Genomic DNA, 54,921 nt, shown 5'->3' with positions numbered 1-54,921 from the left:
AGCGCCGCCACCGAGGGATAGGCCGGCACGCCGAAGAGCGTGTCGCGGGCCGGATTGATGGGATAGATGCGCCCGTCGTAGCCGTGCTTGAGCAACATGCGGAACAGGCGCCCGCCGAACTTGCTCTGATCTTCCGAGGCGCCGATCACCGCCACGCTGCGCGGGTTCATGTAAGCGTCCAGCCCGGACGCATTGCTGCCGTGTTCCATCGTGAAGTCCCTGGATGAATCCGAATCGGAAAGACAGGACTCAGCGGCATCTTGCCCGCTGCGACCCATGCGCACTGCGGTGCTGCCCACCGGCCAAGCCGGCGCAAACCTGAACGACAGAATGGGAAAACTGCGCTGCGGCGCATGGAAACCAGACCGCCGCAAGCCGGGCGCCCGGCTCCCGGCCGCATTTCCCGGGGATGAAGCGCATTCTAGGGATGTTCCACTTTAAAATAAAACAATTCCATATTCTGGAAACCCATTCATGAACAACACGCTCATCAAGGGTCTGCAGGTGGTCGAACTGCTGGCCCACAGCGACACCCCCCAGAGCCTGACCGACATCGCCAACCGGCTCGGGCTGGCCAAGAGCAATGTGCACCGCCTGCTGATCGCACTGTCGGAATTGAAATACGTCATCCGCGACGAGGGCTCGGGCCGCTACAACGCCTCGATCAAACTATGGGAACTGGGTTCGGCGGTGCTGGGCAAGCTGGATCTCAAGCGCCATGCCGAACACTGGATGTCGACCCTGAAAGACCAGACCGGCGAAACCGTGCATCTGTCGGTGCTCGACCGCGACGAGGTGGTCTACGTGCACAAGATCGAAAGCGACAATCCCATCCGGGCCTACACCCAGATCGGCGGCCGCGTGCCGGCCTATTGCGTGGCCACCGGCAAGGCCATGCTGGCCTATCGCTCGGCCGAAACGCTGCAACGCGTGACCGCCTCGCTGGTGCAGATCACGCCGGCCACCATCGCCCAGCCCAAGCGCTTTCTTCAGGAGATCGAGAAGATCCGCAAGCAGGGCTACGCGGTCAATCGCGGCGAATGGCGCGAGGGCGTCTACGGCGTGGCCGCCCCCATCCTGGATGGCTCCGGCCAGGTGATCGCCGCGCTCGGCCTGTCCGGCCCGTCGACACGCTTTCGCGCGACCCAGATCAAGCAGTTTGCCGAAAAGCTCGGGCGCGCCACCGAGGGCATTACCCAGAGCCTGGGCGGGCATGCCGCGCTGCCCACCCTGGCCCATGTGACCCGCCGCATGGTGGCGGCCAAGCCCTGAGGCGGCTCAGGCTACGCTGCGCAGCGCCGGCGGCTCGAACACGGTGACCGGCGGCAGAGCCTGGGTGTAGCGCTCCAGCCGGACCAGGCAGGAATGGGCTGCGCACCCCTGGCTCAGCCCAGAAGACGGCACATCCTGGGTCAGCACGTTGGGATTGCCATGGCTGTCCAGCGACGACCCGTCAGGAGCGACCACCGGGTCGAACCAGGCGCCCGTGGACAGCGCCACCACGCCGCGGCGTACCCCATCGGACAGCACCGCCGCCGCCAGGCAGGCGCCGCGCGCATTCCACAGGCGCACGATGTCGCCCTCGGCAATGCCACGCTCGGCCGCGTCCTCGGGGTGCAGGCGGACCGGCTCTCGCAGGCCGATTTTCATGCCGCGGCTGTAGGCGCTATTGTCCAGCTGACTGTGCAGCCGGGTCTGCGGCTGGTCGGAGATGAGGTGCAGCAGGCCGTCCTCGCCCTGCCCGCCGCGCAACCACTCGCTGGGCTCATACCAGCGCGGATGGCCGGCGCAGTCGGCGATCCCGAATCCGGCGATGCGCTCGCTGTGGATCTCGATACGGCCCGATGGCGTAGTGAGGGCATGGGCCTCGGGATCCTGGCGAAAACTCTCCAGCAGGATGACCCCGGGTGCGCGTTCCGGCTCGGGCAGCAGATCGATGCGCCCCTGCTCCCAGAAGCGATCGAAGTCCGGCAGGGTCACGCCGGCGCCCGCCGCGCTGGGCTGGCAGTCGGCGTACAGGGCGCGCAGCCATTGCATGGTGTCGCGCGATTCGGTGAAGAGCTCCTCGGCGTCCAGGCGCCGCGCCAGCTCGGTGAAGATCGCGTAGTCATCGCGTGATTCGCCGTAGGGCGGCATCACCCGCTTCATGGCCACCAGGAAACGCTCGCGGTTGGAATACCCGATGTCATCACGCTCCAGCGTGGTGGTGGCCGGCAGCACGATATCGGCGCGCCGCGCGGTCGAGGTCCAGAATGGCTCGTGGACGACGATGGTTTCGGGCCGCTGCCAGGCCAGCTCCAGGCGGTTGAGATCCTGATGGTGGTGAAAGGGATTGCCGCCCGCCCAATAGACCAGGCGGATGTCCGGATACTGATAGGTCACGCCGTTGTACTGAAAAGGCTGGCCCGGCGACAGCAGCATGTCCGACAGGCGCGCCACCGGAATGAAGTCACGCACCGCGTTGCGGCCCTGCGAGAGTGTCGGCCCCGAAAACTTGGGCACCGTGCTGCCCATCATGTTGACCGAGCCGTAACCCACGCCGAAGCCCCCGCCCGGCAGGCCGATCTGCCCCAGCATGGCCGCCACGGTCACCACCAGCCAGTAAGGCTGCTCACCATGCTCGGCACGTTGCAGCCCCCAGGCCGCATTGATCATGCAGCGGCTGCCAGCCATCTCACGTGCCAGCGCGCGGATGCGCGCAGCCTCGATGCCGGTCAGCGGCGCGGCCCACTCGGCGCTCTTGGGCTGACCGTCCTCTTCGCCGCGCAGATAGGCGGCGAAGACCTCGAAACCCACGCAGTAACGTTGCAGGAAGGCCTCGTCATGCAGGCCTTCGGCATACAGGGTATGGGCCAGCGCCAGCAACAGCGCGGTGTCGCTGTTGGGCACGATGGCCCACCACTCGAAGCCCGCGCCGGTCGCCAGGTCATCGCGCAGGGGGCTGATGTTCACGAAACGCGTGCCGGCCTGCGCCATGCGGCGCAGCCCGCCGGGAATGCGGTGCGGCGAGGGGCCGCCAGCACTGATCTGGGCGTTTTTCTCGGGCACGCCGCCGAAAGTGACGAACAGCTCGGTATGCTCGCGCAGCACATCCCAGGAAGTATGGCTGGCCATCAGGGTTTCCATCGGCGCCACCACATGGGGCATCAGCACCCGCGCCGCCCCCAGGCTGTAGGAGTCGCGATGGGAGACATAGCCGCCGATGGCGTTCAGAAAGCGGTGCGCCTGGCTCTGGGCATGATGAAAACGCCCGGCGCTGGACCAGCCATAGCAGCCACCGAAGATCGACGCATTGCCGTGCGCCTTGCGCACCCGGTCCAGCTCCGCGGCCACCATGTCCAGCGCCTCGTCCCACGGCACCTCCACGAAGCCTTCGCGCCCGCGCCGCTCCGGATGCGCACCGGGCCCATGCCGCAGCCAGCTCTCGCGCACACTGGGACGAGCCACCCGCACCCCCGCATCGCGGCAGGCATCGAGCATCGACAGCCCGATGGGCGACGGCGACTCATCTTCCGGAATCGGCGCCAGATGGCTGACCTCCCCCTTCTGGTAGTGGACTTCATAGACTCCCCAGTGGGCCGAGGTATAGGTCTTCATGGCAACGGACTCTCGAGATCGCAAGGCAGATCATGCAAGGCCCGCGGCCGGCGCCCGGGCAATCAGGCCTCATGCTAACCAGGCTGATCCAGGCAGCTCAAATTTTCCGCAAACAGGAATACAAATTCCAGAATATGGAAATATGAAAAACGCCATCAGCCTGCCTGGAAGCATCAGGCCGTCCCTCAATGGAGTTCCAGTTGATAGAACTTTTATCTCCAATGATGGCTTCTTCCCAGAATTCGCCGAAGTCGCAGCATCCTCTTCTCTTCGCAGCACGCTTGCGTAAGGACGCCCGCCATGACCGCCTCCCCGCCGCGTTCGCGGACTACCCCGACCTGCGCCGGGGGAGCGCAGCCGGCCGCAGACTCGTGCCGGGCCGCCCGGTATCAGGCGCCCGGCGGCCCGGAAGTGAAAAATATTTCCTGCAAGGCCACATTTGGCGGCGGCATATGCAAATAACTTCTAAGCATAAGACCGTATCCTGACCGTTGATTTTCTTCGTCGACGGATACGTATGCTCGCCCCTATTGATCACAGCACCCCGGTGCGCCGCTTTTCCGCCAACGTCTCGCAATTGATGCAGGCCAAGCAGATGGCCCTGCTGGATGGGCTGTCGGCGCTCATGAACGATGCCGATGCCCTGCTCGCGCTGGTGCCGCCCGAGGCGCTCACCACACGCAGCGCCAGCTACACGCGCCATCTGGTCTGCGCCGACGAGCATGGCAGCTACTCCGCCATGCTGCTGGTTTGGCACCCGGGTCAGCACAGCCCGGTGCACGGCCACAAGACCTGGTGCACCTACAAGGTGCTGCAGGGCACCCTGACCGAACATCACTACCACTGGAACGATGCGGACGGCCTGGCTGAACCCCGCGGCGCCGTGCAGCGGCGCAGCGGCGATGTGGTCAGCGCTCCCGCCGGCCTGACCGCCATTCATCGTCTGGGCAATGAAAGCGAGACGGTGGCCGTGTCACTGCACGTCTATGGCGTGGAGCGCGATCGCATCGCCACCCACGTCAACCTGCTGGTTCAGGCCGCCTAGGCCAGCTGCAAGGTGCCGCGCGCGCCCATCAACAGATCGATCACATCGGGCGCGCCGATGATTGCGTAGCGGCTGTCCATCTGTGCCGCGTTCAGGCCGTGATGCAGCATGCAGGATTTGCACACGGCCACCCTCCCTCCCAGCTCCAGATACTCGCGCAGCAGCGCGGCGGCCGGCTCGAAAGGCTGACCGATATCCACGCCGTCGGCAGCCCCTGGCACGCCCAGCGTCACCCCGTCCGCCATCAGGATCAGACAACTGTCGTGCCCCTTGCGGCGCGCGGCCAGGGCCATGGTCAATGCCACTGTGACCTTGTCGGGCTGGGCCGGGCCGTGGAACAGGGTGGCGACGAAACCGGATGTCTGCAACATGACGAACTCCCGTGAGAATGCGGACCGCCAGATGGCCGGTCACTTGACATTAAATTAGCAAATGCTAAATTAGAATCGTCTAAATTAATGAAAACGTCAATATGACCCAGGACGGCCCCTCCGACGCCATGCAGCTCATGCAGGCCGGCGCCGCCAAGGCCGCGGCGCTGTTGCGTGCGGTCGGCAACGAGCACCGCCTCATCGTGCTGTGCCTGCTGATCGAACACGAAGAGCTGCCGGTCGGCGCGCTGCGCGACTACCTGCCCCTGAGCCAGTCGGCCCTCTCGCAACACCTGGCCCGCATGCGCGAGGAAGGTCTGGTGACCTATCGGCGCGACGCCCAGACCCTGTACTACCGCATCGACAATCCCGACGTGGCCCGCCTGATCGGCACGCTCAAAACCCTGTTCTGCCCCTGAGGACGCCTCATGCCGCTTTCTTCGCTTTCCCCCCTGGATGCGCAGGCCCTGCTGGCCCGCGGCGCCATCCTGATCGACATCCGCGATGCCGACGAATATGCGCGCGAACACATCCCCGGCTCACGCCACGTGCCGCTGGCCCAGGTCGACCCGACCCACCCGGCCGCAAGAGACGCCCGCGTGCTGATCTATCACTGCCGCTCCGGCAACCGCAGCCACCTCAGCCGCCAGCAGCTGGCCGAGCGCTCAGCCTGCGAAGCCTATGTGCTCGAAGGCGGCCTGGACGCCTGGAAACGCGCCGGCCTGCCGGTGGCGCGCGACGCCCGCCAACCCCTGGAATTGCAACGCCAGGTGCAGATAGCGGCCGGCGCACTCATCCTCCTCGGCACCTTGTTGGGCGTGACGGTTTCGCCCTGGTTGCTGGCCGTGCCGGCCTTTTTCGGCGCGGGCTTCGTCTTTGCCGGGTTGACCGGCTTTTGCGGCCTGGCGCGTCTGCTGTTGAAGATGCCGTGGAACCGCAAGTCCATGGCCGTCTCTTCACGGCCTTCTCAAGGAGCATTGCCATGAAAGCCAACGTCGGCGGACTCGACCGCCTGCTGCGCATCCTGATCGGCGCCCTGCTGATCGGGCTGGTTCTGGGACAGGTCATCGGCCCCTGGGGATGGATAGGCGTGCTGCCCCTGGCCAGCGGGCTGTTCCGCTTTTGCCCGCTCTATACACTGCTGGGCGTACGCAGCTGCAGCCGGCAATAGGCCGGCAGCGCACGCCGCGTGCCGCCAATGCGGCGCCGCGGCGATGCAAAGAAAACGCCGGCATGATGCCGGCGTTTTCCTTGCTGGCTTGCGCGCAAGGCGCAGGCTTTATTCGGGCTTGATCTTCTGTTCGGTGATCAACTTGCTCCAGCGGGCGCGTTCAGCGGTTTCGAACTCGGCCAGCTCCTTGCCCGAGATCTTGCCACCCGTCGCCCCGAGGGAGGCCAGTTGCTGCTGCACCGCCGGCGTGGCCAGGGCCTTCTGGGCGGCGTCGATCAGGGTCTGCTGCACCTCGGGCGTCATGCCGGCCGGGCCGTACAACGCAAACCAGGCCGTCACGTCGAAGTCCTTCAGGCCGCTTTCGGCCACGGTGGGCACATCAGGCAGCGACGGCTGACGCTCGGCCGAGGTGACGGCCAGGGCGCGCACGCGCGAACCGTCCTTCAGGTGAGCCAGGGCGCTGGGCACGTTGTCCAGCAGGATATCGACCTGACCGCCGATGAGCGCGGGCATGGAGGCCGACACGCCCTTGAACGGTACGTGCAGCATGTCGATGCCGGCAGCCTGCTCCAGGTAGGCGCCGGTCAGATGCACCGACGACCCGATGCCGGGCGAGGCATAGGTCAGGGGCTTGTCCTTGTTGGCGCGCGCCTTGGCGTAGAGATCCTGCATGGATTTCATGTCGGAATCGGCAGCCACGGCGATCACGTTGGGTGCGGTGAACACCATCGACAGCGGGGTGAAGTCCTTGGCCGGATCAAAGGGCATGTCCGGATAGATGAACTGGTTGATGGTTTGCGTGCCGATGGTGCCCATGGCGATGGTGTAACCATCCGGTGCGGCGCGCTTGAGCACGCCCATGCCGATGTTGCCGCCCGCGCCGGCGCGGTTGTCGACCACGATCGACTGCTTCAGGAAAGGCGCCATGCCCTGGGCAATGGTGCGCGCTGCCAGATCGGTGGTGCCGCCGGCCGGATAGGGCACGATCAGCGTGATCGGACGCGAAGGGTAGCTGTCAGCCTGGGCGCTGAACGCCAGACCACCCAGCACAGCCACGCTGAGCAGCTTGCGGATCGAGAAGTTTTTCATTGTGCTTGTCTCCAGTAGGGCATGAGAATTTCTGAGCGGGGTCATCCAGGACCGGCCGTCTCAGAGACATAACGCAAACGCAACGCGAAAGCCCGGGTGGGGCAAGCGGTACGGCGGCGCAATGGATACAGAGATACTACGTTTTTGCATTCAGGCGTGTATACAACGACGGACTGTCCGCGCTGTCGAACACAACGCCGCCGCCGGAGAACCGGCGGCGGCGTCAGGGCCACACCTTGACCTTGCACGCGCTCAGCGATTCATCACCGCCACCGTGCGCACATTCAGGTAGGCCTCAAGGGCCTCCGGCCCTCCTTCCGAACCATAGCCGGAGTCTTTCAGGCCGCCGAAGGGCAGCTCTGCGCTCGTGATGGCCGGCATGTTGATCCACATCATGCCGACTTCCACGTGGCGGGCCAGCAGATCGGCGTTCTTCAGCGAACTGGTGAATCCATAACCGGCCAGACCGAACGGCAGGCGGTTGGCTTCGGCAATGGCGTCTTCCAGGCGCGAGAACGGACGGATCGCGGCCACCGGGCCGAAGGGCTCATCGTTGAACACCTTGGCATCCAGCGGCACATCGGCCAGCACGGTCGGCGCCCAGAAGTTGCCTGCCTCGCCCATCTGCTTGCCGCCCGTCATGAGGGCAGCGCCCTTGGCCTGGGCATCCTGCACCAGATCCTGCATGGCGCTCAGACGGCGGCTGTTGGCCAGCGGCCCCATCTGGGTCGTCGGTTGCAGACCGTCACCCACGCGCAGCCCGGCCGCATGCGCGGCCATGGCTTCGGCGAACCGGGTCGCCACACTCTCGTGCACCAGGAACCGGGTGGGCGAGATGCACACCTGGCCCGCGTTGCGGAACTTGGCCGCGCCAGCCGAACGCACGGCCAGCTCGACGTCGGCATCTTCGCAGACGATCACCGGCGCATGGCCGCCCAGCTCCATGGTCACGCGCTTCATGTGGGCGCTGGCCAGCGCGGCCAGCTGCTTGCCCACCGGCGTGGATCCCGTGAAGGTGACCTTGCGGATCACCGGATGCGGAATCAGGTAGCTGGAGATCTCGGCCGGATCCCCATACACGAGGCCGACGACGCCGGCCGGCACGCCGGCCTCCTCGAACACCCGCACCAGCGCGGCAGGCGCGGCGGGCGTTTCCTCGGCCGCCTTGGCCAGCACCGAGCAGCCGGCGGCCAGGGCCGCGCCCAGCTTGCGTACCAGCTGGTTGATGGGGAAGTTCCAGGGCGTGAAGGCGGCCACCGGGCCGACCGGATCCTTGATCACCATCTGGCGGATCGACAGGTCATTGCGCGAGGGCACCAGACGGCCATAGACACGCATGCCTTCATCGGCGAACCATTCGATGATGTCCACGGCAGCCAGCACTTCGCCGCGCGATTCGGCCAGGGGCTTGCCCTGTTCCTGCGTCATGATGCTGGCGATGCGATCGGCACGCTCGCCCAGCAGAGCGGCGGCCCGGCGCATGATCTTGGCGCGCGCGGCCGGCGTCATGGCGCGCCAGGCTTCAAAGCCCTTCTGCGCGGCCTGTGCGGCGCGCTCGAGGTCGGCCTTGCCGGCGCGGGCCACGCGTCCGATCTCCGCACCGGTGGCCGGGTTGACCACGGGCAGCGTCTGGCCATCGGCGGCGTCGCACCACTGGCCGTCGATGAACAGCCGGGTATCGGGGTAAGTCATGTTGTTCTCCTGCCGCGTTTAGATCATCAGTTCGATCACGAAGGGCGCGGTCTTGCCGAAGCTGCTCGTCATCAGATCGGCGCACTCTTCCATCGTGGTGGCGCGGGCTGCTTCCACGCCCATGGCGTTTGCCAGACCGACCCAGTTCAGCGAAGGATTGCCCAGATCAAGCATGCTCATGGCGGTTTCGCCCGGCGTGGCGCCGACGTTCTTGTACTCGCCGATCAGGATGTTGTACTTGCTGTTGTTCAGGATGATGGTGGTCACCGGCAACTGTTCGCGCGCCTGCGTCCACAGCGATTGCAGCGAGTACATGGCCGAGCCGTCGGCCTGCAGGCCGATGACACGACGCTCGCGCTTGGCGCCGATGGCCGCGCCGGTGGCAACCGGCAGGCCGTCGCCGATGGCGCCGCCGGCCAGGTGCAGCCAGTCGTTGGCCGGCGCGGCATGGCTGAAGCGATAGAAGCCGCGGCCGAACGAGACGCTCTCATCCGAAATGATGGAGTTCTCCGGCATCAGGGCCGCCACGGTCTGGGCCAGGCCTTCCGGCGACGGTGCGCCGCTGGCGGCCTGCGGACGCGGACCGGGGTCGGGCATGTCGACCTGCGGGGCGTTCAGGACCTGCGCCAGCGCGGCCAGCGCTTCGACCGGATCCTGGTCGGGGCGCGACAACACCTGCAATTGCGCATCGGGCGAGTACTGCGTCGACGGCATGCCCGGATAGCCGAAAAAGCCCACCGGCGGCTTGGCGTTGACCAGAATGATGTGCTTGAAACGCTCCAGCGTCTTGATGGCGGCTTCCATGCCATACGGCACGCGCTCGAGTTGCAGGCGGCCACGGCCACGCGCCAGGTGCGACGTGACATAGTCGGCCATCACGGTCGCGCCGGTGGCCTGCGCCACGCGCCAGGCCAGCTTCTGGCCTTCGGCCAGCACGGCCGGGCCGGCCAGCAGGATCAGGGTGTCCGCACCGTGGCTGCGCAGCGTGCGCGCCGTGCTTTCGATGGCATTGCCATCGATGGACGGCGGCGGCGAGACGGCAATCGGATTGCCCACCACGCCACCCTCGCCCCACGACACGTCGGCCGGCAGGATCAGCGTGGCCACCTGGCCCGGATACTGCATGGCGGCAGCCACGGCCTCGGCCGCATCACGGCCCAGCTCGGCCGGCGCGTTGCTCGAACGCACCCATTGCGACACGGTATGCGCCATGCTGGTGGTGTCGGCGGTCAGAGGGGCATCGAAGGGGCGATGGTAGATCGCCTGATCGCCCACGATGTTGACGATGCCGCTGCGCGCGCGGCGCGCATTGTGCAGGTTGGCCATGCCGTTGGCCAGGCCGGGGCCGCAGTGCAGCAGCGTGCAGGCCGGCTTGCGGGCGATGCGGAAATAGCCGTCGGCCATGCCGGTGACGATGTTTTCCTGCAGGCCGAGCACGCACTTCATGCCGGGGACCTGGTCCAACGCGGCCACAAAGTGCATTTCGCTCGTGCCCGGGTTGGCAAAGCAGGTATCCACCCCGGAGGCCAGCAACGTTTTGACCAGACTCTTGGCACCGTTCATGTTTGTATCTCCCATAGATAGTGATGCGGAGGCGCCATCTCGCGGCGCGCTCCGGAGAAGGAAATGTCAGGCCGACGCGCGCACGGCCTGCCAGGCGCGGGCCATGCGGTCGATGCCTTCGCGAATGCCGTCGGCCGACGGCGCGGTGAACGACAGGCGCAGCGTGCTGGCGTCAGCCTGGCCGACATGGAAGCCCGTGCCGGGCACGAACATCACCTTGCGTTCGATGCAGGCCTTGATCAGGTCGGCCGAGGTCACGCCGTCCTTCAGGCGCGCCCACAGGAACATGCCGCCCTGCGGGGCGTGGAATTCGATGCCTTCGCCCATCTTCTCGCGCAGGGCGTCGGCCATCACGGCGCACTTCTCGCCGTAGGCCTGACAGATGCGCGCCAGATGGGCCGGCAGGCGTCCGCTGGCCAGGTACTCGGCGGCAATCGACTGCGTCCAGGGGGAGCTGCCCACGTCGGCGCTCTGCTTGGCGATGGTGCAACGGCGGGTGATCTCGACCGGCGCAATGCTCCAGGCCACGCGCAGGCCAGGGGCGACGATTTTCGACAGGCTGGCCAGGTGGACCAGCCACTGGCTGGCGCCTTCGATCTGCGGCGCCAGGGCCAGCAGCGACGGCAGGGGCTCGCCGGAAAAACGCAGGTCGCCGTAGGGATCATCCTCGACCACCAGGAAACGGAATTCGACGGCCAGCTCCAGCAGGCGGCGGCGGCGCGCCAGCGACAGCGTCGCGCCCGTCGGGTTGCCGAAGGTCGGCACCGTATAGACCAGCTTGGGGCGGCCACCGGCGCGCAGCATTTCTTCCAGGCGCTCGACCACCAGGCCGTCGCTGTCGACCGGCACGCCTTCGATGCGCGCACCCAGCACACGCAGGGCCTGGATGTTGTTCGGGTAGGCCGGGCTCTCGGCGTAGACCAGATCGCCGTCATCGAGCATGACACGCAGCAGCAGGTCAAAGGCCTGCTGCGAACCGGTGGTCACCTGAATCTGGTCCAGCGCCACTTGGGCGCCGCGTTCGGCCATCAGCGCCTGGATCTGCGTGCGCAGCCGGGCCGTGCCTTCGGTGCTGCCATACTGCAGGCACACCAGGCTGTCCTGGAAGGCGCGTTCGCTGGCCTGCTGCAGGCCCTCGGCGTCGAACAGGCGCGGATCGGGATAGCCGCCGGCAAAGGAAATCATCTCCGGATCGCTCAGGTACTTGAACAGATCACGGATGGGGGAGCTCTGGGGATGGACGAAGGCGCGGGAGAATGAGTACATGGGCCTGTAGCCGGCTAGGGATCGACGAAGTGAGAAACCCGTTGCCGGCGCCCGGCCCAGGCTGAGCGCAAGGACACACGGACCGGCGCAAACAGGTTCCAGTTATGCGAGCTTGGTATTCTTGCCCCGACCCGGGCCGTCGTAAAGCGATTAAAAATTGCCACGTGATGACTTTTTGTCATCAACATGGAAACACGCTCAAAGTAAGGGAATGCCCTATATCTTTCCTAAAATTCGGGATAGGGCAAAATCAGCGGGCCTGGCGGGATCAGGCCGGGAGATTCAGATCGGCGGCGAAACGCTTGGCTTCGTCGATGATCCAGTCACGAAAGCACTGTACCGGGGATTTGTCGCGCATGTCATTGGGGATGACCAGATGATAGGAGTCCTCGGCCGGCAGCGACAGCGGATGAGCCCGCACCAGGCCATTGTTCCAGGCGGCCTGCGGCACGAAAAACTCAGGAACCAGCCCAACCCCAAGGCCGGATTCGGCCGCCCGCACCACCATCGATTGCAGCTCGAAGCCCGCACTTTGCGCGGCGCGCGGCTCATCGGCCAGGCCGGCCGCCTCGAACCACTGGCGCCACGATTCAGGTCGCGTGGTGGAATACAAGAGAGGAAAGCGCAGCAGGTCGGCCGGCTCCAGCGGCGACTCGCCGATCAGGTCGCGCCGCGCCACCACAATCATGCGCTCGCCAAACAACAGGTCCAGCGAGGAATGCGGCCAGATCGCCTTGCCGTGGTGAATGGCGGCATCGAAGTGCTCTTCTTCGAAGGAAAAGGGATGGCTGCGCACCCCCATGTTGATGCGAATGGCCGGATAGCGCGCATAGAAGGCCGGCAGACGCGGGATCAGCCATTCGACCGCGAAGGTCGGCAGCACGGCCAGCTCCAGGTTGCCCTTGCCGCTGCCGTGCGCGGCGATCGACATGGTGTCGCGCTCCAGGGCGCGCAGCGCATCGCGCACCTGTTCGCTGTAGAGGCGACCCGAGCGGGTCAGCACCACGCGCTGCTTCACGCGCGTGAACAGGGAAACGTTGAGGCTTTCTTCGAGCAGGCCGATCTGGCGCGACACCGCGCTCTCGGTCAGCGACAACTCGCGCGCGGCCAGCGTGAAACTCTCGTGCCTTGCGGCCGCCTCGAAGGCGCTCAGCGCCGCCATACTGGGCGTTCGGATACGACGCATGGTTTCACGTGCTCCAAGCAAAAAAGCCAGACTCAGGGGCGCATTCTACTGTAGCCCCTGCCATCCGGCCTGCATCCGCCCCCATCCTGCCGCCATCGGGCAGGCGCAGGCGACTACCTCGGCAAAGCCTGTGCCCACTCAAGCAAGGCCAGGTCGCCGTCGGGCAAGCCGATCCATTGCACGCCAACCGGCAGGCCGCCCTCGCCCAGCCCGGTCGGCAGGTGCAGACAAGGCCAGCCCAACAGGGACCAGAGCCGGTTGAACACCGACGAACCGGTGCTCTGACGGCCTGGCGGCGCTTCGCCCGGGGCGCTGGGCGCGACGATGAAGTCGACATCGCCGAACAGATCCTGCCAGCGTCTGGCCAGCGCCGCGCGACGGTGCTGCTGCGCCAGATATTCCTGCTGGTCGATGGCCAGGCCCGCCGCCACCACCTCGCGGGAGGGCGGGCTCATGAGCGCGGCGCGCTGCTGAAGCACCGGCAGCAGGCCGCGCGCGATTTCGTAGCGCATGACGCGGCCGTGAATCCGGGTCAGTTCGGCCACCTCTTCATCCAGGGCCACGGCGCGCACCTGCGCGCCGGCCTGCTGCAGACGACGGATCTCGCCATCGAAGGCGGCCTGGGCCGCCGGGCTCAGCCCGCCCAGCCCGGCACAGGCCAGCACCGCCACGCGAGGCGCGCGCGAGAATGGCTGCAACGGCGCGGACTGCGACAGCAACACGCAGGCCACCGCGCGCGACTGCGCCGTGTCGCGCGTGAACCAGCCGATGGTATCGAGCGAATCGCACAGCACCTGCATGCCGCCGCGATGCACGCGGCCAAACGTCGGCTTGAAGCCGACCACGCCGCAGAATGCCGCCGGCCGGATCATCGAGCCGCCGGTCTGCGTGCCCAGGGCCATGTCGACCATACCGGCCGCCACCGCCGCGGCCGAACCGCTGGACGAGCCGCCCGGCGTGTGGGCCGGGTTGCGCGGGTTGCGGGTCGGTCCAGGCGTGGTGAAGGCAAACTCGGCGGTCACCGTTTTGCCCACCGGCTGCGCGCCGGCGGCGCGCAACTGCGCCACGCAGGCCGCGTCGAAGGCGCGCGGCTCGGGCTCGCCCGCCGCGCTGCCATAGCGGGTCGGCATGCCTGCCACGTCGATCACATCCTTGACTCCGAAGGCCAGCCCCTGCAAGGGGCCGGCGGCAGGCGCCGGCAAAGGGTCGGCCGGCGTCTGTCGCCAGCAGAAAGCCTCGATGACCGGATCGCGCTGGGCGATGGCCTGCAAGGCCGCCTGCACGCGGGTCTGAGGAGAAAGGGAATCCGTATAGAAAGAGTGCGCCATGCCTGATGAAGCCGATACAACGAAAAAACGGCCCCGCGCGGACATGCGCCCACGCGGAGCCACAGCGGCGACGATTAATGGATAGAAATATTGTTGGCCTCGATCAGCTTGCCCCAGCGCTGGGCCTCGCTGTCGATGAAAGCCTGAAACTCCTGGGGCGTGCCGCCAGCGACTTCGGCGCCCTGCATGTCCACGATCTTGCGGTATTCGGGATCCTGCAGCACGGCGTTGATTTCCTTGTTCAGGCGTTCGATGATGTCCTCGGGCGTGCCGGCCGGGGCCACTACGCCGAACCAGTTCGAGGCCACCATGTCCTTGATGCCCAGCTCACTGAAAGTCGGCACCTGCGGCAACGCCGGCAGGCGCTTGTCGCCGGTGACGGCCAGCAGCCGCAGGCGCGGCTCGTCGCCCTGCGCATAGGGAATGAACAGACTGGCCAGTTCGAGATAGAAATCCAGATTGCCCGCCATCAGGTCATTGGCCGCCGGCGCGCCCCCCCGATAGGGCACGTGCGTGGCGCCCATGCCAGTGCTCTGCTTCAGGGCCTCGCTCACCAGTTGCGATGCGCTGCCCGCGCCGGTGGAGGCGAAGTTCAGTTTCTCGGGATTGGCCCGGCCATCGGCGATCAGTTCGCTGGCGCTCTGGTAGGGAGCCTGCGCGTTCACGCCCAGCACCAGCGCCCCACGCTCGATCAGCACGATGGGCGCCACCTTGGCCGGATCGAAACCGAGGTTCTTGCCATACAGCGACTTGTTCACCGACAACGGCGCGAAATTGCCCAGGCCGATGGTGTACCCATCGGGCTTGGCACGCGCCAGTTGCGCCGTGCCGATGTTGCCGCTGGCGCCGGGTTTGTTTTCCACCACCACCGGCACGTTCAGGCGGTTGCCCAGCTGCTGGGCAACCTGGCGGGCGCGCGTATCGGAACTGCCGCCGGCCGCGTAGGGCACGATGAACGTGATGGGCTTGGACGGATAGCTGTCCTGAGCCTTTGCGGGCACGGCCGCAGCCAGCGCCAGGGTGCTGGCCACGGCCAACAGACATTTCTTGAAAACCGGCGATGCCCTCATGGACCTACCTCTTGCTCGAATTTGGAAAATGAAAACCACGGGTCGATATGCGAGGAAATTCTAGGATCCGGTTTTTATGCTGTCTAATGCTCAATAAAACCACTATTGATTCTTTCAGAGAAACAATCATGATCGACAGCCGCCTGCTGCAAGCCTTTTCCGTGGTGGCCGAAGAACTGCACTTCGGCCGTGCCGCACAACGGCTGCACCTCAGTCAGCCCCCCTTGAGCAAGACCATACGCAAGCTGGAGCAGACCCTGGGCGTGCAACTGCTAGAGCGCTCCACCCGCTCGGTGAAGCTGACCACGGCGGGCGCCGAGCTGCAGCGACGGCTGCGCCACCTCTCGCAGGAAGCCGACGCCATGATCCATGCCGTGCAACAGGTGGCCAAGGGCGAATCCGGCCGCCTGACCCTGGGCCTGACGCCCAGCGCGGCCTACTCCAACCTGCCCGACGTGCTGTACCGCTTTCGCCAGCGCTATCCGACCGTGCGTCTGGACCTGCGGGAAATGAACTCCAGCCAGATGCCCGAGGCGCTGCACCAGGGCCAGCTCGACCTGGCCGTGCTGCGCCCGCCTTTCGCCGACCCGGATCTGGCTCCGCTGCGGGTCTACGAGGAACCCATGGTGGTGGCGATGCGCAAGGACCATCCCTTGGCGCAGCGCCGCTGGCTCACGCTGGCGCAGGTGATCGAACACGATATGGTCGGCTATGCGCGCCAGACTTCACGCTACTTCAGCCAGGTGCTGCAGCTGATGCTGGCCCAGGCCGGCAAACCCGCCCGCATCACGGTCGAGAGCATGATCCCGACGGTTCTGACCTTTGTGGAAGCGGGTTTCGGCCTGGCCCTGGTGCCGGCGGCACTGGCGCGCCTGCGGGCAGACAAACTGGCCTATGTCGGCCTGCGCGGGCCTGGCGCCCTGCGCGCCGAACTGCTGGCCGCGCGCAGCCCCGGCCCGACCAATCCAGCCGTGGACCGCTTTCTGGACGTACTCAAAGAGACGGGCCGTCCGCAAGGCTGACGCTTGCCTGCGATGAGGCATGCGAATCGATGCGCGGACGCACCGACATGCCGACCCGCAGGCGTTCGGCTTCGGGCTGCCCGGGCAACAGACGGATACGCACCGGCAGGCGCTGCACGACTTTGGTGAAGTTGCCGCTGGCATTGAGCGGGCCGAGGGGCTCGTAGCTGGCTGTGCTGGCCGGCGCCAGACTGTCGACCTCGCCGTTCAGGGTCACGCCCGGCAAGGCATCGACCTCGATTTCCACCGGTTGGCCGGGGCGTACATGCGCCAATTGGGTTTCGCGGTAATTAGCCACGATATACACCTGCTGCAACGGCACGATGGCCGTCAAGGGCTGGCCGACGGTCACATAGGCCCCCTCGCGCAGCGAACGCCGCCCGATGGTGCCCGCCACCGGCGCGACGATGCGGGTGTAAGCCAGGTTCTGCCGGGCCGCATCCCGCTGTGCCCGGCGCTGCGCCAGCGCGGCCCGGGCCTGCTGTTGTTCGGCCAGCAGAATATCGCGCTGATGCAGCGCTGCCGTGTGCGCGGCCTGCGCCTGCTCGAGTCCGGCGCTGCGCGCGATGGCGTCGGCCTGGGCCTGCTGCAGCGCCTGGCGCGTTCCCGAGCCATCGGCGGCCAGGTTGCGGTAGCGGACCCGGTCCGCCTCGGCCAGGGTCAGGGCGGCACGCGCCGCCTTGACGGCGGCTGCCGCCTGGACGATCTCGCTGTCCTGGCGCGCGATCTGCGCCTTCAGGCGGGCGATCGAAGCCTGGGCCCCCTGCACCCGCGCCTGTGCATCATCCACCGCGATGACGAAATCCCGCGCGTCGATGGTGGCCAGCAGCTGGCCTGCGACGACCTCCTGGCCATCCTCGATCAGCACTTGTTCCAGACGCCCGGCGACCTGCGGCGCGACCAGGGTGAAGTCGGCCCGCACATAGGCGTTGTCGGTGGCCTGCGAACGGGCCGCGCTTTCCGGACGGTTGACATACAAAAGAGCGGCCGCCAGGGCAGCCAGCAGCAAGACGACCATGGCGGTCTTGCGTGAACGAAGCAAAGACATCGGTTTATCCGTGAGACGGTTGCGAAGAAGGAGCCGGCACAGGCGCCGGGATGTACTGCAGGCAAAGCACCAGGGGGATGAGCAGCAGCGCCAGCACGCCCAGCGCGCGGTAGACGTCGGCGGTCGCCAGCACAAAGGCCTGCTCGTGCAGGGCGGCCACCAGCCGGCCGGGCGTGGCCAGACTGCTCCAGCCGTCCTGCAGCAGGCCGCCATGGTCCAGCAGCTGATCGGCATGGATGCGCTCGCGCACCACGCTCAGCTGGCCGATGGCCGCGCCGCCCACCAGCGTGCCGAAGACACGCAAGGCATTGATGGTGCCGGACACGTAAGGCCCTTCCGGCGGCTGCACCACGCTGGTGGCCAGAAACAGCAGCGACACCACCGCCATCGGCTGGCCCAGGGCCTGCATGGCCTGCACCAGCATGAAAGACGGGCCATGCCATTGCGCGGTGAGCTGCGCACCCATCAGGCAGGACAGGCCGATCAGCGCCAGGCCGGTGGCGAACACCTTGCGCGCATCGATCCAGCGGCGGTACAGCAGGGCTGCCACGCATGGCCCCAGCAGCAGCTGCGGCAGCGCGATCATCAGGCCGATGGGCGCGCTTTGCGGCGCGCGATAACCCCACACCTTGGCCAGATAGGCCGATGGCACCGAACCGCCCGACAGCATCACGATCAGCAGCAGCACGAACACCGAAAAACCCAGCCCCAGGTTGCGCCGCCCGAGCAGGCGCAGCTTGATGAAGGGATCCGGATGACGCCATTCGCTCACCAGATAGGCCGCCGTCAGCACGCCACCCAGCAACAGCGCGCTGCGGATCAGCGGCGAAGCCAGCCAGTCCAGCCGCACGCCCTGGTCCAGGCCCACCGCCAGCGCTCCCAGCCCGACCAGGCCTAGCGCCATGCCGGGCCAGTTGGCCAGCGCGAAACGCTCGGCCTGCGACGGCGCTTTCGGCAGGCCCCAGCTCACCAGCCCCGCGGCCAGCGCGAACAGCGGAATCGCCTGCCAATAGACCCAGCGCAGATCGCCCAGCGAGTCGCTCCACAGGCCCGCCATCCAGATCGCCATATTGGGCGCGAAGGTGGCCGTCATGGCATAGAGCGCCAGCCCATGCAGGCGGATGGGCGGCGGCAGGAATTTCAAGGCCGCCATCATCAGCACCGGGATCAGCGCGCCGCCTGCCAGTCCCTGCAGGCCGCGCAACACCAGCAGCAACTGCAGATTGCCGACAAAGGGCAGCGCCAGCGCCAGCAAGGCGCACAGCGCCACCATCCCGACGTGAAAGCGGCGCAGGCCCAGGGTGATCGCGAACCAGGAAGCAAACGGCATCGCCATCAGCTCACCGGCCGTGTAGACCGTGCTCAGCCAGGACGCGGCATCCAGCCCCTGGCCGAGCGAGCCCCTGATGTCGGCCAGGGCGATGGCGCCGACCCGGTTGTTCAGCCCGGCGGTCATGGCCGCCACGAAGATGCCCGCCAGGGCGATGAAGTGGCGGGCCTGGCGCTCGCCGCGAGCCGCTGCGCTCATGCCCCCGCCTCCGGCAGCGGGGCGCTCTCCTGCCAGCCGCCGCCCAGGGCCTTGTACAAAGTCACCACCGACAGGCTGCCGGCCACCGCGCTGCGCGCCAGCGCCAATTCGCTGTCGAGCTGCTGGCGCTGGGCCATCAGCACCCGCAGATAGTCGGCCTGGCCCTGCTCATAGGCCCGCCGGGCCGCATGCAGGGCGCGCCGGCTGTCGGCCTCGGCCTGGGTCAGCGCCTGTTCGCCACGCTGCTGCGCCGCCCAGGCGTTGAGCGCGTCATCGACCTCATGCCAGGCTTGCAGCACGGTCTGCTGAAACACGATGGCCGCTTCCTGCTCGCGCGCCTGCGTCAGCGCCAGCGTGCCGCGCAGGCGGCCGCCTTCGAATATGGGCAGGTACAGCGCCGGCCCGAAAGAAAACTGGCGCGAGGCCCAGTGAGCGATATCGCCGCTCTGGAAGGCGGCGCTGCCCAGGCTCCCGCCCAGGGTCAGGCGCGGATAGAAATCGGCCTGCGCCACGCCAACGGCGGCCGTGGCGGCATGCAGCCGCGCCTGCGCCTGCTGGATATCCGGGCGGCGCCGGGCCAGCTCCGACGGTACGCCCACCGGCACCTGCTGCAATGGGCGCGGCAGCGCGCGCGGCGGCCCCAGCCGGGCATCGAGCGCACGCGGCGCCAGGCCCAGCAGGCGCGCCAGGGCATTGAGATGGAGATCGCGCCGACGCTCCAGATCCGGCCGCAAGGCCTTCACGCTGGCCCATTGCGCGCTGGCAGCGGCCGTGTCGTAGCGCGTACCCGTGCCAAAGCGCTCGCGGCTGTGCGCCAGCCGCAGCACCTGGCTGGCGATGGCCTCGTTGCGAACCGCGATGTCGATCTGGCGTTGCATGCCGCGCAGCAGCACATACTGGCGCGCGATCTCGGCCGCCACCATCACCTGCAGGCCGCGCGCTTCGGCCACGCTGGCCTGGAACTCGGCGCCAGCCTGCTCGCGCAGGCGCGCCGCATGGCCCCACAGGTCGATTTCCCAGCGGGCATCGACGCCGGCCTGCCAGTAATTCTGCGAATGGCTGGGCGCGCCCAAGGCGGCCATCTTGCCGTTGGCGCTTTCGCCCTCGCGGGCATAGCCAGCGCTGGCCGACAGCGCCGGCCACTGCGCCGCCCCGGCGATCCGCAACTGGGCGCGGCTCTGAGCCAGGCGGCTGGCGGCCACGCGCAAGTCCAGGTTGCCGCCGACCGCCTCCTGCTGCAAGGCGGTCAGCAAGGGGTCGCCCAAGAGATCCCACCACGCCGCCGGCGGCGGCTCGGGCGAAAGGCTGGCCGCCAGATCCCGCCCGTCACGCGGCGCGAAGTCCTGGCTCGGCAATGCGGTCTGCGGGGCCGCGAAATCCGGCCCGACGGCGCAACCGGCCAGGCCCAGCAGGGCCGCAAGCAGCCCGGTGGAAAAACAGCGAATCATGATTCCAGAGTCGGAGAACGGCGCGCCGCCGTCACAGCGGCACGACACCTATAAACCCGGCGCCGGCCTCACCCGGCCCGCGCCGCCGTGTCGCCATGCCGGAGCAGCGCGACGACACGGTCATTCTCTAGCCGGCCCGCCTTGCCGTCACGCCAACCAGGGGCCATTCGATTGCTCAATCCGGCCATGCCTGGCCGTCCGGCACAAGCAATCGATTGGCCCTGGCGAAGAATGCGGTCACGAGGATCATGGAGTAAGGTAGGTTGGCTCACTCTCTGCCCTGCGCCATGTCTTTCCACGCCCCCGACCGCTCCGATCTGCATCACATCGACCGCCCGGTCGTCGCCACCGGCATTGCCATGGTGACCGGAGGCGAAGAAGCCCCGCCGCACCGCCACCACAAGGCGCAGGTCCTGTACACCCTGAGCGGCGTGATCACCTGTGAAACCGAGGCAGGCATGTGGCTGGTGCCGGCCGGCTGCGCCATCTGGATACCGGGCGGCATGCGCCATCGCGCCGGCGCCAGCGACACCGTCCAGGGTTATGTTCTGTTCATCGAGCCGGACACCGTCGACGGGCTGCCGCAAGGCTGCACCAGTCTGGCTGTCTCGCCACTGCTGCGCGCCCTGATCGAGCAGTCCGCCCGCCTGCCCAAACTCTATGCGCACCACGGGCCGGCCGGGCGTCTGATGGCGGTACTGCTCGATGAGCTGGCCGCCGCGCCCCAGGAAGCGCTGCACCTGCCCTGGCCGGCCGACGACCGGCTGCGCAGGCTCACCCAGGCCATCATCGACGACCCCGCCCAGCCTCTGACGCTGGCGCAATGGGCCCCGCGCATCGGCATGAGCGAACGCAACCTGAGCCGCCAGTTCCGGCAACAGACTGGCATGAGCCTGGGCCGCTGGCGCCGCCAGTGGCACATCATCGCCAGCCTGCAACGCCTGACCGCCGGCCAGACCGTGCAGACCGTGGCCTTCGACCTGGGCTACGACAGCGCCAGCGCCTTCGTGACCATGTTCAAGAAGGCCATGGGCCAGCCGCCGATGCGTTTCCTGGCACAACGCCCGCAGGCCGCCTGAAACGCCGCCCGGCTCAGGGTGTGCGGGCCGGGCTGCCGGCGGCCAGCGCGGCGCGACAGGCTTCGTCGCAGGCCGTACCGGCCTGCAGCAACCAGCTCGTCAGGGCCGCGACCCGTGCGTCCCCGCCCTCGGGAGCCAGCAGGCAGTAGCCCGCCGGCGACGGCAGCGCCAGCGGGCTGGCCGCTGCCAGTTCGCCTCGCTGCAAGCCGTCCAGCACCATGGCCAGCCGCCCCATGGCCACGCCCTGGCCACGCTGCGCGGCGCTGCTGGCCAGCATGAACAGGCTGAACTCCTGTTCACCGCCGTGCGCCAGCGATACCTGACCACTGGCGCGCAACCAGGCGCGCCACTCTTCATCCCGGGCCGCACCGGCCCAGGCACTGGAGTCGTACAGGCGCGGCGCCTCCTCCCAGTTGCCGCCCGGCGCGCCCACCGGCAACAGCCATTCGTGCATCAGCAGGCGTTCGCCGGCCTCCATCTGCAAGGGTTTGTAGCGGATCGCCAGATCGATGCCGCGGCTGCGCAGCGCCGCCATGCCCACGTCGTGAAACTCCGCCACCATGCGGATCTCAATCCCCGGATGCAGGGCATGAAAAGCCTGCATCCGCGGCATCAGCCACATCATGGCAAAGGTGGGCGTACAGCTCAGCGTCAGGGGCGGGCGGCCCTGGCCCAGGCGCTGGCAGGCCTGCTCCAGGCGGCCGAACGCCTCCTGGCACGCCTGATACAGGTCCAGGGCGGCATCGGTCAGGGCCAGGCCGCGCGGCAGTCGCCGGAACAACGGTTGCCCCAGACGCTGCTCCAGTTGCCGGATCTGCTGACTGACCGCGCCCGGCGTCAGGTTCAGCTCGGCTGCCGCCCGGGTGAAATTGCAGTGCCGGGCGGCAACCTCGAAACAGCGCAGCGCGCCCAATAACGACGCATTCAACGACATGCCTATAGTTTTCCTCACAGTACCGATAGCAATTATCGCTGGTGCGCAACCCGGGTTGCCCAGACAATGGATGTCCCACTTTGCCTGATCACCGCCCTGCTGCCATGCCCGATGTTTCCCTCCGCGCGCCCCTTCCTACCCAGGATGCATTGCGCGACGCCCGACCGCTGCTGTGGATCAACCCGCAACGCCTGCGCAACGCGCCGGCAACCAGCCTGCCGGTGGCCTTCGCCCAGGCGCGGGCCCGCCTGGAACGCTGCGCGCCGCTGATGGCCCATGTCTTCCCCGAATTGCAAGCTGCCCAAGGCCATGTCCGCTCCCCCCTGCAGCCCATCCCGGCCTTGCAGGCAAGCCTGGGGGCAAGCCAGGGCCTGTGGATGCTCAAGCGCGACGATGCACTGCCGGTGGCCGGCTCCATCAAGGCGCGCGGCGGCTTTCACGAAGTGCTTTCCCTGGCCGAGGACCTCGCCGCGCAGGCCGGCCTGCTCGGGCCCGACGACGACCGGCTGCGCCTGCTCAGCCCCGAGGCGCAAAAACTGTTTGCGCGCCATACCGTGGTGGTCGGCAGCACCGGCAACCTGGGCATGAGCATCGGCCTGATTGCGCGCGGCCTGGGTTTTCGCGCCATCGTCCATATGTCGGCCGACGCCAAGGAATGGAAAAAGACCCGTCTGCGCGATGCGGGCGTCGAAGTCATCGAACACAGCGGCGACTACGCCAGCGCCGTGCAGGCCGGTCGGCGCGTGGCCGAAGGCGACCCGGACAGCTATTTCGTCGACGACGAACACTCGGCAGCGCTTTTCTACGGTTATGCCGTCGCGGCGATCGAGCTGCAACAACAGCTTGCCGATGCCGGCCGCCCGGTCGATGCCACCCACCCGCTCTTCGTCTATCTGCCTTGCGGCGTGGGCGGCGCGCCGGGCGGCATCACCTTCGGACTGACCCAGCTGTTCGGCGAGCATGTGCACTGCTTTTTCGCCGAGCCGGTCGCCGCGCCCAGCATGCTGGTGCAACTGATGCGTGGCGAGGGCGCAGCCCCCGTGTCGGTCTACGACTATGGCCTGAGCAACCAGACCGAAGCCGACGGCCTGGCCGTGGCCCAGGCCTCGCCGCTGGTCGCCCCCCTCATGCTGCCCATGCTCTCGGGCGTGTTCACCGTGAAGGACGACACCCTGTTCGAGGACCTCTGCGGCCTGCACCGGCATGAGCAGATCCGCGTCGAGCCGTCGGCGGCAGCCGGCGTGCGCGGCCCGCTGTGGCTGCGCGACAACGAGGCCGGCCGGCGCTATCTCGACGAACAGGGCCTCGCCCCGCACATGGACCAGGCCACCCACGTGATCTGGAGCACTGGCGGCGCCCGCGTGCCGGAAAGCGAATACGCCCGATGGCTGACGCGCTGCCAGGGCGACTGACGCCGGTATCCCCTCCCGCCGCAGCAAGCGGCCCGATGCCAGGCCACGCGTTCGCGCGTGGCTTTTTCATTGGCACCCCCGGCTGCGCCGTTTTCGTCGTGCCCAGGCAACAAGGCCGCCGCTCTTAAAAAAACCCACGCCTTCGGCACAGGAGGAATAGAATCAGCAGCCATTTACAAACACTTACATGAATCAGGATACGTCATGCTCTCTCGCCCCCCGTCGCGTTGGATCGGGATCTCGGCCAGCCTCTTGCTGACAGGCTGCATGGGCAATATGGAGGTCAAGCCGATGACCACCGACCCGGCCGGGTATTCGGCACAGAACTTCTCGCGCGCCGCCCTGCCCAGGGCCGCCCAGGCGCTGCTGCCCGCCGCGGGCAGCGAGCCGCTGCCCGCGGCGGGCAGCTGATCGCCCAAGGCGAAATCAGCGCTTCGCGCCTGCCCGGCCTGACTCTGCAATACGAACAAATCCTGATCAACGACCAGAACGACGGCATGCTGCGCGGCATTGCCAAAAGCGAAAGCAACGGCCTGCTGGTCGCGCAGTCGTTTACTGCCACGTATCACGGCCTGATCGGACTGGCTTCGCAAGACGCCGACCCTGCGCTCACGATGACCAACCCGGCTTACTACCTGCATGGCGCCAAGGCCTGGCAATCGCTCAAAACCGTTGAAGAAGGGCAGGTCTACGTCTTCGAGACCCGTAACGCCACGCGCGATCCCCTGGACTATGGCGCCGGGTGGCGACGCAGCTGCACGGCCGGCTCGGCCGTGGCTGCCTCGACCGTCGCGCCGCAATTGACCGGCCAGTCGATCCCCCTCGTCTGCGTGGATCAGAACAGCAACAACGTGACGGGCCGCGAAGTCGGCTACGCCTGGCTGAGCGACTACGGCGTCGCGCTGCAGACCCGGGTCACCCGTGCCAACGGCATCACCCAGACGCGCTACACCCGCGTGCAGGTCCGGTAGCCGTCCCCCGGAGATCCGGAACATGCAAGCACTGCAACGCACGCTCGCCGCCCTCGCCCTGGCCGGACTGGCCGGCTGCGCCGGCCCGGTAGACCTGGGCCCGCTGTTCAACGACGGCGAAGCCTATTCGCGCCAACGCTTCTCCCAGCAGGCCGTGATGCCCCCTGCCGCCGCCCTGACGCCAGCGGGGCGCAACGCCCTGCCTTTCGAGCGCCTCACCCTCACCGGCGAGATGCGTTCGGTTCGCAGTGGCAACAAGGACGCGCCCGACCTGAGCCGCTTCGAGACCACCTACATCCGGGACGGCGACGGCGGCAACGTGCGCATGATAGAGCGCCACGATATCAACGGGCTGCCGGCCACCGCCGGCTATGCGCTGCAGTCGCATGGCCTGGTGAATCTGGCATTCCAGACCGGCAGCGTGGCCCAACGCCAGGCCATCCCGATCCAGTATGTACTGTCTGCCAGCCAGTGGGACCCCCTGGACGGCGTTCGCGAAGGGCAACGCTATCGCTATGTCATGCGCCTGGGCTCCCGTTCGCCGTTGGACGTGACCTACGAGATGCAGATCGATTGCAAGGTACTCGCCGCGCAGGCGGCAAGCGAAACCATTCCCGCCGCAACGGGCCGGGCTTTCCCGATGGCGTGCAGCTACACCAATGACAACGGCGTCAAGAGCCGGGAAGCGAGCTATCTCTGGCTGGAACAGCAAGGGCTGGCCGTGCTGCGCCAACTTCGCCTGCCCTCGAAGCAGATCGACTTTTTCTACCACAGTCTCGAACAGCAATAAGCCCAGCCTTGGTCGCCATGTCTCCTCTCTGCACATCCGCACTTCTCGCCGCCGCGCTGGCGCTGGCAGGCTGCGCCAATCCTGTCCCGGTCAAGTCCATCGCCAAGGATCCCGGCGCCTACTCGGCCGGCAACTTCTCGCGCGCGAACATTCCCTTCCAGGCCGGGCCCGCCCTGCCCGGCGTGGGCACCGTAGCGATGGGTTTCAGGCAATTGACGCTCAAGGGCGTGGCCGAACCCGCCAAACCGACGCCCGGGCACGAGCTCAGCCTGGAGCTGCAACTGTTCAATGACGACGACAGCGGCATGCTGCGTTCGGTCAAACGGATCGACTCCAACGGCATCCCGATCTCGTATCTGTTTGAGTACACCTACCACGGCCTGGTGCCGCTGGCCTATCAGGACGCAGGCCTGTCCGGTGCGCACGCGCCGGCCACCCGCTATGCGAGCGATATCACGCGCTGGGACAGCCTGCTTCCCCTGAAACGCAACGCGACTTACGGGTATACCTACAAACTGGGCTACCGCAGCCCCCTGGCCAGCAGCAATCAGATCGCCATCGAATGCCGCTCGGGCCTGGCCGCGCCCGCATCGGCGGCGGTCCGGCGAGATGATCGTGCTGACCTGCCGCAGCCGCAACAACGCCGGCGTTGTACACCTCGAAGCCGAGGTGGCCGTGCTGCTGGACTATGGCGTGGGCGTGACCCTGCGCAGCAAGACCGCCGAGCGGCAGGTCCGCTACCGCTACACGTCGATGAGCCTGCGCTGATGCCCCGGGCTTGACCTCAGCACCGCCCCACGGTGTATGCTCCAAGCCATGATCAGCACGCGGCCTTGCTCCTTCGCACTGCGACGCCCCTCTCGCCTTCACGGTTGAGAGGTTTCGTGCTGACCGGCGTCTTTGACGCCACCTGCCGGCCACGAGATATCTCGTGGCTTTTTTGATGGACGCCGGGCGGTGTCCGGCCACGGGACCGAGGCCCCACCCCTGGAGACCCCATGAGCGCGATTCCCCCCACCCCGTCCACGCTGGCTGCCGCCGGCATCCGCCTGGCCGCCTTCGGCCCGGCCGACTACGACGCCGCCTGTGCGCTGTGGCAGCGCACCCCTGGCGTCGGCCTGAGCAGCGCCGACGAACGCCCGGCCATCCTGCGCTATCTGGAACGCAACCCCGGCCTGAGCCTGACGGCATGGCGCGACACCGACCTGGTGGGCACGATGCTGTGCGGCCATGATGGCCGCCGCGGCCTCATCCACCACCTGGCCGTGGACACGCGGGTACGCCGCCAGGGCCTGGGTCAGGCTCTGGTGCAGACCGGCATGGCGGCGCTGCGCGCCTGCGGCATCGAGAAATGCCATCTGATGGTGTTCGCCGACAACGCCGAAGGCAGGGCCTTCTGGCAGGCAAGCGGCGCGCATGAGCGCGCCGAGTTGCGCCTTTATTCACTGGCGACATGACACGCCGGGCCGGGCGGCGAGCCCGCCCGGCGCATGACTCAGTGACCGTGGCCGCCATGGCCGCCGTGGCCGCCATGGCCGCCATGGCCGCCACCGCCGGCGGCGGTCAGCGGACGCACCTCGGCCTGTACCTGCTGGCTGTGACGCTTGCCATTGGCGTCCTCGGTCTCCAGGGTCAGCTCGACATGATCGCCGGCCTTCATCTGCTGCTTCACGTCCAGCAGCATGATGTGGTAGCCGCCCGGCTTGAGCTCGACCGCATGCCCGGCCGGCAGCGTCACGCTGTCGACCTCGCGCATGCGCATGATGTCGCCTTCCATCTTCATTTCATGCACTTCGGTGGCCGCCGCCACGTCGGATTTGGCTCCCACCAGCTTGGCGTCCTGGGCCGCCTGCAGCGTCATGAAGGCGCCGGTGGATTTCTGTCCGGGCACGGTGGCGCGCACCCAGGCGTCGCTGACCGTCACCTGCGCCTGAACCGCGCCGGCCAGCATCATGCCCGCGCCACACACTGCCATGCGTTGCCAAAAAGTCTGCATCGTTTTCTCCTTGAAAGTCGTATCAAAATGGCGTCCTTGACGAACGCCGGGTCGGGGTGTCAGGAAGCGGGCCTGTCGGTGGCGAGCACCTGGCGGATGTCGCTGGCGAAGGCCTGCGCCGGTTGCGTATGCTGCAGCGCCACGCGCAGGCGGCCCTGCGGGTCATACAGATAGTTGAAGGACGAATGGTCCATCGTGTAAGAGCTGCCCGTGGGGATCTTCTGGTAGAACGCCTTGAACTCGCGCGCGGTGTCGCGGATCTCGGCGGGGCTGCCGTACAGGCCCAGAAAGCCGGGGTCGAAGGCTTCGACATAGGCCTTCAGCACATCGGGCGTGTCGCGCTCGGGGTCGACGGTAATGAAGATGACCTGCAGACGGTCGCCGTCGGCGCCGAGCATTTCCTTGGCCTGCAGCACGCGCGTGAGCGCGGTCGGGCAGACATCGGGGCATTGGGTGAAACCAAAGAAAACCAGGACCGCCTTGCCGCGGAAATCCGCCAGCCGATGGCGCTGGCCATCGGTGCCCATGAGCGAGAAATCCTTGCCCAAATCGGCCTTGGACATGTCCAGGCCATTCATGTCCGGCTCGCCGGACGAGCAGCCCGTCAACGCGGCCAGGCAAAGCCCGCCCGCCAGCAGGGCGGCGGCACGCAGCCAGCGACGGCGGCCGGCCGCGACCGGCGCCTGCAACAGATAGGTTTGGGTAGACATCATTCTCCCCCTGCAAAACGCATTGCCAAGGGCCGCGTTGCATGGCGGACCCTCGTGCCAGCCTGCCGCCAGGAAGACGGCGGGCGCCCGGGGCGCAGCAGACTGCGCCCGTGACGGCTATGGCGTCGGCGAAGGAGATGGCGCGCGGGCGCCGGCATGAACTGCGTGCTCCTGGCCGGGCATGCGCTCAGGCATGCCGCCGATAGCCTCAGGCAGGCAGCACAGGCGGGGCACGCGAGCCCAGCGGCGGGCCCTGGGCAGGCATGGCCGGCAGCGCACGCGGCTGGGGCCACGACGCAACGGCGGACATCCGCAGCAGGCCCGCTGCCGGCACCAGGCCGCTGTCGGGCAGCACCGCCTGCAAGGCCAGAGAACCGAAAACGCAGGCGGCATCGCCGGCGTGCTGCGGCGCATCGTGCGCCGGTCCGGGCAACTCGAAAGGCACGGACATGGCCTGCGAACCGTTGCACAGCGTAATCAGCAACGGAGACGAGGGCTCGGCGGCCATATAGCCGCCGGGAACCGCCGCGCGCATCACGAAGACGGCCAGCGCCAGGCAGATCAGAATCCGCCAGGCCAGGCCGGCTTGCGGCGTCGCGAGGTCCCGGGAGGTAGACATGCGGCGCATTCTAGTACACATCGCAGCCTGGGGAGCAGGGGTTTGCATGGGGTGCGTCATTCGGGCGCACCACGCCGCAGCACGGATTTGCGCCCCGCGCCTCAGGCCTCGGCGTCGTCATCCACCCGCAAGGCCGAGGCGCGCAAGGCCTGCAGGAACTCGACCACGCGGGGCTGCGCCTCGCCTTCACGATACACCGCCCCCACCGGCCCGAAGCCCGTGCTCAGCGGCAAGGCATGCACCAGCCCCAACTGGTGCAGATGCCGCCCGAGCGACGCCGAGCACACGGCAACGTAGTCCGTGCGCCGCAGCACCGATTCCACGGTGACGACCGAGGCCGTCTCGATGGCGGGCAGCACGCCTGCCCCGCCATGCTCCAGCAGCACGCGATCGAGCTGGCTGCGCATCATGGTCTGCCCGGCCGGCATGATCCAGCGATAGTCCAGCAGATCGCTCCAGCCGACCGCCGGGCGCGTGCACAGGGGATGGCCCGGGCGCACGATGGCCACGGTGCGGTCCTCGAACAGCACCTCGTGGCGCAGCCCCGGCGCATGGGCGCGCGCATCCATCACGCCCACCACGATGTCCAGGTCGCGCGCTTCCAGCTGGGCCAGCAACTGCGCAAAGACCGCCTCCGTGATGTGGATCGACACGTCGGGATGGCGCGCCTGGAATGCGCAGATCGCGCGCGGCAGCAGATAGGCCAGCCCGGCCGTGACGCTGCCCACGCGAATGCTCGAGGCCGAGCCGGCCGACAGCAACTCCAGTTCGGTATGGGTGCGCGCCACATCGCCCAGCACGCGCACGGCCAGCTGGCGCAAGGCCTGGCCGGCCGGCGTCAGCCGCGCGCGCCGCCCGCGCTGCACCAGTTTCATGCCGGCCATGGCCTCCAGTTCGTTGAGCCAATGCGAGATCGCCGACTGCGTCATGTGCAGTTTCTGGGCCGCCTCCGAAAGGGTCGCCGAACTGTCGAGCACCAGGAAATATTCCAGGTGCCGCATCTTCAGGCTGCGCGCCCAGGCGGTGCTGGTGGCGTCGAAACTATGAGCTTCCATTCATGATCCAAGCAAAAAATTTCATCCGGGTTTTTGCAAATTTACCAGTAAATACAAAGATATACTCGCCGCTTTCAGAACCAGAACAGGGGAACGACCTTGAGACTTTCCTTCACCCTTCCTCGCCTTGCCCAGGCCTTGGCCCTGACCTGCGGCCTGACTGCCGCCTCGGCCGCCGTAGCCGACTTCCCGTCCCGCCCGATCCGTATCGTGGTGTCCCAGCAAGCCGGCGGCGCCACCGACCAGACCGCCCGCATGTGGGCCGAGAGCGTGGGCAAAACACTGGGCACGCCGGTCATCGTGGAGAACCGCCCGGGCGCCGGCGGCACCATCGCCGCACAGTTCGTGCTGTCGCAACCCGCCGACGGCCACACCCTGTTTCTGGCCGGCGTGTCGCAGATGGTCTTGAACAAATTCGTCTACAAGCCGCTGTCGTACTCGCCCGAGAAAGACTTCAGCAGCGTAGGCATGCTGACTACCGTGCCCTTCGTGCTGGTCTCCAGCCCCGCCAGCGGCCTGGAGAACTTCGATCAACTGCGCGAGAAGGTCAACGCCAAGCCGGAGGCCATCACCTTCGCCTCCTCGGGCAACGGCAACTCGACCCATCTGGTGGTCGAACTGCTGATGAAGCAGACCGGCATGCAGATGCTGCACATCCCCTTTCGCGGCGAACCCGACGGCCTGATGGCCACCATCGCCGGCACCACGGACGTCATGGCGCCGGTCGTCACCAGCGCGCTGCCCTTGATCAAGCAGGGCAAGATCACGCCGCTGCTGGTGTTCGCCGACGCCCGGCTGCCGGAACTGCCGGACGTGCCGACCGCCGCCGAGATCGGCGTCAAGGGGCTGGAGAACATTGGCTGGAGCGGCATCGCCGCACGCAGCGGCACGCCGCCCGAAGCCATCGAGAAGCTGCACCAGGCCACCCAGGTTTTCCTGGCGCAGCCCGCGGTGCTGCAGACGCTGGGCGCCGTGCAGGCCCAGCCCATGCCCGGTCCGGCCGACATGCTGCAGTCGCTGACCGAACGCGACACGCAGAAATGGCAAGAGGCCATCGGCGATCTGGACATCAAACTGAACTGACGCAACGCGCCGCAAAGGAACCCACATGAAGCGCAAAGGAATGGTCGTCTGCCCGCAGCCCGAGGCTGCCGAATCCGGCATCGAGGTGCTGCGCGCAGGCGGCAACGCGATCGATGCCGCCGTGGCCTGCGCCCTGGCGCAGACCGTCGTCGATCCGCTGATGTGCGGCATCGCCGGCTTCGGCACGGCGGCCGTCTACCGCCCCGGCAGCGGACAGCACGAGTATGTCGATTTCCACGCCCCGGCGCCCGCGGCGGCCCGCCCCGACATGTGGGAGCATCTGCTGGAAGGCGAGGCGCGCGATGGCTTCGGCTTTTCCATCCGCGGCCGCCTGAACGACCTGGGCCCCCAATCCATCGGCGTGCCCGGCACGCTGATGGGATTGAGCCGGCTGCACCAGCGTCACGGTACGATGCCATGGCGCGAACTGCTGCAACCGGCCATCGCCTGGGCCCGCGAGGGCTATTTCGTGCGGCCCGCCATGCACCTGTTCTGGAGCGATGAGCCCATGGCCGGGCGGGCGGCTAACCGCGAACGCCTGGCCTACAGCGCCAGCGGCCGGCAGATGTATTGCCGCGCCGACGGTTCGCCCAAGCCCATCGGCGCGCCCCTGTCCAACCCCGACTATGCCGACACGCTGGAGCAGCTGGCGCAAGAGGGCCACGACAGCTTCTATCGCGGCGACATCGCGCGCCGCATGATCGACGACATCCAGGGTGCCGGCGGCATCCTCAGCCTGGACGACCTGGCGCACTACGACGTGCGCTGCACGCCGCCCCTGCTGGGCAGCTACAAGAACCGCCGCATCACCACCAACCAGCCGCCCGGCGGCGGCGCCATGCTGCTGGAGATGCTGAACATCCTCGAAGCCTTCGAGCTTCAGGGCCTGGCGCACAACAGCCCCGAGTACATCCAGGCGGTCTGCGAAGCCATGAAGATCGCCACCGCCGACAAAGACCGCTTCATCGGCGATCCGGCCTTTGTCGAGGTGCCGCTGGAACGCATCCTCTCCAAAGCGTATGCGGCCGAGGCCGCCGCCGCCATACGGGCCGGCGAGCGCGCCCGCGTCACGCGCCTGGACAGCGCAGCCGTGGTGCCGCGCGACACGACCCACCTCTCGGTGGTGGACAACGACGGCAACTGTGTCGCGCTGACCCACTCGCTGGGCATGCCCTCGGGCGTCATCACGCCGGGGCTGGGCTTCATGTACAACGGCTGCATGGGCGTATTCGATCCGCGCCCGGGCCGCGCCGGCAGCATCGCCCCGGGCAAGTCGCGCTTCACGTCCTCCTGCCCCAGCATCGTCTTCAAGGATGACCGGCCGGAGATCGTGCTGGGCGCGCCCGGCGGCACCCAGATCGCCATGGGCGTGTTGCAGACCCTGCTCAATGTGTTCGAGTTCGGCATGGACATGCAGCAGGCCGTGTCGGCGCCGCGCTTTTCGTCGACCAGTGACATGATCGACGTCTGCAACCGCATCCCGCGCCGCACCACCGACGCCCTGCAAGCGGCGGGCTATCCAGTGGCGCGCAACCCCTTCGGCTACACCATCGGCTGGGTGCATGCCATCAGGCTGCGCGAGGACGGCGAACTCGAAGGCGGAGCCGACCCCGGACGCGACGGCGTGGCCTACGCGCTCTGAACGGGCGGATGCCGCAGCCCGACGGGCGACCTGCCGGACAACGGCAGGCCGCCCGTTTTTTTTTGCCCACACGCCGCAGGCGTCGGGCCGGACCCTGCCTGCAAGCCAAGTGCAAGCTTTGCCCGCCGGCGGACGGCGTGGCCTGCCTGGCCCTGCGGACAGGGCATCCAGGCATACCAGGGTTATCCCCTGAAGCCCAAATGACGATTTTTATGCAAAATCCGCTCCTCGTTACATGAGGCGGGTACATATAGTTAATGCATAAAAATCATTAAATAGTAATTTTTGCTTATCCTTGGCGGCTTGCCCGAGCGGCCCCATCACGGCCTCGAACAACTCAAAAAATGCGTTGCCGAAGTTGACGGAAAGCCGTCGCACCGTGCTCCCGCCTTCCCGAAGCTTTCCAGATCCTGGCCATGCCGGGATCGCCACCCGCGGCACTGTCTTGCGGGCGATTTTCCTGCCATTGTTGTTTTTGTTTGCAGTTCTCTCACGGCCCAGCCGCGAAATCTCTGTTCAAGGAACACACATGAATCTTCTCCGCCGCAAACTCGCCATGGCCCTGATGGCCACCTGCGCCGCCTTTGGCCTGCCCCAGGCAGCCACCGCCCAGAGCAAACCGCTGACCATCATCGTGCCCTACCCTGCCGGAGGCAGCACCGACGTGATCGCGCGCCTGCTGGCCGAAGACCTCAAGCACAAGCTCAAGCGCACGGTCGTGGTGGAAAACCGCGGCGGCGGCGGCGGACGTGTCGGCCTGATCGCGCTGAAGAACGCGCCGCGCGACGGCTCTTATGTGCTGCTGGGCCTGACCAGCATGGTCATCACCTCGATCGTGTTCGAGACGGGCTCGAACTTCGACTTCGGCAAGGACTTCGTCGGCGTGGCCAAGGTCGGCCAGGTGCCGATGGCGCTGGCTGTGTCGCCGCAGAACAAGGCAAACAATTTCAAGGAATTCCTGGATGGCTACAAGACCGATAAGGTCTTTGCCTATGGCACCAACGGCCCGGCCAGCTTCTCGCACCTGAGCGGCCTGCGCCTGGCGGCGGCCACCGGCCTGGAAGCCAACCCGATCGCCTACCAGGGTGGCGCCCCCATGGCCAACGACCTCATGGGCGGCCAGATCGACGCGGCCATCGACACCATCTCCGATTACGTAGAGCGCCACCGCGCCGGGAAGATCAAGGTGCTGGCCACCTTCGGCAAAAATCGCACCGACATCATGCCGGAGATCCCCACGCTCAACGAACTGGGCGTGACCGACGTCGAAAGCGAGCTGTGGTACGGCGTGGTGGCCGGCAGCGGCGAAAACCCGGCCTTCGTCAAGGAAGTGCAGGAGGCGGTGCGCGCCAGCCTGCAGGAACCGGCCATCCAGGCCAAGCTGAACAAGCTGATGCAGATCGAGTTCGCCGATGGTCAGGCGCTGACCGAAACCATCGCCCAGGACTTCCAGACCTGGACGCCCATCATCGAAAAGGCCGGCCTGAAGAACAAGTAAGCCGGCCTGGCGGGCGGCACGCTGTCACGCCGCCGCCTCCGCCCGGGCCCGCCGGCCCGGGCGCTCATACCAACGCCATCGACACGCCCGCCAGCGCACAGCCGGCGACCACCAGCAGCGGCGGCGCACGCCCCACCACCAACAGCCCGAACGCGGCCAGCCCCACGGCAAACGCGGCACGATCAGTGATCGCGCTGGTCCAGACGGGGTCGTACAGTGCGGCCAGCAGAATCCCCACCACCGCAGCATTCACGCCCGCCAGGATGCGCGGCGCCAGCGCATGACGACGCCAGCGCTCCCAGAACGGCAGCACGCCCGCGACCAACAACAGCCCCGGGGCGAACACCGCCACCAGCAGGACCAGCCCGCCCAGCCAGCCGCCAAACGGCGCCGGCATCACCATTCCCAGATAGGCGGCGAAACTGAACAAAGGCCCGGGCACCGCCTGCGCCGCGCCGTAGCCGGCCAGAAACACGGCCTCGCCCACCCAACCGGTTTCCACCACGCCGGCCTCCAGCAGAGGCAGCACCACGTGTCCGCCGCCGAACACCAGCGCGCCGGCCTGAAACACCGTGGCCACCGCAGGCAGCGCCAGCCCGCCCAGCCAGAAGGCCAGCCAGGGCAGGCCCAGCAACAACAGCGCGCACACGCCCAGCAGCGCGACGCCCTGCCGGGGCGACACCGGACAGCCCGCCTCGCGCAAGGCCGGCGCCGGCGCTCCCGCCAGCTTCCACGCACCAAAGACCGCTCCGCCCAGAATGGCGGCCAGCTGCCCGCCCGACCCTGGCCAGGCCAGCGCCAGCAAGGCCGCGCCCACGGCCAGCCCGGCGCGCGGACGGTCCGGGCAAAGCGCACGCCCCATTCCCCATACCGCCTGGGCCACCACGGCCACGGCGGCGATCATCAGGCCCTGCCCCAAGCCGGCGGCCAGCGGGCCGCTGCCATGCATGGCCCCATAGGCGAAGGCCATCAGCAACAGCGCCGAGGGCAGCGTGAAAGCCACCCAGGCCGCCAGCCCTCCGAGCCAGCCGGCGCGCTGCAAACCCAGCGCAAAGCCCACCTGGCTGCTGGCCGGCCCCGGCAAGAACTGGCACAAGGCGACCAGATCGCTATAGGCCTGGTCGTCCAGCCAGCGCCGGCGCGCCACGAATTCGTTGCGAAAATATCCCAGATGCGCCACCGGCCCGCCAAAGGACATCAGGCCAAGCCGGAAGAAGGCAAGCAGCACTTCCAGCGGCGAGCCACGCGCCGCCGGGGACCCGGCAGCGTCCGGGGAGGGGGAAGACAGAGACATGCGCAGGCTCCAGACAGACAACAGGCCTGGGCGGCGCCATCGCGCCGCCCAGGCCGCCACTCTATCGCCTGCGGACAGGCTGCGCCAGTTCAGGCGCCGGCTTGCAGGCTGCCGCTGCGCAAACCGATCTGCCAATAGAGCCCGCCGCCGATCATGCCGCCTTCGACCGGGATGTCCGCGGCGGTGATGTAGGAGGACTGCGGACTTAGCAGGAACAGCGCCACCTGGGCGATCTCCTGCGGATCGGCCCCCCTGCCCAGCGGCGTGGCCAGGCGGTTGCCCTCATAGAACTGCGCCGCGCGCGCCGCATCGTGTTCGGCATTGGGCGTGCGCGTCATGGGCGTGTCCACCAGGCCGGGACAGATGCAGTTGACCCGGATCTGGCGCTGGGCCAGCTCGATGGCGGCCGCCTTGGTCAAGCCGCGCAAGCCCCATTTGCTGGCGGTGTAGGCGGCGCTGAAATACCCCGTCAGGCCGGCCGTGGAAGAAATATTGACGATCGACGCGCCCGCCGGCATCAGGCCGGCCAGGTGATGGATGGCGAAAAACGCCCCCGACAGGTTGACGGCCATCACCCGCTCCCATTCGGGCGCCGAGGTCTGCGTCACGGTCTTGCGCAGCGTGATGCCGGCATTGTTGATCAGCCCGTGCAGGGCCACGCCTTCTGCGCGCAGCCGCCCGGCCAGCGCAGCCCAGGCGACCTCGTCAGCCACATCCAGGGCCTGGATGCGCAGGCGCTGCGGATCGCTGCGACAGTGCTCGCGCAGCCCCTCCCAGTGAGCCAGATCGTCGTCCAGGTCCAGCGCGATGACGCAGGCCCCGGCATCGAACAGCGCCCGGACCTCGGCGGCGCCCTGACCGCGCGCCGCGCCGCTCACGACCACCGTGCGGCCGCTCCAGAAGTCATCCATGCATGCATCCCCCATCGATGACCAACGTATGGCCGGTCACATACGAAGACAGCGGGCTGACGAGATACAGCACGCCATTGGCCACTTCCTGCGGCTCGCCCAGGCGCCCCAGCGGGATCTTGGCCAGGTACTGATCGCGCAGGGCGGCATCGGCGTGCATCCAGCTGCTCATCACGGTGTCGATGTAGCCCGGCGCAATCGCGTTGACGCGCACTCCCCGTTCGCCGAACTCCAGCGCCAGGCATTTGGTGGCGTGATGCACACCCGCCTTGGCGGCGGCGTAGTCCACGCAATTGGGCCTCGCCTTGAGCCCGGCATAGCTCGACAGGTTCACAATGGCGCCGCCCGGCGCCATATGACGCGCCGCCGCCCGCGCGCCGAAGACCGCCGAGCGCAGGTTGACGTTCAGGCTCCGGTCCCAGGCTTGCGGCGTCAGTTCCAGGGCCGGCGAGCGTGCGAGCATGCCGGCGTTGCTGACCCAGATGTCCAGCCGTCCGTGGCGCTGCGCCACCGTCGCGGCCAGCGCATCGATCTGCGCCACCTCGCCGACATCCAGCGTCATGAAGTCGTCCTGCCCCGGCTGCGGCTGGATGTCGGTGGGCACCACCGTGGCGCCCGCCGCACGCAGCGTCTGCACGATCCGGGCGCCGATACCGCCGGCCGCCCCGGTCACCACGGCCACCTTGCCGGACAGGTCGATAAGACTATTCAGTTTTTCCATCGTTGAGCCACGTTGTAGAGAAGTCGATTCAGCGGTCCGTGGCCAGCGATCCGTCTGCACGGATATCGGCCAGGTCCACTCCCTTGGTTTCACGGATCAGGAAGCCCGCCACCACCGCCAGCAAGCCCAGCACCATCACGTAGATGAGGTAGACGTGGTGCTGTCCGCTGCCGGACAGGTAGGCATTGAGATAGGGCGCGGTGCCGCCGAAAATGGCCACCGACAGCGAAGACACCAGGCCCACGCCCTGGGCGCGCGCCTGCGTCGGCACCTGCTCGGACACGATGGCCGGATAGATCGCCGCGATCAGCGACCACGCCGCCAGGCCAAGCCCCTGGGCAATGAACAACGACATCGGTTCAGTCGTGACGATCACCGAGATCGGGTAGGTCACGGCCATCACCGACAGGCCCCAGGCGATGACCACCGGCTTGCGACCGAAGCGGTCCGACAGCCAGCCGCAGACAGGCAGCCAGAACAGGCACAGCAACTGCGCCATCAGGCTGGCCCGGTAGGCGCCGGCGGCGTCCATGCCCTGGGCGATGGCCGTGGCCGGCGCAAAAGTCACCCAGGTGTAATAGGCAATATTCGAGGCCGCCGAAATCATCACGATGTTCACGGCGATGCGCAGCTTCTGGCGCATCGTCAGCTTGACCGGCGCCGCCTCGCTGCGCTGCTCGGCAAACACCTCGGACTCCTCGGCACTGCGGCGCAGCACCAGCGCATACAGCCCCACCACCCCGCCCATGGCGAAGCCGATACGCCAGCCATAGTCGGCCATGGCCTCGCTGCCCAGGGCGGAGGCCAGCGCGGCGGCCAGGGCCGTGGCCGCCATCACGCCGATGGACACGCTGACGAACACCGAGCTGGACCACAGGCCGCGCCGCTCCTTGGGCGCGATCTCGGCCACATAGGTATACGACACGCCGGACTCGCCGCCATGCGCCAGACCCTGCAGCAGGCGAAAGAACAGCAGCAACCCCGAGGCGGCCAGCCCGATGCTGTCATAGGTCGGGATCAGGGCGATGCCCACGCTGCTCAGCGCCAGCAGCATCATGGTCATGACCAGGGTTCGCTTGCGCCCGATGGTGTCGCCCACCTTGCCAAACAGCCAGCCGCCGACCGGCCGGGCGATAAAGCCCCCGGCAAAGACGGCCAGCGTCGCCAGCAGGGCCGATTTGGGATCGGCGCGTTCAAACAGATTGGCGGCCAGATAGACCGAGAAGGTGCCGTAGAGCGTCCAGTCGAACCACTCCAGGGCATTGCCGATGGCGGCGGCGCGCAGGGATTTCTTCTGCCCCTCGGTTGCGCGTTGTAGGTGTTCCATAGTGTCCCCTCCTGATGAATGATTTATTTGAGATGCTTCTCGAACCAATCCGCGGCCGCCTGGCTGGTGATCGCGAAGTGTTCCTGGTAAACGCTGTAATGCCCGCCGGGCAGCTGCAACAGCGATTTGGGTTCAAAGGCCTGCTGATAACTACGCTGCTGCAGATCGGTCGGCGTCAGCACATCGTCGTCGGCCACGATCATCAGCAATGGCGTGGGCGCGATGCGGCGGATATAGGCGCCAGGCAGATAGGCGCGCGCCAGCTCCAGCGAGCGCAGGGTCACGCGGTTCTCCCAGGCCGGGCAACGGCGCGCCTCGGCGCTCATGTACTCATAGGAGTCTCTTCCGGGATAGGCCACCGCCGCAGTGCTGTCCGGATCGATCAGGCCGATCTCGCCCGGCGGCAGGCCGGCATCGCGCTGCTCGCGGTCGTCCTGCAGCCGCTGGCGCAGCGCTGCGGCGCCGGCGCGGCGCTGCCCGGCGGCATGGCCATCGATGGTCGGCACCTGGCTCACCACGCAGGCCACGCGACGGTCCAGAGCCGCCACCACCAGCACATGGCCGCCGCTGTAGCTCGACCCCCAGATGCCTACCTTGTCCGGGCGCACCTCGGCACGCCGGCGCACGTACGATATGGCCGCGCGGAAATCCTCGATCTGCGCCCAGGGATCGATTTCCTGGCGCGGCAGGCCGTCGCTGCGGCCCAGCCGGCGGAAGTCGAAGGTCAACGCCGCGCAGCCGCGCGCCACGAAGGCGGCGGCATAGTCTTCCAGGTCGCCGCCGGCATTCATGGCCCAGCCATGCGCCAGCACCACCACCGGCCAAGGCCCGTCGCCTGCAGCCGGCAAATAGAACCGCCCCCTGATCGTGTCGCCCGCCACCGTAAATTCAATCGATTCGACCGATTGATCACCCGACATGGCTTGACCTTTCCCGGCATCTCGGGAACCCTTTCCAGACTGCATACTTCACGCTCCAGGATTCAAAATTCCTGGCGAAAGTATGCGAGGCGGCCCCAAGGCGAACAAGCAGAAAAAACACCCCGATCGATCGGCTTTGCCGATCAATCATTTTCCCTCTCCCGACAGGAATCTCATGGAACTACGACAACTGGAGTGCTTTCTGGCCGTGGCCGAACTGCTGCATTTCGGCAATGCCGCCCAGCGCCTGCACATGAGCCAGTCCAGCGTGTCTGAGGCCGTGCGCAATCTGGAACACGCCCTGGGCGGCGCCCTCTTCGATCGCAGCAGCCGGCGCGTGGCGCTCACTGCGCTGGGCGAGGCATTGCGCCAGGAGGCCGGGCCGGCCGTGCTGCGCCTGAACACCGCCTGGCAGGAATGCCGGCTGATCGCGTCCGGGCGCAAGCGCGAACTCAAGATCGGTTTTCTGGGCGGCGGCTTCTATGAGCTGCATCAGCCGCTGGTCAGCGAATTCACCGCGCTCTATCCCGGCGTGAACCTGGAGTTTGTGGAGCTGACCTACGTGAGCCACTTCTCCGCCATCACCGATGGGGCAGTCGATGTCGCCTTCTGCCGCCTGCCGCTGGGCGGCGAAGGCCTGCGGCGCGGACCCATCGTGATGCTGGATCAGCGCATGCTCTGCGTGCCGCGCGATCATCCCCTGGCCGGCGAAACCCTGATCAGCCCCGAATGCCTGGCCCACGAGAAACTGGCGCGCCTGGTGCCGGGCTCGGTCAGCAACGAGTGGAGCGACTACCACTTCCCGCGCTATACCCCCAGCGGCCGCCCCATCGCCGACGGCCCGACCGTGCGCACCATCCGCGAAGCCATCTCGGTCGTCACCTCGCGCCAGGGCGTCTTCATGATCACCCGTCGCGCCCAGCGCTACTACGACACCCCCAACATCGCCTTCGTGCCCATCGACCTGCCCGCCATGCCCTCGGCGCTGGCCTGGCGGGCCGACGACACCCGCAGCGTGATCGCCGACCTCAACGCCCTGCTCATGCGTATCGCACAACGCCACGGCACCATCCCCCCAGGCCCCGGATTGTTGACAATCTAGCTTTTGCAGGACGTTTTTCCTATAATCCGAGGGCCAACTGCTTAGCGATTGTCGACATGAAGTCCAAAATCCTGCCCCTCCCCCTGCCCAGCGGCGGTGAATCGGAAACCCTCTCGGATCAGGCTTTCCGGCAGATCCTGTCGGCCATTGTCCAGGGTGAGATTGCGCCGGGCAGCAAGGTCTCGGAGCTGGAGCTCTCGCGCACCTACGGCATCAGCCGGGGGCCGCTGCGTGAAGCCATCCACCGCCTGGAAGGACAGAAGCTGCTGGTGCGCGTGCCGCACGTGGGCGCGCGCGTGGTGTCGCTGTCGCAGCAGGAGTTGTGCGAGCTCTACCAGATCCGCGAGTCGCTCGAGGGCATGGCCTGCCGCCTGGCCGCCGAACGCATCACGCCGGCCGCCATGGATGAGCTGCGCCGCGTGCTGCAGGCCCATGAACGCGACGAAGCCTTCCAGTCCGGGCGCGGCTACTACCTCCAGGAAGGCGACTACGACTTTCACTATCGCATCGTGCAGGCCAGCGGCAACCAGATGCTGATCCGCCTGCTGTGCGACGAGCTCTACCAGCTTGCCCGCATGTACCGAATCCAGTACTCGGCCACGCCACACCGACCCCGGCAGGCCTACGCCGAGCACCACCGCATTCTCGACGCCATCGGCGATGGCGACGGTGAATTGGCTGAACTCCTGATGCGCCGCCACATCCGCGCATCGCGTCTCAACATTGAAAACCAGATCGCACAGGGCAACCTGGAGCGCACCGAGGCATGAACACCAACTATCGCAAGCCCCTGCCGGGCACCAGCCTGGATTATTTCGATGCACGCGCCGCCGTCGAGGCGCTGTCTCCCGGCGCCTACGAGCGCCTGCCGTATACCTCGCGCGTGCTGGCCGAGAACCTGGTGCGCCGCTGTGACCCGGCGATGCTCGACGATGCGCTGCGTCAGCTGATCGAACGTCGCCGCGACCTGGATTTCCCGTGGTTCCCCGCCCGCGTGGTGTGCCATGACATCCTGGGCCAGACCGCCCTGGTGGACCTGGCCGGCCTGCGCGATGCCATCGCCGAAAAAGGCGGCGACCCGGCCAAGGTGAATCCGGTCGTGCCCGTGCAGCTGATCGTTGACCACTCGCTGGCCGTGGAGCACGGCGGCTTCGAGCCCGACGCCTTCGAGAAGAACCGCGCCATCGAAGACCGCCGCAACGAAGACCGCTTCCACTTCATCGACTGGACCCGCGAAGCCTTCGAGAACGTCGAAGTCGTGCCGCCGGGCAACGGCATCATGCACCAGATCAACCTGGAGCGCATGTCGCCGGTCATCCAGGCCCAGCAGGGCGTGGCCTACCCCGACACCCTGGTCGGCACCGACAGCCACACCCCGCACGTCGACGCGCTGGGCGTGCTGGCCATCGGCGTGGGCGGCCTGGAGGCCGAAAACGTCATGCTGGGCCGCGCGTCCTGGATGCGCCTGCCGGATATCGTCGGCGTCGAACTGACCGGCCGCCGCCAGCCGGGCATCACCGCCACCGACATCGTGCTCACACTGACCGAATTCCTGCGCAAGGAAAAGGTGGTGGGCGCCTATCTGGAGTTCTACGGCGAGGGCGCTGCCAGCCTGACGCTGGGCGACCGCGCCACCATCTCCAACATGGCGCCGGAGTACGGCGCCACGGCGGCGATGTTCTCCATCGACAGCCAGACCATCGAATACCTCAAGCTGACCGGCCGCGACGATGCCCAGGTGCGCCTGGTCGAAACCTACGCCAAGGAAGCCGGCCTGTGGTCGGACACGCTCAAGAAGGCAGAATTCGAGCGCGTGCTGCGCTTTGACCTGTCCTCCGTGGTGCGCACCCTGGCCGGCCCGTCCAACCCGCATCGCCGCCTGGCAGTGTCCGACCTGGCCGAACGCGGCATCGCCGCGCCGGTGCAGCACGAGCCGGGCCTGATGCCCGACGGCGCCGTCATCATCGCCGCCATCACCAGCTGCACCAACACCAGCAACCCGCGCAACGTGATCGCCGCCGGCCTGCTGGCGCGCAACGCCAACCGCGCCGGGCTGAGCCGCAAGCCCTGGGTCAAGACCTCGCTGGCTCCCGGATCCAAGGCCGTGGCCCTGTACCTGGACGAAGCCGGCCTGACCGCCGAGCTGGAAAAACTCGGCTTTGGCGTGGTGGCCTTTGCCTGTACCACTTGCAACGGCATGTCGGGCGCGCTGGACCCCGTGATCCAGCAGGAAATCATCGACCGCGACCTCTATGCGACCGCCGTGCTCTCCGGCAACCGCAACTTCGATGGCCGCATCCACCCCTATGCCAAGCAGGCCTTCCTGGCCTCGCCCCCGCTGGTGGTGGCCTACGCGATCGCCGGCACGATGCGTTTCGACATCGAGCAGGATGTGCTGGGCGTCGGCCCCGACGGCAAGGAGATCCGCCTGAAGGACCTCTGGCCCAGCGATGAAGAAATCGACGCCGTGGTGGCGGCCTCGGTCAAGCCGGAGCAGTTCCGCAAGGTGTACGAACCCATGTTCGCCGTGCGCGCCGAAAGCCGCAGCAGCGTGAGCCCCTTGTACCAGTGGCGTCCGCAAAGCACCTACATCCGCCGCCCGCCGTACTGGGAAGGCGCGCTGGCCGGCGAGCGCACGCTGCGCGGCATGCGTCCGCTGGCTCTGCTGGGCGACAACATCACCACCGACCACCTGTCGCCGTCGAACGCCATTTTGGCCGACAGCGCCGCCGGCGAATACCTCGCCAAGATGGGCCTGCCCGAGGAGGACTTCAACTCCTACGCGACCCACCGCGGCGATCACCTGACCGCGCAGCGTGCCACCTTCGCCAACCCGAAGCTGTTCAACGAGATGGTGCTCGACGAGCAGGGGAACGTGCGCCAGGGCTCGCTGGCCCGCGTCGAACCCGAAGGCAAGACCATGCGCATGTGGGAAGCCATCGAAACCTACATGGAACGCAAGCAGCCGCTGATCATCGTTGCCGGCGCCGACTATGGCCAGGGCTCCTCGCGTGACTGGGCCGCCAAGGGCGTGCGCCTGGCCGGCGTCGAAGCCATCGTGGCCGAAGGCTTCGAACGCATCCACCGCACCAACCTGATCGGCATGGGCGTGCTGCCGCTGGAGTTCAAGCCCGGCACCGACCGCAAGACGCTGGGCCTGGACGGCACCGAGACCTATGACGTGATCGGCGAGCGCAAGCCGCGCGCCGACCTGACGCTGGTCATCCATCACCGCGACGGCCAGACGGTCGAAGTGCCGGTGACCTGCCGTCTGGACACCGCCGAAGAAGTGTCGATCTATGAGGCCGGCGGCGTGCTGCAGCGTTTCGCCCAGGACTTCCTGGAAGCCGACGCAGCCCGCCAGGCAGGCTGATCCCGGGCGGGCGGGCGCGATATCGCGCCGGCCCGCCTGCCCCCCCTACGAACCCCGCTATCAGGAGGCCAGCATGGCCCACGCACCCCAGATCCGGATCCCCGCCACCTACATGCGCGGCGGCACCAGCAAAGGCGTGTTCTTCAAACTGACGGATCTGCCCGAAGCCGCGCAGGTCCCGGGCGCAGCGCGCGATGCCCTGCTCTTGCGCGTGATCGGCAGCCCCGACCCTTACGGCAAACAGATCGACGGCATGGGCGCTGCCACGTCCAGCACCAGCAAGACCGTCATCCTGGCCAAGAGCAGCCGTCCCGACCATGACGTGGACTATCTGTTCGGCCAGGTCTCCATCGACCAGCCCTTCGTGGACTGGAGCGGCAACTGCGGCAACCTGTCGGCCGCCGTGGGTCCCTTCGCCATCACCAACGGCCTGGTCGACCCCGACCGCGTGCCGCGCAACGGCGTGGCCGTGGTGCGCATCTGGCAAGCCAATATTGGCAAGACCATCGTGGCCCACGTGCCCATCACCGACGGTGCGGTGCAGGAGACGGGTGATTTCGAGCTTGACGGCGTGACCTTCCCCGCCGCCGAAGTGCGCCTGGAGTTCCTCGATCCGGCCGATGATGGCGAAGAAGGCGGCTCGATGTTCCCCACCGGCAATCTGGTCGACACCCTGGAAGTGCCGGGTGTGGGCAGCTTCCAGGCCACCATGATCAACTCCGGCATCCCGACCATCTTCCTGCAGGCCGAGGCGCTGGGCTACAACGGCACCGAACTGCAGGAGGCCATCAACGGCGATCCCGCCGCACTCGCGCGCCTGGAAACCATTCGCGCGCACGGCGCGCTGCGCATGGGCCTGATCAAATCCCTGGACGAAGCCGCTTCGCGCCAGCACACGCCCAAAGTCGCCTTCGTGGCCCCGCCCACCGACTACGTCGCCTCCAGCGGCAAGACCATCGCCGCCGGCGACGTCGACCTGCTGGTGCGCGCCCTGTCCATGGGCAAGCTGCATCACGCCATGATGGGCACGGCTTCGGTGGCCATCGGTACGGCAGCCGCCGTACCGGGCACCCTGGTCAACCAGGCCGCCGGCGGCGGCGAGCGCGACGGCGTGCGCTTCGGCCACCCCTCGGGCACCCTGCGCGTGGGCGCCGAAGCCAAGCTGGTCGATGGCGAGTGGACCGTCACCAAGGCCATCATGTCGCGCAGCGCGCGCGTGCTGATGGAAGGCTGGGTCCGCATCCCCGGCTGACCCGCCGCCCGTGTGCGCCACGCCGTGCGCGGCGCACACGGGCTTCAGGCCGGGCTGGCGTCGTAGATGATCTCTACCGGCGCCTGCCCGGCCCGGGCCGGCAGGCGCCCCGTGGCCGTGCTGACCTCAACCAGGGCATGCCAGTCCGGCAGGCTTTCGAGATAACGCAGATCCTCGGCATCCAGATCGAGCCCGAAGATCACCGGCCCGACCTTGCCCAATGGTTTTCCCGACAGCTCCCGGATGCTGACGGTGCGCCCGCCCATCAGCTGAAAGCCGCCCCGGCCCCTGAGTCTGGGCAGTCCCATTTCTTCCAGCACCTGCGCCAGCAGGCGTCGACCCGCCGGCAGCATGGGCTTGAGCAACATCACCCCCCGGCCGATTTCATCGACCAGCCCCAGAAACTCGAACAAGCCTGCGGCCAGGGCCTGGCGATCGGCGCCGCCCCCTTTGGCCAATAATCGTCTACGCAACATGGATCGCTCCTGAGCCCGGCAGGCCCGCCGCCTCGCGGCAGGGCCATGCCCGGACACCCGATGATCAAGTGAGCCATGCGCTGCGCGCAGCCTGCGCGCACAGGGCCGGCCCTCCGGGTCTCGGCGCGCGGCCCAGCAGGGCAGCGCGCGGCAATCTCAACAGGGAGGCGCGCGTGGCCCCAGGGCGGGGCCGGTCAGGCGGATAGCGGGAGGTGGCGCAGCCCAGGCCCGGCGGCGCGCCAGGCGCTGCGACGGGCGCCAGGGCCACCAGAAGGCAAGTGCCAGCAAGGCCGGCGTCACCTGCGAGAGCAGGCCGAAGGGGCAGTCCGGATCCGACGCCACGCCATGGTCGTGCGGCGCGCCTGACGTGGCCAGGCCCTCCGCCGGCAGCGAAAAGGCGAGCCGCTCGCCGCTCGCCGTGCACAGGGTCAGTTCGAGCTGGCCCAGCTTGAGCGCACCCGGGTCCGGCATGTAGCCGGCCGGGATCAGGCCGCGCAGCAGCACGGCCGCCAGCAAGCCCCACAACGGCAGGGCGGCGCGGACGTGGCCTAACAGCGAAGCAAGACCCCAAGGGGCAATGGCAGCCATGCGGGGATTCTAATGCAGTCCCCACCGGCGATGCCTAGACACTTGTCAATGTTTTGATAATCGTCGTAATATCGAATCAAAATTGCCACACACGCTCTCATGCTGACCCTCTATCACAACCCGGACTGCGGGACTTCGCGCAATGTGCTGCACAATCTCCTGCGCCTGGGCCTGAAGCCCGTCGTCATCCTCTACCTGGAGCAGCCCCCTCCCCCGGCCCAGCTGCTGCGGCTGGCGCAGGCCAGCGGGCTGCGGCTGCAAGAGCTGTTGCGCATCAAGGGTTCGCCGTATCACGCGCTGGGATTGGACGCGCCCCATTGGAGCGACGCGCAACGGCTGGAACACATGCAACGTCATCCGATCCTGATCAATCGCCCCCTGCTGGAAAGCCCGGCGGGTGTGCGCCTGTGCCGGCCCTCCGACCTGATGCTGGACCTGCTGCCCGGTGCCGCTGGCCTGCGGCTCGAAAAAGAGGATGGCACGCCTCTGCTGCGCGACAGCCTCGTCGAGCTGGACGATCCGGGCCTGAAGCAGGCGTGGCGGGCCGCCGGCCTGCCCGACCTGCCGACCGGCGCCCTTGCCTATCGCTATGCCACCACCGACGGCGACAGGGTCGCCCATGCCGCCGTCTCGACAGCCGACGGCCATGCCTGGCTGCACGGCATCGCACCTGAGCCGGTGTGGCGCGACGCCGGCACGATGGCCGGCGTCCTGGCGCTGGCATCCCGACGCGCCTTTGACCGGGGCGCTCGCCAGCTCTGGACGAACGCCTCGCAGGCCGGACCGGCCATGACCTCGGGCGGCTGGCGCAGCGCCGGGCTGCCGCCTGCCAGCTTGAAACCATCCACCGGAGCAGACTTCCTGGCCCGGGAGATTTCACTATGAATGCTGTCCCCCCTTCCCTGAACGATCTTCCCCATCTCGACCCCGGACTTGCCGACCTCGACATCGCCAAAGGCCTGGGCCTGCCCGAGGCGCCTGCCCCTCGCATCCTGCTGCTGTACGGCTCTTTGCGCGAGCGCTCGTTCAGCCGTTATGCCAGTGAAGAGGCGGCTCGTCTGTTGCGCGCCTTCGGCGCCGAAACCCGCACGTTCAACCCGGCCGGCCTGCCGCTGGTGGACGACGCGCCCGCCGACCACCCCAAGGTGGTGGAACTGCGCGCAGCGGTACAGTGGGCGGAAGGCATGGTGTGGAGCTCTCCCGAACGCCATGGCGCCATGACGGGGCTGATGAAAACCCAGATCGACTGGATCCCTCTGACAGAGGGCGCCATGCGGCCCACGCAAGGCAAGACGCTGGCCCTGATGCAGGTCAGCGGCGGGTCCCAGTCCTTTAACGCCGTCAATCAGATGCGCGTGCTGGGTCGCTGGATGCGCATGCTCACCATCCCCAATCAGTCGTCGGTCGCGCGCGCCTGGCAAGAGTTCGACGAGGCTGGCCGTATGCGGCCCTCGCCCTATTACGACCGTATCGTCGATGTCATGGAGGAATTGGTGAAGTTCACCCTGCTCACGCGAGCGGCAGCACCCTACCTGGCCGATCGATACAGCGAGCGCCGCGAAAGTGCCCAGGCGCTCTCGCGGCGCATGAATCAGGCGGCCCTATGATGGCCGCCGGGCCTTATTTTTTCTTCTTGCCGAACACCGACACGGCCGCGGCCAGGCCGCCGCAGACGAAACCGATGATGATGTAAACCGGCAGGGTCAATGCCTCGGGTCGATACAGCGCCAGCAGGCCGACTATGATCACGGCGGGGATCCCCGCCACCAGGTATTGTTCGCGCTTCACCGTCATACTCCTTGAAAACCCGCCACGCCATCCTCGGCCGGACAGCCCGAGTATGCCAGAGGCGGCCGGCCGCGCGAACGCCGGGCAGGGCGGCGGCATCGCCAATGCCGCCGCCGCGGTTTCAGGGCGTGGCCGGCTTGGCCGAGCGCGCCACCAGCCCGCGCCACTTGTCGTGGCTGGCGCGCACCACGTCCTCGAAGCCTTGCGGCGTGCTGCTCCAGATCTCCACATACTGGCGCTGCAGCTGATCCTGGACGTCGGGCGAATCGAGCGCCTGGCGCAGGGCCGCGTTGAGCTTGTCCCGCGTGGCCGCCGGGATGGCCGGCGGGCCGACCACGCCCCACCAGAGTTCCCCGCCCGCCTCGCCGTAACCCTGCACGCCGGCCTCATCCAGCGTGGGCACGTCCGGCAGGAAGGGCGAACGCTTATGCCCCGAGACGGCCAGCGGCCGCAGACTGCCGTCCTTGATGCGCCCCATGGTCGTGTTGAGCGTGTCGAACATGAAAGTGGTGCGTCCGGCCAGCAGATCGGTCAGCGCCGGTGCGCTGCCACGATAGGGAACATGCGTCATGGCGCCCCCGCTGAGCGCGCCCAGCAGCGCGCCCGACAGGTGATTGGACGAGCCTTCGCCGGCCGACCCATAGGTGACGTTGGCCTGCGGATCGCGCGCCTGCGCCAGCAGTTGCGGCACACTGCCCAGCGCCGAGCCGCCCGGCACCAGCAGCACGTTGGTATAGCGCCCGAGCAGGCCGATATTGGAGAACGAGGTCAGGGGATCATAGGGCGCCGGCTGGGTGATGTTGGGCACGATGGTCTGGGTGCCCACGCTGCCGATACCGATGGTGTAGCCATCGGGCGCGGCGCGCGAGACGTGATTCATGCCGATGGCCCCGCCCGCGCCCGGCCGGTTCTCGACCACCACGGCCGTGCCGAGCAGCTCGCCCATCTTCTTGGCGATGGGCCGCGAGACCGTATCCATCGGCCCGCCGGCGGCGAACGGCACCACCCAGGTGATGGGCCGCTCGGGCCATTGCGCCTGGGCTGCGGCCGACAGACCGGCCAGCGCCAGCGCCGTCACGGCGCGCTGTATCAGCTTGTTCATCGCGGTTCTCCGGTGTGGAATTGCTCGCGCGCCTGACTGGCCTCGGCGCTCTGGCCGCACAGCAAGGCCTGATCCACGTCCATATAGGTACTCACATAGTTAAGCGCGTTGGCGTAGGCGTTGACGCTCTGCTTGCTCATCTTGACCACATGCCCGGGCGACTGCGTCACGCGCCCGGCCAGCGCGCGGGCGCGCGCCAGCGCCTGACCCGGCTCGGCGAGCCAGTCGGCCAAGCCCCAATCCAATGCCGTAGCCGCGCTCATCTTCTCGCCCAGCAACATGATCTGCTTGGCGCGCGAAGCCCCCACACGCGCCACCAGCCGCGGCACGGTGTGCCACACCAGCGGGATGCCGATCTGCACTTCCGGCACATACAGAAAGGCGTCATTGGCCATCACGCGCCAATCGCAGGCCAGCGTGAGCGCGATTCCCCCGCCGACGTTGCAGCCCTCCACGGCGGCGATGGTCAGTTGCGGCAGGCTCTCCCAGGCCTGGCACAGACGCGCGCCAGTGGCGGCGATGTGGCGCCGCTCGTCCAGCGATTTCCCCTCCAGCGCCCAGCGGGCCGGATCCTTCAGATCGACCCCGGCCGAAAAGGCCTGGGCGCTGCCGGCCAGCACGATCGCCGAAATGTCGAAACGACCCTGATACTGCTGGGCCACGCCGATAAGGGCCTCCATGGCCTGCAGCGACAGTGCGTTGCGGCGCTCGCCGCGGTCGTAGGTGATGACGGCCAAGGGGCCGCTTTCCTGGATGTCTATCATGGTGTTCTCCTCCTTGCGGCCTCAGGCCTGACGCAACGCGCCGCTGGCCAGGGCCTGGGCGATTTCCTCGGGGGCAAAGCCAAAGCGGCGCATGACCTCCTCACTGTGCTGCCCGATACGCGGCGGACCGCGCCGCACGCCGCCCGGCGTGCGCTGCAGCTTGATCGGGATGCCCGCCATGGACACCCCGTCCACGCTCACCTGCATCTGGCGGGTGGCGGTGTGATCGAGCGCCAGGGCCTGCTCGACCGAGAGCATGGGCGCGCACGGCACGCCCAGCGCCATCAGCCGATGAAACAGCGCCTGACCATCGATCTGCGCCAACTGTTGCACCAGGGTTTCGCGCAGGCTGTCGCGATGCGCCACGCGATCGCGATTGCGCCGATAGCGCACGTCTTCGGCCAGGGCCGGGCACCCCAGTTCCTGGCACAGCAGGCCGAACTGGCGGTCGTTGCCGATGGCGATGAAAAGCTTCTGCGTGGCTGTCGGAAACAGGTCATACGGCACGATGTTGGGATGGCCGTTGCCGGTGCGCGCCGAAGCCCCGCCATTGAGGGCATTGGCCGTATGGGGATGCAGCATGCCCAGCGCCGTGTCGAACAGGGTGATCTCCACCGACTGGCCCCGCCCGGACTTCTCGCGCTCGTACAGCGCCAGCAACACCCCGATCACGGCATTCATGCCAGTGCTGGTGTCGACCAGCGGAATGCCGATGCGCACCGGATCGAGGGCGGGATCGCCGTTGATCGACATCAGCCCCGAGAGCGCCTGCACCGCAGCGTCATAGCCCGGCAGACCGCCGAACTCGCCCGTCTCGCCAAAGCCCGAGACGCGGCAGTGGATCAGGCGGGGAAAGCGCTCCAGCAACTCGCCGGGATGCGCGATGCCCCATTTGCGCCAGGTGCTCAGTTTGAAGTTTTCCACCAGCACGTCCACCTGCTCCAGCATGCGAAACAGCAGCTCACGCCCGGACGGACCCGAGAGATCCACCGCCACATCCCGCTTGTTGCGGTTCAGGCCGAGGTAATACGGCGCATCGCCGTCCACGAAGGGCGGGCCGTAGCCACGCGTATCGTCGCCGTCGAAAGATTCCAGCTTGATCACTTCGGCGCCGTGGTCGCCCAGCATCTGGGCGGCAAAGGGCCCTGCCAGCACGCGCGAGACGTCCAGCACCACCACCCCGTCCAGGGCGGACTTGCCAACTACCATCGTCATGTCTTCTCCGTCAGTCGATGCGAGCGCCCGAGGCGCGCACGATGGGCGCCCAGCGTTCGGTTTCGGCATTCATGAAGGCGCCGAACTCGGCCGGCGAGCCCGGCTGCACCAGCACGCCCATGCCCTGCATGCGTTGCTGGAAATCCGGCCGCGCAATCACGGCCTGCAAGGCTTGATCAAGCGTCTTGATCACTTGCGGCGGCGTGCCGGCCGGCGCGATCAGTCCATACCAGGACGCGACATCGAACTCGGGAAAGCCCGATTCGGCCATGGTCGGAAGATCGGGCGCGCTGGCCAGGCGATCGCGGGTCGTGACGGCCAGCGCCCGCATGCGGCCGGACTGCACGAACGGCCAGACCGTGGGCACGTTGTCGAACATGTAGGAGACCTGCCCGCCCATCACGGCCACGCCGGCCGGCGCGCTGCCTTTAAAGGGCACATGGGTGACGTCGATGTCGGCTGCGCTGCGGAACATCTCGCCCGCGATGTGGATGGAGGTACCGTTGCCCGAGGAGGCGAAGGTCAGCTTGCCGGGATGCTGCCTGGCGTAGTCGACCAGCTCGGCCACGCTATGCACCGGCAGCGACGGGTTGACCACCAGCAGGCTGGGGACCTTGCCCACCAGGCCCACGGGCGCGAAATCCTGGCCCAGATTGAAGCCGGGCTTGGCATACAGCGTCTGGTTGATGGCGCTGGTCACGGCGACCATCAGCAAGGTGTGCCCGTCCGGCTTGGCGCGCGCGACCTGGGCGGCGGCGATATTGCTGCCTGCGCCCGGCTTGTTTTCCACGATCACCGATTGTTTAAGCTGCTCCGACAATTCGGTGGCGATGACGCGCGCCATGGCGTCGGTCGGGCCACCCGCGGCAAATCCCACCACCAATGAGACCGGCGCCTCGGGATAGGCCGCCTGGGCAGCGGCGCCAGGTCCGGCCGATAGGGCCAGCGCAACCGCCAGCCGATATGCGTAAACGGGCAAACGCCCGAGAAAAGCGTGCTGCATGTTGTCTGCCTCCGAATTGTTATTGGCAGGCGGATAGTAGAAACAATGAACAGCACGCCGTAAGATGATGTTCAAATAATGAACGATATAACCATTGAGGATAATGATGCCTGCCACGCAGACACGCGGCCCGAGCACCCTGCTCAAAGGCCTGACGGTGCTGGACACCCTGCGCGCGGCGGCGCCACAGGGCATGGGCGCCACGGAGGTCGCCGCGCACACCGGCATTGACCGCATCGCCGTCCAGCGCATCTTCCTGGCCCTGGAAACCCGCGGCTGGGTGCGCCGCAACGAAGCCGGCAAGCGCTTTTTCATCGGCGAGGCCGCCGAGCGCGCGCCGGCGCGTCCCTGGACGCCGCCCGGCCTGAGCGAAAGCCTGCTGCAACAGGCCGTCGAAGGCATGCGCCGGCTGGCGCGCGAAGTGGGCGATGCCTTTTTCCTGGTTGGCATCGACGGCGTGCACTCGGTGTGCATCCATCGGGAGATCGGCGACTATCCGATGCAGATCCTTGCCAGCTATCCCGGCAAGCGCCATCCGCTGGGCGTGGGCTCTTCGGGCATGGCCTTGCTGGCGGCGCTGCCCGAAGCCCAGGCCTGCGCCATCGTGCAGGCCAACTCGGCCACCTATGAACAATACGGCGGCATCTCCACCGAAATGATTCATCGCCTGCGGCTCAACACCCGGCAACGCGGCTACGCCGTGATGCCCAACTATGCCGTGCGCGGCGCGCTGGGCGTGGGCTGTGCGCTCACGCGGCCCGACGGCCAGGCCATGCTGGCCATGAGCGTGAGCGCCATCACCGATCGCATGCCCATCAAGCGTCAGGCCGAGACCGCCAGCCTCCTGCGCCGCGAACTGGACAAACTGCAAGGCCGGCTTTAGGGCGCACTGCCCGGCGGTGGATCCGGCAGCGGCTGCGACGAATGAGGGCGCAAAAAAGCCACGGGGAAGCGGGATTCCACCGTGGCCGGGGTCTGGCGGGGCAGGCCGGGCAGCCAGTGGCTGCCCGCTGCGCATCAACGCCCGGGGGCGTGCTGCTCGACCACCATGTCCAGGACGTAGACCTTGGACGAAGCGTCGGCCGGCGGGTTTTTCCATTCGTAGCGATTCACGCGCAACACGGCGCGCGCGCCATCCTGGTGGGTATAACCCTGGATGTTGGCATACATGGGTTCCCACGGCCCCTGGGCCGGCAGCAGTACGCCGGCTTCGCTGTACTTGCGCTCACGCACCTGCAGGCATTGGCGGTTGCGGATCAGCGGATCGTTGCAGGCGACGCGATCAGGCGCAACCTCCAGGAAGATGCGCTCGGCCGGGCTGCCGTAGCGGGTTTCCGGCGTGGGCTCGCCGGTGAAAGTCAGCACGCTGCCATCCTGCGCCACCAGCACCAGACGCGGATCACTGCCCTGCCCCTCCAGCCGGGCCTGCATGTCGCCCTTCATCAGGCGGCCCATTTCGGCGTCGAGCTTCATCAGCGTCGGCTCGCAGGCCTTCATGGTGGAAGCGAGATTGGCCACCTGCAGCAGATCGCCCTGATGGCGATACCCGCCGAATTGGGTATTGCAACCACCCTGGATGCTCATGCCGTCCTGATTGAACAACAGCTTCAACGGCTGCTGCAGGCCCGGCTGCAATGCCGCCAGCGGCTGACCCGCCTTGTCGGTGGCCGAGGTCAGATACCACTCGTAGGCGGTCAGGGAAAGCGCCGAAGCCGGCGCCGTGGCGGTTGGAGTCATGGCAGATCCTTCGTCGGGGGAGGAAACCGGGGCGCAGGCCTGCAACAACGCCACCAGCGTCGCGGCCAACAGAGCCTTTCCTTGCATCGTATTCACCTTTTTCGAGGACCGTAACAGCGCTGATTCTACGTGTCCAAGGTGGCGCCCCGCCGTGACGGCGCGCCAAAGCGTTTCAAATTCTCACGCCGGCAGGGCCGCGGCAGGCGTGCCGCACAAGCCGTTTACCCGGCTCGGCAGCGCCCTGCCCGGCGCTGCCGCTGCCCGCCCGGGCCGACGCGCTGTTACAGGAAGACACGCATTGCCCGCGCCGCACACGCCGCCCGAGCGCTGCGGGACAGGCCTGGCTGTGCCGCGCAGGCAAGGCTCGGAAGTGCCTGGAAAGTATGGCTTTTCGCGCGGCTCTACGGGTATACCCGCAGGCATTTCAATACCTTTAAGGTATCAACGACCCCGCAAAAGTATTGGACGCGGATGGGGCCGGAATCCTATAAATCGCCCCTGTAACCTTCAACTTCGCGGCTTGCTCCATGTCTGTAGTGACCATCGAACGCATCGAAACCTCTTTGATCGATCTGCCCACCATCCGGCCTCACAAGCTGTCCGTGGCCACCATGTACGGCCAGACTCTGATGCTGGTCAAGGTGACCTGTAGCGACGGCGTCACGGGCATCGGCGAGGGCACCACCATCGCCGGCATGGCCTACGGCCCGGAAAGCCCGGAAGCCATGAAACTGGCGATCGACGCCTACCTCGGCCCGGCCATGATCGGCCAGGACGCCACCCGCATCCAGGCGCTCATGACCCACCTGGGCAAGCTGGTCAAGGTGAACCACTTCGCCAAGAGCGCGCTGGAGACGGCGCTGCTCGATGCCCAGGGCAAGCGCCTGGGCGTGCCGCTCAGCGAACTGCTGGGCGGACGACGTCGCGACCGCCTGCCGGTCGCCTGGACGCTGGCCTCGGGCGACACCGCGCGCGACATCGCCGAAGCCGAGAAAATGCTCGACACCCGCCGCCACCGCATCTTCAAGCTGAAGATCGGCGCGCGCGACCCCCACAGCGACATCCAGCACGTGGCCGCCATCAAGCGGGCGCTGGGCGAGCGCGCCGCCGTGCGCGTGGACGTCAACATGGCCTG

56 protein-coding genes (2 of these 56 running past the window's edge) are annotated in these 54,921 nt (G+C 67.4%); 25 read left to right on the top strand and 31 right to left on the bottom strand.

All coding sequences use genetic code 11. The features are described 5' to 3' along the window. On the bottom strand, window positions 1–209 hold the 5' end (the start) of the coding sequence (locus tag A7V84_RS10510; RefSeq protein WP_063491879.1) for an acetate--CoA ligase family protein. 1,900 nt of this gene lie to the left of the window's left edge; only the first 209 of its 2,109 coding nucleotides appear in the window; it begins with the start codon at window positions 207–209; the stop codon falls past the left edge of the window. Window positions 210–474: 265 nt separating this feature from the next. On the opposite strand from A7V84_RS10510, the gene A7V84_RS10505 reads away from it, so the two are divergent. Next, window positions 475–1,272, top strand: coding sequence for an IclR family transcriptional regulator (locus A7V84_RS10505; protein ID WP_033535437.1), 798 nt, complete (start codon window positions 475–477; stop codon window positions 1,270–1,272). 6 nt (window positions 1,273–1,278) lie between these two features. Here A7V84_RS10505 and A7V84_RS10500 read toward each other — a convergent pair whose 3' ends face one another. Continuing rightward, window positions 1,279–3,597 carry a molybdopterin guanine dinucleotide-containing S/N-oxide reductase gene (locus A7V84_RS10500; protein ID WP_063491878.1) on the bottom strand — a complete coding sequence of 773 codons (2,319 nt, stop codon included), beginning with the start codon at window positions 3,595–3,597 and terminating at the stop codon, window positions 1,279–1,281. A gap of 142 nt (window positions 3,598–3,739) precedes the next feature. Here A7V84_RS10500 and A7V84_RS21465 point away from each other — a divergent pair, with 142 nt between their 5' ends. Continuing rightward, window positions 3,740–3,886: a hypothetical protein gene (locus tag A7V84_RS21465; protein ID WP_156508017.1), complete on the top strand. Its 147-nt coding sequence runs from the start codon at window positions 3,740–3,742 to the stop codon at window positions 3,884–3,886. 228 nt (window positions 3,887–4,114) lie between these two features. Then, window positions 4,115–4,642 (top strand): cysteine dioxygenase family protein, encoded by a 528-nt coding sequence (locus A7V84_RS10495; protein ID WP_025512911.1) that lies wholly within the window; start codon window positions 4,115–4,117, stop codon window positions 4,640–4,642. On the opposite strand, the gene A7V84_RS10490 is transcribed toward A7V84_RS10495, so the two are convergent. Beyond that, entirely contained in the window at window positions 4,639–5,013 is a 375-nt protein-coding gene (locus tag A7V84_RS10490) for a DsrE family protein (protein WP_033535439.1), read from the bottom strand. The two genes, A7V84_RS10495 and A7V84_RS10490, sit on opposite strands and share 4 nt — an antisense overlap. A gap of 101 nt (window positions 5,014–5,114) precedes the next feature. Here A7V84_RS10490 and A7V84_RS10485 point away from each other — a divergent pair, with 101 nt between their 5' ends. Genes A7V84_RS10485 through A7V84_RS10475 form a run of 3 tightly spaced genes read left to right on the top strand, consistent with a single transcriptional unit; the run spans window position 5,115 to window position 6,184 of the window. Beyond that, window positions 5,115–5,432: an ArsR/SmtB family transcription factor gene (locus A7V84_RS10485; protein ID WP_025512913.1), complete on the top strand. Its 318-nt coding sequence runs from the start codon at window positions 5,115–5,117 to the stop codon at window positions 5,430–5,432. Between the two features lie 9 nt (window positions 5,433–5,441). After that, a complete protein-coding gene (locus A7V84_RS10480; protein ID WP_033535440.1) occupies window positions 5,442–5,999 on the top strand; it encodes a rhodanese family protein in 558 nt (185 codons plus the stop codon). Then, a complete protein-coding gene (locus A7V84_RS10475; protein WP_025512915.1) occupies window positions 5,996–6,184 on the top strand; it encodes a YgaP family membrane protein in 189 nt (62 codons plus the stop codon). Before A7V84_RS10480 ends, A7V84_RS10475 begins: the two co-directional genes overlap by 4 nt. Window positions 6,185–6,292: 108 nt before the next feature. Here the strand turns inward: A7V84_RS10475 and A7V84_RS10470 are convergent, their stop codons facing one another. The 7 genes from A7V84_RS10470 to A7V84_RS10440 all read right to left on the bottom strand — a co-directional run bounded on the left by A7V84_RS10470 (window position 6,293) and on the right by A7V84_RS10440 (window position 15,378). Next, a complete protein-coding gene (locus tag A7V84_RS10470) occupies window positions 6,293–7,273 on the bottom strand; it encodes a Bug family tripartite tricarboxylate transporter substrate binding protein (protein ID WP_025512916.1) in 981 nt (326 codons plus the stop codon). A 252-nt stretch (window positions 7,274–7,525) separates the two neighbouring features. Further along, window positions 7,526–8,965, bottom strand: a complete 1,440-nt coding sequence (locus A7V84_RS10465; RefSeq protein ID WP_063491877.1) for an NAD-dependent succinate-semialdehyde dehydrogenase — start codon at window positions 8,963–8,965, stop codon at window positions 7,526–7,528. Between the two features lie 18 nt (window positions 8,966–8,983). After that, entirely contained in the window at window positions 8,984–10,528 is a 1,545-nt protein-coding gene (locus tag A7V84_RS10460) for an acetolactate synthase large subunit (RefSeq protein ID WP_025512918.1), read from the bottom strand. Between the two features lie 66 nt (window positions 10,529–10,594). Next, window positions 10,595–11,794: an aminotransferase-like domain-containing protein gene (locus tag A7V84_RS10455; RefSeq protein WP_033535441.1), complete on the bottom strand. Its 1,200-nt coding sequence runs from the start codon at window positions 11,792–11,794 to the stop codon at window positions 10,595–10,597. Between the two features lie 268 nt (window positions 11,795–12,062). After that, a complete protein-coding gene (locus A7V84_RS10450) occupies window positions 12,063–12,980 on the bottom strand; it encodes a LysR substrate-binding domain-containing protein (protein ID WP_025512920.1) in 918 nt (305 codons plus the stop codon). Window positions 12,981–13,093: 113 nt separating this feature from the next. Beyond that, entirely contained in the window at window positions 13,094–14,308 is a 1,215-nt protein-coding gene (locus A7V84_RS10445) for an amidase (protein WP_082832969.1), read from the bottom strand. Between the two features lie 74 nt (window positions 14,309–14,382). Then, a complete protein-coding gene (locus tag A7V84_RS10440) occupies window positions 14,383–15,378 on the bottom strand; it encodes a Bug family tripartite tricarboxylate transporter substrate binding protein (protein WP_033535442.1) in 996 nt (331 codons plus the stop codon). Between the two features lie 128 nt (window positions 15,379–15,506). Between A7V84_RS10440 and A7V84_RS10435 the strand changes: the two genes are divergently transcribed. After that, on the top strand, window positions 15,507–16,400 hold the full coding sequence (locus A7V84_RS10435) for a LysR family transcriptional regulator (RefSeq protein WP_025512923.1): 894 nt from the start codon (window positions 15,507–15,509) through the stop codon (window positions 16,398–16,400). On the opposite strand, the gene A7V84_RS10430 is transcribed toward A7V84_RS10435, so the two are convergent. From A7V84_RS10430 to A7V84_RS10420, 3 genes are read right to left on the bottom strand one after another with little or no spacing between them, the layout of a single operon-like run. Continuing rightward, the gene (locus A7V84_RS10430; RefSeq protein WP_063491875.1) at window positions 16,372–17,448 is read right to left on the bottom strand and encodes an HlyD family secretion protein; all 1,077 of its coding nucleotides are present in this window, start codon (window positions 17,446–17,448) and stop codon (window positions 16,372–16,374) included. The genes A7V84_RS10435 and A7V84_RS10430 overlap by 29 nt on opposite strands. Before the next feature lie 4 nt (window positions 17,449–17,452). Continuing rightward, window positions 17,453–18,976 carry an MFS transporter gene (locus tag A7V84_RS10425; RefSeq protein ID WP_063491874.1) on the bottom strand — a complete coding sequence of 508 codons (1,524 nt, stop codon included), beginning with the start codon at window positions 18,974–18,976 and terminating at the stop codon, window positions 17,453–17,455. Further along, window positions 18,973–20,424: an efflux transporter outer membrane subunit gene (locus A7V84_RS10420; RefSeq protein WP_025512926.1), complete on the bottom strand. Its 1,452-nt coding sequence runs from the start codon at window positions 20,422–20,424 to the stop codon at window positions 18,973–18,975. Before A7V84_RS10420 ends, A7V84_RS10425 begins: the two co-directional genes overlap by 4 nt. Window positions 20,425–20,687: 263 nt before the next feature. Here A7V84_RS10420 and A7V84_RS10415 point away from each other — a divergent pair, with 263 nt between their 5' ends. Continuing rightward, entirely contained in the window at window positions 20,688–21,503 is an 816-nt protein-coding gene (locus A7V84_RS10415; RefSeq protein ID WP_231940178.1) for an AraC family transcriptional regulator, read from the top strand. Window positions 21,504–21,516: 13 nt separating this feature from the next. On the opposite strand, the gene A7V84_RS10410 is transcribed toward A7V84_RS10415, so the two are convergent. Then, window positions 21,517–22,437 (bottom strand): LysR family transcriptional regulator, encoded by a 921-nt coding sequence (locus tag A7V84_RS10410; RefSeq protein ID WP_063491872.1) that lies wholly within the window; start codon window positions 22,435–22,437, stop codon window positions 21,517–21,519. 104 nt (window positions 22,438–22,541) lie between these two features. On the opposite strand from A7V84_RS10410, the gene A7V84_RS10405 reads away from it, so the two are divergent. The 6 genes from A7V84_RS10405 to A7V84_RS10380 all read left to right on the top strand — a co-directional run bounded on the left by A7V84_RS10405 (window position 22,542) and on the right by A7V84_RS10380 (window position 27,067). Beyond that, window positions 22,542–23,849, top strand: coding sequence for a D-serine ammonia-lyase (locus A7V84_RS10405; RefSeq protein WP_063491871.1), 1,308 nt, complete (start codon window positions 22,542–22,544; stop codon window positions 23,847–23,849). 204 nt (window positions 23,850–24,053) lie between these two features. Next, entirely contained in the window at window positions 24,054–24,260 is a 207-nt protein-coding gene (locus A7V84_RS10400; RefSeq protein WP_063491870.1) for a hypothetical protein, read from the top strand. Between the two features lie 86 nt (window positions 24,261–24,346). After that, window positions 24,347–24,820, top strand: a complete 474-nt coding sequence (locus tag A7V84_RS10395; protein WP_063491869.1) for a hypothetical protein — start codon at window positions 24,347–24,349, stop codon at window positions 24,818–24,820. A gap of 22 nt (window positions 24,821–24,842) precedes the next feature. Next, on the top strand, window positions 24,843–25,610 hold the full coding sequence (locus tag A7V84_RS10390; RefSeq protein ID WP_063491868.1) for a hypothetical protein: 768 nt from the start codon (window positions 24,843–24,845) through the stop codon (window positions 25,608–25,610). Between the two features lie 17 nt (window positions 25,611–25,627). Then, on the top strand, window positions 25,628–26,392 hold the full coding sequence (locus A7V84_RS10385; protein ID WP_063491867.1) for a hypothetical protein: 765 nt from the start codon (window positions 25,628–25,630) through the stop codon (window positions 26,390–26,392). A gap of 216 nt (window positions 26,393–26,608) precedes the next feature. After that, the gene (locus A7V84_RS10380) at window positions 26,609–27,067 is read left to right on the top strand and encodes a GNAT family N-acetyltransferase (protein ID WP_082832968.1); all 459 of its coding nucleotides are present in this window, start codon (window positions 26,609–26,611) and stop codon (window positions 27,065–27,067) included. Between the two features lie 38 nt (window positions 27,068–27,105). On the opposite strand, the gene A7V84_RS10375 is transcribed toward A7V84_RS10380, so the two are convergent. The 4 genes from A7V84_RS10375 to A7V84_RS10360 form a co-directional block, all read right to left on the bottom strand. Further along, a complete protein-coding gene (locus tag A7V84_RS10375; protein WP_063491866.1) occupies window positions 27,106–27,606 on the bottom strand; it encodes a copper chaperone PCu(A)C in 501 nt (166 codons plus the stop codon). A gap of 59 nt (window positions 27,607–27,665) precedes the next feature. Next, window positions 27,666–28,316: an SCO family protein gene (locus tag A7V84_RS10370; protein WP_412778650.1), complete on the bottom strand. Its 651-nt coding sequence runs from the start codon at window positions 28,314–28,316 to the stop codon at window positions 27,666–27,668. Window positions 28,317–28,524: 208 nt separating this feature from the next. Then, complete coding sequence (locus A7V84_RS10365) at window positions 28,525–28,935, bottom strand: DUF2946 domain-containing protein (RefSeq protein WP_127070776.1); 411 nt, start codon at window positions 28,933–28,935, stop codon at window positions 28,525–28,527. A gap of 101 nt (window positions 28,936–29,036) precedes the next feature. Next, window positions 29,037–29,990: a LysR family transcriptional regulator gene (locus tag A7V84_RS10360; protein WP_025512936.1), complete on the bottom strand. Its 954-nt coding sequence runs from the start codon at window positions 29,988–29,990 to the stop codon at window positions 29,037–29,039. Between the two features lie 99 nt (window positions 29,991–30,089). Here A7V84_RS10360 and A7V84_RS10355 point away from each other — a divergent pair, with 99 nt between their 5' ends. From A7V84_RS10355 to A7V84_RS10345, 3 genes are all read left to right on the top strand, one after another. Continuing rightward, on the top strand, window positions 30,090–31,073 hold the full coding sequence (locus tag A7V84_RS10355) for a Bug family tripartite tricarboxylate transporter substrate binding protein (RefSeq protein WP_063491865.1): 984 nt from the start codon (window positions 30,090–30,092) through the stop codon (window positions 31,071–31,073). 25 nt (window positions 31,074–31,098) lie between these two features. Beyond that, window positions 31,099–32,715, top strand: a complete 1,617-nt coding sequence (gene ggt, locus A7V84_RS10350) for a gamma-glutamyltransferase (protein WP_025512938.1) — start codon at window positions 31,099–31,101, stop codon at window positions 32,713–32,715. Window positions 32,716–33,244: 529 nt separating this feature from the next. After that, window positions 33,245–34,213, top strand: a complete 969-nt coding sequence (locus A7V84_RS10345; RefSeq protein WP_025512939.1) for a Bug family tripartite tricarboxylate transporter substrate binding protein — start codon at window positions 33,245–33,247, stop codon at window positions 34,211–34,213. Window positions 34,214–34,277: 64 nt separating this feature from the next. Here A7V84_RS10345 and chrA read toward each other — a convergent pair whose 3' ends face one another. The 5 genes from chrA to A7V84_RS10320 all read right to left on the bottom strand — a co-directional run bounded on the left by chrA (window position 34,278) and on the right by A7V84_RS10320 (window position 39,386). Then, a complete protein-coding gene (chrA, locus tag A7V84_RS10340; RefSeq protein ID WP_025512940.1) occupies window positions 34,278–35,507 on the bottom strand; it encodes a chromate efflux transporter in 1,230 nt (409 codons plus the stop codon). An 89-nt stretch (window positions 35,508–35,596) separates the two neighbouring features. Further along, entirely contained in the window at window positions 35,597–36,418 is an 822-nt protein-coding gene (locus A7V84_RS10335) for an SDR family NAD(P)-dependent oxidoreductase (protein ID WP_063491864.1), read from the bottom strand. Further along, complete coding sequence (locus A7V84_RS10330; RefSeq protein WP_025512942.1) at window positions 36,411–37,139, bottom strand: SDR family NAD(P)-dependent oxidoreductase; 729 nt, start codon at window positions 37,137–37,139, stop codon at window positions 36,411–36,413. Before A7V84_RS10330 ends, A7V84_RS10335 begins: the two co-directional genes overlap by 8 nt. 28 nt (window positions 37,140–37,167) lie before the next feature. Beyond that, complete coding sequence (locus A7V84_RS10325; protein WP_033535447.1) at window positions 37,168–38,466, bottom strand: MFS transporter; 1,299 nt, start codon at window positions 38,464–38,466, stop codon at window positions 37,168–37,170. A gap of 23 nt (window positions 38,467–38,489) precedes the next feature. Next, window positions 38,490–39,386: an alpha/beta hydrolase gene (locus A7V84_RS10320; protein ID WP_033535448.1), complete on the bottom strand. Its 897-nt coding sequence runs from the start codon at window positions 39,384–39,386 to the stop codon at window positions 38,490–38,492. 175 nt (window positions 39,387–39,561) lie between these two features. Here A7V84_RS10320 and A7V84_RS10315 point away from each other — a divergent pair, with 175 nt between their 5' ends. The 4 genes from A7V84_RS10315 (at window position 39,562) to prpF (ending at window position 45,113) form a co-directional block, all read left to right on the top strand. Further along, on the top strand, window positions 39,562–40,488 hold the full coding sequence (locus A7V84_RS10315) for a LysR family transcriptional regulator (RefSeq protein ID WP_025512945.1): 927 nt from the start codon (window positions 39,562–39,564) through the stop codon (window positions 40,486–40,488). A 56-nt stretch (window positions 40,489–40,544) separates the two neighbouring features. Further along, on the top strand, window positions 40,545–41,258 hold the full coding sequence (locus tag A7V84_RS10310) for a GntR family transcriptional regulator (RefSeq protein WP_025512946.1): 714 nt from the start codon (window positions 40,545–40,547) through the stop codon (window positions 41,256–41,258). Then, window positions 41,255–43,861, top strand: coding sequence for a Fe/S-dependent 2-methylisocitrate dehydratase AcnD (gene acnD, locus A7V84_RS10305; protein ID WP_025512947.1), 2,607 nt, complete (start codon window positions 41,255–41,257; stop codon window positions 43,859–43,861). The genes A7V84_RS10310 and acnD overlap by 4 nt, the downstream gene beginning before the upstream one ends. A gap of 73 nt (window positions 43,862–43,934) precedes the next feature. Further along, window positions 43,935–45,113, top strand: coding sequence for a 2-methylaconitate cis-trans isomerase PrpF (gene prpF / locus A7V84_RS10300; protein ID WP_033535449.1), 1,179 nt, complete (start codon window positions 43,935–43,937; stop codon window positions 45,111–45,113). A 44-nt stretch (window positions 45,114–45,157) separates the two neighbouring features. Here the strand turns inward: prpF and A7V84_RS10295 are convergent, their stop codons facing one another. Then, window positions 45,158–45,589 carry a hypothetical protein gene (locus A7V84_RS10295; protein ID WP_127070774.1) on the bottom strand — a complete coding sequence of 144 codons (432 nt, stop codon included), beginning with the start codon at window positions 45,587–45,589 and terminating at the stop codon, window positions 45,158–45,160. 156 nt (window positions 45,590–45,745) lie between these two features. After that, window positions 45,746–46,177: a DUF2946 family protein gene (locus A7V84_RS10290; protein WP_063491863.1), complete on the bottom strand. Its 432-nt coding sequence runs from the start codon at window positions 46,175–46,177 to the stop codon at window positions 45,746–45,748. Window positions 46,178–46,276: 99 nt separating this feature from the next. Between A7V84_RS10290 and A7V84_RS10285 the strand changes: the two genes are divergently transcribed. Together A7V84_RS10285 and arsH are read left to right on the top strand one after the other, a co-directional pair. After that, window positions 46,277–47,062 (top strand): ArsC/Spx/MgsR family protein, encoded by a 786-nt coding sequence (locus A7V84_RS10285; RefSeq protein WP_063491862.1) that lies wholly within the window; start codon window positions 46,277–46,279, stop codon window positions 47,060–47,062. Beyond that, a complete protein-coding gene (arsH, locus tag A7V84_RS10280; RefSeq protein ID WP_033535450.1) occupies window positions 47,059–47,784 on the top strand; it encodes an arsenical resistance protein ArsH in 726 nt (241 codons plus the stop codon). The genes A7V84_RS10285 and arsH overlap by 4 nt, the downstream gene beginning before the upstream one ends. Before the next feature lie 13 nt (window positions 47,785–47,797). Here arsH and A7V84_RS21095 read toward each other — a convergent pair whose 3' ends face one another. From A7V84_RS21095 to A7V84_RS10260, 5 genes are all read right to left on the bottom strand, one after another. After that, window positions 47,798–47,965 (bottom strand): hypothetical protein, encoded by a 168-nt coding sequence (locus A7V84_RS21095; protein ID WP_156507174.1) that lies wholly within the window; start codon window positions 47,963–47,965, stop codon window positions 47,798–47,800. Window positions 47,966–48,086: 121 nt separating this feature from the next. Next, entirely contained in the window at window positions 48,087–49,067 is a 981-nt protein-coding gene (locus tag A7V84_RS10275) for a Bug family tripartite tricarboxylate transporter substrate binding protein (protein ID WP_063491861.1), read from the bottom strand. After that, the gene (locus A7V84_RS10270) at window positions 49,064–49,831 is read right to left on the bottom strand and encodes an enoyl-CoA hydratase/isomerase family protein (protein WP_025512954.1); all 768 of its coding nucleotides are present in this window, start codon (window positions 49,829–49,831) and stop codon (window positions 49,064–49,066) included. The genes A7V84_RS10275 and A7V84_RS10270 overlap by 4 nt, the downstream gene beginning before the upstream one ends. Window positions 49,832–49,852: 21 nt before the next feature. Continuing rightward, the gene (locus A7V84_RS10265; protein ID WP_033535452.1) at window positions 49,853–51,046 is read right to left on the bottom strand and encodes a CaiB/BaiF CoA transferase family protein; all 1,194 of its coding nucleotides are present in this window, start codon (window positions 51,044–51,046) and stop codon (window positions 49,853–49,855) included. 10 nt (window positions 51,047–51,056) lie between these two features. Then, window positions 51,057–52,049 (bottom strand): Bug family tripartite tricarboxylate transporter substrate binding protein, encoded by a 993-nt coding sequence (locus tag A7V84_RS10260; RefSeq protein WP_025512956.1) that lies wholly within the window; start codon window positions 52,047–52,049, stop codon window positions 51,057–51,059. Window positions 52,050–52,152: 103 nt separating this feature from the next. On the opposite strand from A7V84_RS10260, the gene A7V84_RS10255 reads away from it, so the two are divergent. Then, entirely contained in the window at window positions 52,153–52,932 is a 780-nt protein-coding gene (locus A7V84_RS10255) for an IclR family transcriptional regulator (RefSeq protein WP_025512957.1), read from the top strand. 134 nt (window positions 52,933–53,066) lie between these two features. Here the strand turns inward: A7V84_RS10255 and A7V84_RS10250 are convergent, their stop codons facing one another. Next, a complete protein-coding gene (locus tag A7V84_RS10250; protein ID WP_025512958.1) occupies window positions 53,067–53,873 on the bottom strand; it encodes an META and DUF4377 domain-containing protein in 807 nt (268 codons plus the stop codon). 440 nt (window positions 53,874–54,313) lie between these two features. On the opposite strand from A7V84_RS10250, the gene A7V84_RS10245 reads away from it, so the two are divergent. Further along, window positions 54,314–54,921, top strand: partial view of a muconate/chloromuconate family cycloisomerase gene (locus A7V84_RS10245; protein ID WP_025512959.1) — the 5' portion only. 538 nt of this gene lie beyond the right edge of the window; only the first 608 of its 1,146 coding nucleotides appear in the window; it begins with the start codon at window positions 54,314–54,316; its stop codon lies off the right edge, out of view.

Origin of the sequence: Bordetella trematum (assembly GCF_900078335.1) — a bacterium.
In the GTDB taxonomy this organism is placed as follows: domain Bacteria; phylum Pseudomonadota; class Gammaproteobacteria; order Burkholderiales; family Burkholderiaceae_B; genus Bordetella; species Bordetella trematum.
The sequence above is the reverse complement of the archived record's forward strand: the minus strand, read 5'-3'. Positions and strand labels throughout refer to the sequence as shown.

What these genes read in the sequence shown, in the direction of transcription:
- A7V84_RS10475 (WP_025512915.1), top strand. Translation starts at nt 5,996, where the DNA reads ATGAAAGCCAACGTCGGCGGACTCGACCGCCTGCTGCGCATCCTGATC.
- ggt (WP_025512938.1), top strand. Translation starts at nt 31,099, where the DNA reads ATGAAGCGCAAAGGAATGGTCGTCTGCCCGCAGCCCGAGGCTGCCGAA.
- A7V84_RS10365 (WP_127070776.1), bottom strand. Translation starts at nt 28,935, where the DNA reads ATGTCTACCTCCCGGGACCTCGCGACGCCGCAAGCCGGCCTGGCCTGG.
- A7V84_RS10440 (WP_033535442.1), bottom strand. Translation starts at nt 15,378, where the DNA reads ATGAGGGCATCGCCGGTTTTCAAGAAATGTCTGTTGGCCGTGGCCAGC.
- A7V84_RS10295 (WP_127070774.1), bottom strand. Translation starts at nt 45,589, where the DNA reads ATGTTGCGTAGACGATTATTGGCCAAAGGGGGCGGCGCCGATCGCCAG.
- A7V84_RS10275 (WP_063491861.1), bottom strand. Translation starts at nt 49,067, where the DNA reads ATGAACAAGCTGATACAGCGCGCCGTGACGGCGCTGGCGCTGGCCGGT.
- A7V84_RS10405 (WP_063491871.1), top strand. Translation starts at nt 22,542, where the DNA reads ATGCCCGATGTTTCCCTCCGCGCGCCCCTTCCTACCCAGGATGCATTG.
- A7V84_RS10390 (WP_063491868.1), top strand. Translation starts at nt 24,843, where the DNA reads ATGCAAGCACTGCAACGCACGCTCGCCGCCCTCGCCCTGGCCGGACTG.
- arsH (WP_033535450.1), top strand. Translation starts at nt 47,059, where the DNA reads ATGAATGCTGTCCCCCCTTCCCTGAACGATCTTCCCCATCTCGACCCC.
- A7V84_RS10455 (WP_033535441.1), bottom strand. Translation starts at nt 11,794, where the DNA reads ATGTACTCATTCTCCCGCGCCTTCGTCCATCCCCAGAGCTCCCCCATC.
- A7V84_RS10290 (WP_063491863.1), bottom strand. Translation starts at nt 46,177, where the DNA reads ATGGCTGCCATTGCCCCTTGGGGTCTTGCTTCGCTGTTAGGCCACGTC.
- A7V84_RS10385 (WP_063491867.1), top strand. Translation starts at nt 25,628, where the DNA reads ATGTCTCCTCTCTGCACATCCGCACTTCTCGCCGCCGCGCTGGCGCTG.
- A7V84_RS10465 (WP_063491877.1), bottom strand. Translation starts at nt 8,965, where the DNA reads ATGACTTACCCCGATACCCGGCTGTTCATCGACGGCCAGTGGTGCGAC.
- A7V84_RS10320 (WP_033535448.1), bottom strand. Translation starts at nt 39,386, where the DNA reads ATGTCGGGTGATCAATCGGTCGAATCGATTGAATTTACGGTGGCGGGC.
- A7V84_RS10325 (WP_033535447.1), bottom strand. Translation starts at nt 38,466, where the DNA reads ATGGAACACCTACAACGCGCAACCGAGGGGCAGAAGAAATCCCTGCGC.
- A7V84_RS10285 (WP_063491862.1), top strand. Translation starts at nt 46,277, where the DNA reads ATGCTGACCCTCTATCACAACCCGGACTGCGGGACTTCGCGCAATGTG.
- A7V84_RS10270 (WP_025512954.1), bottom strand. Translation starts at nt 49,831, where the DNA reads ATGATAGACATCCAGGAAAGCGGCCCCTTGGCCGTCATCACCTACGAC.
- A7V84_RS10460 (WP_025512918.1), bottom strand. Translation starts at nt 10,528, where the DNA reads ATGAACGGTGCCAAGAGTCTGGTCAAAACGTTGCTGGCCTCCGGGGTG.
- A7V84_RS10435 (WP_025512923.1), top strand. Translation starts at nt 15,507, where the DNA reads ATGATCGACAGCCGCCTGCTGCAAGCCTTTTCCGTGGTGGCCGAAGAA.
- A7V84_RS10265 (WP_033535452.1), bottom strand. Translation starts at nt 51,046, where the DNA reads ATGACGATGGTAGTTGGCAAGTCCGCCCTGGACGGGGTGGTGGTGCTG.
- A7V84_RS10260 (WP_025512956.1), bottom strand. Translation starts at nt 52,049, where the DNA reads ATGCAGCACGCTTTTCTCGGGCGTTTGCCCGTTTACGCATATCGGCTG.
- A7V84_RS10500 (WP_063491878.1), bottom strand. Translation starts at nt 3,597, where the DNA reads ATGAAGACCTATACCTCGGCCCACTGGGGAGTCTATGAAGTCCACTAC.
- A7V84_RS10400 (WP_063491870.1), top strand. Translation starts at nt 24,054, where the DNA reads ATGCTCTCTCGCCCCCCGTCGCGTTGGATCGGGATCTCGGCCAGCCTC.
- A7V84_RS10370 (WP_412778650.1), bottom strand. Translation starts at nt 28,316, where the DNA reads ATGTCTACCCAAACCTATCTGTTGCAGGCGCCGGTCGCGGCCGGCCGC.
- A7V84_RS10430 (WP_063491875.1), bottom strand. Translation starts at nt 17,448, where the DNA reads ATGTCTTTGCTTCGTTCACGCAAGACCGCCATGGTCGTCTTGCTGCTG.
- acnD (WP_025512947.1), top strand. Translation starts at nt 41,255, where the DNA reads ATGAACACCAACTATCGCAAGCCCCTGCCGGGCACCAGCCTGGATTAT.
- A7V84_RS10480 (WP_033535440.1), top strand. Translation starts at nt 5,442, where the DNA reads ATGCCGCTTTCTTCGCTTTCCCCCCTGGATGCGCAGGCCCTGCTGGCC.
- A7V84_RS10450 (WP_025512920.1), bottom strand. Translation starts at nt 12,980, where the DNA reads ATGCGTCGTATCCGAACGCCCAGTATGGCGGCGCTGAGCGCCTTCGAG.
- A7V84_RS10375 (WP_063491866.1), bottom strand. Translation starts at nt 27,606, where the DNA reads ATGCAGACTTTTTGGCAACGCATGGCAGTGTGTGGCGCGGGCATGATG.
- A7V84_RS10345 (WP_025512939.1), top strand. Translation starts at nt 33,245, where the DNA reads ATGAATCTTCTCCGCCGCAAACTCGCCATGGCCCTGATGGCCACCTGC.
- A7V84_RS10330 (WP_025512942.1), bottom strand. Translation starts at nt 37,139, where the DNA reads ATGGAAAAACTGAATAGTCTTATCGACCTGTCCGGCAAGGTGGCCGTG.
- A7V84_RS10395 (WP_063491869.1), top strand. Translation starts at nt 24,347, where the DNA reads ATGCTGCGCGGCATTGCCAAAAGCGAAAGCAACGGCCTGCTGGTCGCG.
- A7V84_RS10255 (WP_025512957.1), top strand. Translation starts at nt 52,153, where the DNA reads ATGATGCCTGCCACGCAGACACGCGGCCCGAGCACCCTGCTCAAAGGC.
- A7V84_RS10485 (WP_025512913.1), top strand. Translation starts at nt 5,115, where the DNA reads ATGACCCAGGACGGCCCCTCCGACGCCATGCAGCTCATGCAGGCCGGC.
- A7V84_RS10250 (WP_025512958.1), bottom strand. Translation starts at nt 53,873, where the DNA reads ATGCAAGGAAAGGCTCTGTTGGCCGCGACGCTGGTGGCGTTGTTGCAG.
- A7V84_RS10505 (WP_033535437.1), top strand. Translation starts at nt 475, where the DNA reads ATGAACAACACGCTCATCAAGGGTCTGCAGGTGGTCGAACTGCTGGCC.
- A7V84_RS10490 (WP_033535439.1), bottom strand. Translation starts at nt 5,013, where the DNA reads ATGTTGCAGACATCCGGTTTCGTCGCCACCCTGTTCCACGGCCCGGCC.
- A7V84_RS10445 (WP_082832969.1), bottom strand. Translation starts at nt 14,308, where the DNA reads ATGGCGCACTCTTTCTATACGGATTCCCTTTCTCCTCAGACCCGCGTG.
- A7V84_RS10360 (WP_025512936.1), bottom strand. Translation starts at nt 29,990, where the DNA reads ATGGAAGCTCATAGTTTCGACGCCACCAGCACCGCCTGGGCGCGCAGC.
- prpF (WP_033535449.1), top strand. Translation starts at nt 43,935, where the DNA reads ATGGCCCACGCACCCCAGATCCGGATCCCCGCCACCTACATGCGCGGC.
- A7V84_RS21465 (WP_156508017.1), top strand. Translation starts at nt 3,740, where the DNA reads ATGAAAAACGCCATCAGCCTGCCTGGAAGCATCAGGCCGTCCCTCAAT.
- chrA (WP_025512940.1), bottom strand. Translation starts at nt 35,507, where the DNA reads ATGTCTCTGTCTTCCCCCTCCCCGGACGCTGCCGGGTCCCCGGCGGCG.
- A7V84_RS10470 (WP_025512916.1), bottom strand. Translation starts at nt 7,273, where the DNA reads ATGAAAAACTTCTCGATCCGCAAGCTGCTCAGCGTGGCTGTGCTGGGT.
- A7V84_RS10310 (WP_025512946.1), top strand. Translation starts at nt 40,545, where the DNA reads ATGAAGTCCAAAATCCTGCCCCTCCCCCTGCCCAGCGGCGGTGAATCG.
- A7V84_RS10315 (WP_025512945.1), top strand. Translation starts at nt 39,562, where the DNA reads ATGGAACTACGACAACTGGAGTGCTTTCTGGCCGTGGCCGAACTGCTG.
- A7V84_RS10335 (WP_063491864.1), bottom strand. Translation starts at nt 36,418, where the DNA reads ATGGATGACTTCTGGAGCGGCCGCACGGTGGTCGTGAGCGGCGCGGCG.
- A7V84_RS10380 (WP_082832968.1), top strand. Translation starts at nt 26,609, where the DNA reads ATGAGCGCGATTCCCCCCACCCCGTCCACGCTGGCTGCCGCCGGCATC.
- A7V84_RS10410 (WP_063491872.1), bottom strand. Translation starts at nt 22,437, where the DNA reads ATGTCGTTGAATGCGTCGTTATTGGGCGCGCTGCGCTGTTTCGAGGTT.
- A7V84_RS10425 (WP_063491874.1), bottom strand. Translation starts at nt 18,976, where the DNA reads ATGAGCGCAGCGGCTCGCGGCGAGCGCCAGGCCCGCCACTTCATCGCC.
- A7V84_RS10495 (WP_025512911.1), top strand. Translation starts at nt 4,115, where the DNA reads ATGCTCGCCCCTATTGATCACAGCACCCCGGTGCGCCGCTTTTCCGCC.
- A7V84_RS10420 (WP_025512926.1), bottom strand. Translation starts at nt 20,424, where the DNA reads ATGATTCGCTGTTTTTCCACCGGGCTGCTTGCGGCCCTGCTGGGCCTG.